The 46,005-nt window shown below is 63.6% G+C and carries 43 protein-coding genes (1 of these 43 only partly in view); 19 read left to right on the top strand and 24 right to left on the bottom strand.

The features are described from left to right. Window positions 1–489: glycosyltransferase (locus C480_RS01495; RefSeq protein WP_006663853.1), on the bottom strand; the 489-nt coding region annotated here is incomplete at its 3' end. A gap of 174 nt (window positions 490–663) precedes the next feature. Here C480_RS01495 and C480_RS01490 point away from each other — a divergent pair. The 3 genes from C480_RS01490 to C480_RS01480 all read left to right on the top strand — a co-directional run bounded on the left by C480_RS01490 (window position 664) and on the right by C480_RS01480 (window position 4,486). Then, window positions 664–2,022 carry a prenyltransferase/squalene oxidase repeat-containing protein gene (locus C480_RS01490; protein WP_006663852.1) on the top strand — a complete coding sequence of 453 codons (1,359 nt, stop codon included), beginning with the start codon at window positions 664–666 and terminating at the stop codon, window positions 2,020–2,022. Next, window positions 2,019–3,335: a glycosyltransferase gene (locus tag C480_RS01485; protein ID WP_006663851.1), complete on the top strand. Its 1,317-nt coding sequence runs from the start codon at window positions 2,019–2,021 to the stop codon at window positions 3,333–3,335. The genes C480_RS01490 and C480_RS01485 overlap by 4 nt, the downstream gene beginning before the upstream one ends. 131 nt (window positions 3,336–3,466) lie before the next feature. Continuing rightward, window positions 3,467–4,486, top strand: a complete 1,020-nt coding sequence (locus tag C480_RS01480; RefSeq protein WP_006663850.1) for a GNAT family N-acetyltransferase — start codon at window positions 3,467–3,469, stop codon at window positions 4,484–4,486. A 48-nt stretch (window positions 4,487–4,534) separates the two neighbouring features. Here C480_RS01480 and C480_RS01475 read toward each other — a convergent pair whose 3' ends face one another. The 6 genes from C480_RS01475 to C480_RS01455 form a co-directional block, all read right to left on the bottom strand. Continuing rightward, window positions 4,535–5,530, bottom strand: a complete 996-nt coding sequence (locus tag C480_RS01475) for a polysaccharide deacetylase family protein (protein ID WP_006663849.1) — start codon at window positions 5,528–5,530, stop codon at window positions 4,535–4,537. Window positions 5,531–5,863: 333 nt separating this feature from the next. Beyond that, window positions 5,864–6,094, bottom strand: a complete 231-nt coding sequence (locus C480_RS24130) for a hypothetical protein (protein WP_241433775.1) — start codon at window positions 6,092–6,094, stop codon at window positions 5,864–5,866. A 24-nt stretch (window positions 6,095–6,118) separates the two neighbouring features. Then, window positions 6,119–7,564: a right-handed parallel beta-helix repeat-containing protein gene (locus tag C480_RS01470; protein WP_241433774.1), complete on the bottom strand. Its 1,446-nt coding sequence runs from the start codon at window positions 7,562–7,564 to the stop codon at window positions 6,119–6,121. Window positions 7,565–7,927: 363 nt separating this feature from the next. Continuing rightward, the gene (locus C480_RS01465) at window positions 7,928–9,379 is read right to left on the bottom strand and encodes a flippase (RefSeq protein WP_006663848.1); all 1,452 of its coding nucleotides are present in this window, start codon (window positions 9,377–9,379) and stop codon (window positions 7,928–7,930) included. A gap of 41 nt (window positions 9,380–9,420) precedes the next feature. Then, the gene (locus tag C480_RS01460; RefSeq protein WP_006663847.1) at window positions 9,421–10,509 is read right to left on the bottom strand and encodes a Gfo/Idh/MocA family protein; all 1,089 of its coding nucleotides are present in this window, start codon (window positions 10,507–10,509) and stop codon (window positions 9,421–9,423) included. A 464-nt stretch (window positions 10,510–10,973) separates the two neighbouring features. After that, the gene (locus C480_RS01455; RefSeq protein WP_006663846.1) at window positions 10,974–12,860 is read right to left on the bottom strand and encodes a hypothetical protein; all 1,887 of its coding nucleotides are present in this window, start codon (window positions 12,858–12,860) and stop codon (window positions 10,974–10,976) included. A gap of 416 nt (window positions 12,861–13,276) precedes the next feature. On the opposite strand from C480_RS01455, the gene C480_RS01450 reads away from it, so the two are divergent. Then, the gene (locus C480_RS01450; protein WP_152424000.1) at window positions 13,277–13,507 is read left to right on the top strand and encodes a hypothetical protein; all 231 of its coding nucleotides are present in this window, start codon (window positions 13,277–13,279) and stop codon (window positions 13,505–13,507) included. Between the two features lie 199 nt (window positions 13,508–13,706). Here C480_RS01450 and C480_RS01445 read toward each other — a convergent pair whose 3' ends face one another. Next, entirely contained in the window at window positions 13,707–14,801 is a 1,095-nt protein-coding gene (locus C480_RS01445; protein WP_006663844.1) for a DUF1616 domain-containing protein, read from the bottom strand. Window positions 14,802–15,076: 275 nt separating this feature from the next. Between C480_RS01445 and C480_RS01440 the strand changes: the two genes are divergently transcribed. The 4 genes from C480_RS01440 (at window position 15,077) to C480_RS01420 (ending at window position 20,965) form a co-directional block, all read left to right on the top strand. Then, window positions 15,077–16,087, top strand: a complete 1,011-nt coding sequence (locus C480_RS01440; protein ID WP_006663843.1) for a lipid II:glycine glycyltransferase FemX — start codon at window positions 15,077–15,079, stop codon at window positions 16,085–16,087. A 217-nt stretch (window positions 16,088–16,304) separates the two neighbouring features. Then, window positions 16,305–17,918: an alkaline phosphatase family protein gene (locus C480_RS01435; RefSeq protein WP_006663842.1), complete on the top strand. Its 1,614-nt coding sequence runs from the start codon at window positions 16,305–16,307 to the stop codon at window positions 17,916–17,918. A gap of 597 nt (window positions 17,919–18,515) precedes the next feature. Beyond that, window positions 18,516–19,748, top strand: a complete 1,233-nt coding sequence (locus C480_RS01425) for a tyrosine-type recombinase/integrase (RefSeq protein ID WP_006663840.1) — start codon at window positions 18,516–18,518, stop codon at window positions 19,746–19,748. A 224-nt stretch (window positions 19,749–19,972) separates the two neighbouring features. Then, window positions 19,973–20,965, top strand: coding sequence for a M14 family zinc carboxypeptidase (locus C480_RS01420; RefSeq protein WP_006663839.1), 993 nt, complete (start codon window positions 19,973–19,975; stop codon window positions 20,963–20,965). Window positions 20,966–21,084: 119 nt separating this feature from the next. Here the strand turns inward: C480_RS01420 and C480_RS01415 are convergent, their stop codons facing one another. The 9 genes from C480_RS01415 to C480_RS01375 all read right to left on the bottom strand — a co-directional run bounded on the left by C480_RS01415 (window position 21,085) and on the right by C480_RS01375 (window position 29,673). Continuing rightward, entirely contained in the window at window positions 21,085–22,908 is a 1,824-nt protein-coding gene (locus C480_RS01415) for a Na(+)/H(+) antiporter subunit D (protein WP_006663838.1), read from the bottom strand. After that, window positions 22,908–24,884 carry a proton-conducting transporter transmembrane domain-containing protein gene (locus C480_RS01410; protein WP_006663837.1) on the bottom strand — a complete coding sequence of 659 codons (1,977 nt, stop codon included), beginning with the start codon at window positions 24,882–24,884 and terminating at the stop codon, window positions 22,908–22,910. The genes C480_RS01415 and C480_RS01410 overlap by 1 nt, the downstream gene beginning before the upstream one ends. Beyond that, window positions 24,885–26,507 carry a proton-conducting transporter transmembrane domain-containing protein gene (locus tag C480_RS01405; RefSeq protein ID WP_006663836.1) on the bottom strand — a complete coding sequence of 541 codons (1,623 nt, stop codon included), beginning with the start codon at window positions 26,505–26,507 and terminating at the stop codon, window positions 24,885–24,887. Beyond that, window positions 26,500–26,877, bottom strand: coding sequence for a cation:proton antiporter subunit C (locus C480_RS01400; protein ID WP_006663835.1), 378 nt, complete (start codon window positions 26,875–26,877; stop codon window positions 26,500–26,502). Before C480_RS01400 ends, C480_RS01405 begins: the two co-directional genes overlap by 8 nt. Next, window positions 26,870–27,373 carry an MnhB domain-containing protein gene (locus tag C480_RS01395; protein WP_006663834.1) on the bottom strand — a complete coding sequence of 168 codons (504 nt, stop codon included), beginning with the start codon at window positions 27,371–27,373 and terminating at the stop codon, window positions 26,870–26,872. Before C480_RS01395 ends, C480_RS01400 begins: the two co-directional genes overlap by 8 nt. Further along, a complete protein-coding gene (locus C480_RS01390) occupies window positions 27,373–27,924 on the bottom strand; it encodes a DUF4040 domain-containing protein (RefSeq protein WP_006663833.1) in 552 nt (183 codons plus the stop codon). The genes C480_RS01395 and C480_RS01390 overlap by 1 nt, the downstream gene beginning before the upstream one ends. After that, on the bottom strand, window positions 27,921–28,319 hold the full coding sequence (gene mnhG, locus C480_RS01385; protein ID WP_006663832.1) for a monovalent cation/H(+) antiporter subunit G: 399 nt from the start codon (window positions 28,317–28,319) through the stop codon (window positions 27,921–27,923). Before mnhG ends, C480_RS01390 begins: the two co-directional genes overlap by 4 nt. Further along, complete coding sequence (locus C480_RS01380; RefSeq protein ID WP_369335240.1) at window positions 28,316–28,531, bottom strand: cation:proton antiporter; 216 nt, start codon at window positions 28,529–28,531, stop codon at window positions 28,316–28,318. Before C480_RS01380 ends, mnhG begins: the two co-directional genes overlap by 4 nt. A gap of 98 nt (window positions 28,532–28,629) precedes the next feature. Then, on the bottom strand, window positions 28,630–29,673 hold the full coding sequence (locus C480_RS01375) for a monovalent cation/H+ antiporter subunit E (protein ID WP_049903029.1): 1,044 nt from the start codon (window positions 29,671–29,673) through the stop codon (window positions 28,630–28,632). Between the two features lie 241 nt (window positions 29,674–29,914). On the opposite strand from C480_RS01375, the gene C480_RS01370 reads away from it, so the two are divergent. The 4 genes from C480_RS01370 (at window position 29,915) to C480_RS01355 (ending at window position 32,372) form a co-directional block, all read left to right on the top strand. Next, a complete protein-coding gene (locus C480_RS01370; RefSeq protein WP_006663829.1) occupies window positions 29,915–30,100 on the top strand; it encodes a CbtB domain-containing protein in 186 nt (61 codons plus the stop codon). Then, the gene (locus C480_RS01365; protein ID WP_006663828.1) at window positions 30,100–30,882 is read left to right on the top strand and encodes a CbtA family protein; all 783 of its coding nucleotides are present in this window, start codon (window positions 30,100–30,102) and stop codon (window positions 30,880–30,882) included. The genes C480_RS01370 and C480_RS01365 overlap by 1 nt, the downstream gene beginning before the upstream one ends. Further along, window positions 30,879–31,217, top strand: a complete 339-nt coding sequence (locus C480_RS01360) for a (2Fe-2S) ferredoxin domain-containing protein (protein ID WP_006663827.1) — start codon at window positions 30,879–30,881, stop codon at window positions 31,215–31,217. The genes C480_RS01365 and C480_RS01360 overlap by 4 nt, the downstream gene beginning before the upstream one ends. Window positions 31,218–31,295: 78 nt before the next feature. Continuing rightward, a complete protein-coding gene (locus tag C480_RS01355) occupies window positions 31,296–32,372 on the top strand; it encodes a quinone-dependent dihydroorotate dehydrogenase (RefSeq protein ID WP_006663826.1) in 1,077 nt (358 codons plus the stop codon). A gap of 39 nt (window positions 32,373–32,411) precedes the next feature. Here C480_RS01355 and C480_RS01350 read toward each other — a convergent pair whose 3' ends face one another. Then, window positions 32,412–33,590: a tRNA sulfurtransferase gene (locus tag C480_RS01350; protein WP_006663825.1), complete on the bottom strand. Its 1,179-nt coding sequence runs from the start codon at window positions 33,588–33,590 to the stop codon at window positions 32,412–32,414. A gap of 131 nt (window positions 33,591–33,721) precedes the next feature. Here C480_RS01350 and C480_RS01345 point away from each other — a divergent pair, with 131 nt between their 5' ends. Continuing rightward, window positions 33,722–35,233, top strand: coding sequence for a methyl-accepting chemotaxis protein (locus tag C480_RS01345; protein ID WP_006663824.1), 1,512 nt, complete (start codon window positions 33,722–33,724; stop codon window positions 35,231–35,233). An 18-nt stretch (window positions 35,234–35,251) separates the two neighbouring features. Here the strand turns inward: C480_RS01345 and C480_RS01340 are convergent, their stop codons facing one another. After that, window positions 35,252–36,457 (bottom strand): methionine adenosyltransferase, encoded by a 1,206-nt coding sequence (locus C480_RS01340; RefSeq protein WP_006663823.1) that lies wholly within the window; start codon window positions 36,455–36,457, stop codon window positions 35,252–35,254. Window positions 36,458–36,561: 104 nt separating this feature from the next. Continuing rightward, window positions 36,562–37,191, bottom strand: coding sequence for a class IV adenylate cyclase (gene cyaB, locus C480_RS01335; protein WP_006663822.1), 630 nt, complete (start codon window positions 37,189–37,191; stop codon window positions 36,562–36,564). Between the two features lie 140 nt (window positions 37,192–37,331). On the opposite strand from cyaB, the gene C480_RS01330 reads away from it, so the two are divergent. After that, on the top strand, window positions 37,332–38,315 hold the full coding sequence (locus tag C480_RS01330) for an FKBP-type peptidyl-prolyl cis-trans isomerase (RefSeq protein ID WP_006663821.1): 984 nt from the start codon (window positions 37,332–37,334) through the stop codon (window positions 38,313–38,315). 202 nt (window positions 38,316–38,517) lie between these two features. Beyond that, complete coding sequence (locus C480_RS01325) at window positions 38,518–39,510, top strand: hypothetical protein (protein ID WP_006663820.1); 993 nt, start codon at window positions 38,518–38,520, stop codon at window positions 39,508–39,510. A 54-nt stretch (window positions 39,511–39,564) separates the two neighbouring features. Here the strand turns inward: C480_RS01325 and C480_RS01320 are convergent, their stop codons facing one another. Further along, on the bottom strand, window positions 39,565–40,188 hold the full coding sequence (locus tag C480_RS01320; protein WP_006663819.1) for an RAD55 family ATPase: 624 nt from the start codon (window positions 40,186–40,188) through the stop codon (window positions 39,565–39,567). A 130-nt stretch (window positions 40,189–40,318) separates the two neighbouring features. On the opposite strand from C480_RS01320, the gene pyrB reads away from it, so the two are divergent. From pyrB to C480_RS01305, 3 genes are all read left to right on the top strand, one after another. After that, the gene (gene pyrB / locus C480_RS01315) at window positions 40,319–41,317 is read left to right on the top strand and encodes an aspartate carbamoyltransferase (protein WP_006663818.1); all 999 of its coding nucleotides are present in this window, start codon (window positions 40,319–40,321) and stop codon (window positions 41,315–41,317) included. Then, window positions 41,310–41,801 carry an aspartate carbamoyltransferase regulatory subunit gene (pyrI, locus tag C480_RS01310; RefSeq protein ID WP_006663817.1) on the top strand — a complete coding sequence of 164 codons (492 nt, stop codon included), beginning with the start codon at window positions 41,310–41,312 and terminating at the stop codon, window positions 41,799–41,801. The genes pyrB and pyrI overlap by 8 nt, the downstream gene beginning before the upstream one ends. A 558-nt stretch (window positions 41,802–42,359) precedes the next feature. After that, window positions 42,360–43,190, top strand: coding sequence for a hypothetical protein (locus tag C480_RS01305; RefSeq protein WP_006663816.1), 831 nt, complete (start codon window positions 42,360–42,362; stop codon window positions 43,188–43,190). Between the two features lie 78 nt (window positions 43,191–43,268). Here C480_RS01305 and C480_RS01300 read toward each other — a convergent pair whose 3' ends face one another. The 3 genes from C480_RS01300 to C480_RS01290 form a co-directional block, all read right to left on the bottom strand. After that, complete coding sequence (locus tag C480_RS01300; RefSeq protein ID WP_006663815.1) at window positions 43,269–43,796, bottom strand: hypothetical protein; 528 nt, start codon at window positions 43,794–43,796, stop codon at window positions 43,269–43,271. A 134-nt stretch (window positions 43,797–43,930) separates the two neighbouring features. Beyond that, a complete protein-coding gene (locus C480_RS01295; RefSeq protein ID WP_006663814.1) occupies window positions 43,931–44,698 on the bottom strand; it encodes an enoyl-CoA hydratase/isomerase family protein in 768 nt (255 codons plus the stop codon). An 82-nt stretch (window positions 44,699–44,780) separates the two neighbouring features. Then, window positions 44,781–45,449: a helix-turn-helix domain-containing protein gene (locus tag C480_RS01290; RefSeq protein ID WP_006663813.1), complete on the bottom strand. Its 669-nt coding sequence runs from the start codon at window positions 45,447–45,449 to the stop codon at window positions 44,781–44,783. Window positions 45,450–45,892: 443 nt separating this feature from the next. On the opposite strand from C480_RS01290, the gene C480_RS01285 reads away from it, so the two are divergent. Further along, window positions 45,893–46,005: the start of a right-handed parallel beta-helix repeat-containing protein gene (locus tag C480_RS01285; RefSeq protein ID WP_006663812.1), read on the top strand. It continues 1,321 nt past the right edge of the window; the window shows 113 of its 1,434 coding nt (coding positions 1–113); it begins with the start codon at window positions 45,893–45,895; its stop codon lies beyond the right edge, outside the window.

The following is a 46,005-nucleotide window of genomic DNA, read 5'->3' as shown; positions in this document are numbered from 1 at the left end:
GGGATTCGGCTCGTAGATGTCCGGATGAAGGTAGGCACATTCCTTGACGCCCGCGAAGACGTAGTGGTGGTCGCCCAGGTCCTTGCGGAACGTGTTCGGCGTGAGGACGACGCGAGCGAACGGGGTGGAGATCGTGTGATCGAACGACGCGGGTTCGGAGTCGATGAGCAGGACCGTCGGCGTCCGAAGCAACGCGCCGGTGTGGGCTGCGTAGCCGCCCATGCCGAAGATGAGATCCGGATCGAATCGACGGGCGAGGCGGATCGCCCGCGCGTAGTGTGCCGGCAACCGACTCAGCAGCGACCCCTTCGAGGTGCCACAGGAACCGTAGACCTCGTAGGGCAGGTCGTACCATTCGAGCAACTCGACCGTGCACGTGTACTCGCGGGCGAGGATACGGACCTCGTGGCCGCGCTCGCGCAACTCGCGTATCGCGTGTTTGTACAGATGGACGTGTGCCGGCGTATTCGTAAAGAACAGGTAGTTCATGGGGAGACCACGTCTCTGTCCGACGTGGCTCGCCGACCGGGTTTGTTATCGCCTGCATACCAGTTCGACGGACTGTCCGGTCGAGACGAACTCGTCGGATACCGGACCGGCGGCCGGTCCGTCTGTCGGGTAGTGAGCGGATACTAATGGCTCGCACGGGCCAGCGATCAGTAGATGCAGTCGCACGGACGTTCCCACCCCACCGCGACGACCGAGTCCGACACTCCCAGAGACGCCGCTGCCGCGGGCGGTTCGTCGGCGAGCACCGGGGCGCGCACGATCGATTTCGACCAGTACGGTCCCGTCCTCGATGCAACGCTCGCCTACGCCCGACGACACGACTACGTCGGGCCGGACTACGGCGACGGACTGAGCAGCCGGCTCGTTCAGTCGCTTCCCTTCGAGAATCGCGCGCTCAATCTCGTCGTTCAGGAGACGGTCAAACGCACGCCCGTCGACGTCAGACCGCTGTTTCGGGTCGAATGCAAACGCAACTACAAGGGCGCGGCGCTGTTCGCGATGGCGAACCTGAACTACCACGACCTCGCGAGACGGAGCGATGCAGTCTCGCCGGCCTGCGATCCGCTCGGCGAGGCCGACCGACTGGCCGACTGGCTCGCCGACGAACGGATCACCGACTACAGCGGCTTCTGCGGCGGTCACCGCCACCCGATCCAGCACCTCCACACCAAGGGCGTGCCGAGCGACCCCGACATCGTCTCGACCGCCTACGCCGTCCGCGCCTTCCTGCAGGCCGCTCGCCACGACGAAGCCACGAGCGAGTACGCCGACCTCGCCCGAACGGCGGCCGACTTCCTCGTCGAGGACCTGAACTACCGGGAGGTCGACGAAGGAGCGAAGATCGATTACCACATGAACCACCCCGAGGACTCCTACACCATCAACGCGGCCGCCGTCGGCGCTGCGATGCTCGTCGACCTCTACGAGTTCTTCGGCGACGCGGAGTGCCGCGAGCGCGCGACGAAAATTCTGGACCACATCGCAGCGGCCCAGACCGACGTCGGCGGCTGGCCCTACCGGCTTCCCGCCTCGGCGTCGCACCTTTCGATGGACAGCCACCACAACGGGTTCGTCATCGAGGCCTTCCAGCGCTACCGCGACGCGATCGACGACGGGCGCTACGCCGACACGCTCTCGACGGCGCTCGAGTTCTACCGGGAGGAACTGTTCGAACTCGACGGGGCCCCGAACTTCGACGAGGGCAACGCCTATCCCCGCGACATCCACGCCAGCACGCAGGGGATGCTCGTCTTCACGCGCGAAGGTGAACTCGAGTTCGCCGAGCGAATTCTCCGGTGGGTGCTCGCGAACCTGCGGGTCGAGGGCGAGGAAGGACGATTTTATTATCGGCAGTATCGCCACCACACGAAGCGCGTGACCCTGATGCGGTGGTGTCAGGGCTGGATGGCCTACGCGCTCTCGGAGTTCATGCTGGCGAGCGACGACGCGACCAGGGGGATGAATCGCACGGCGCTCGTGGACGACCGAGAGTCAGCCGACGGGAAGCGATGAGCCGGCGGGCGGGCGGTAGCGCGCCGCAGACGGTATCGGGATCGTCGGCGTCGGCGAATGGCGCGGACGGCGCGTCGTCCGCAGCGGACGCGGCGTCCGGACGCGAACTCGAACGCGAGGTCGCCGAAACGCGACGAGTTCTCGTCGTGACCGGACTCGCTCACAAGAACGAACGCCATTACGGCCCGCTCGCGGACGCGGCCGGCGAAACGACGCTCGTCTCGCTCGCTCCCGTCGAGGGCGTCGACGCGGCGCGAAACGTCGCAGTGCCCCAGGTCGGTCCCCGCCTCCTTCGCATCGCGCTCCTCTTCGTTCTCGCGCTGTACGAGGGCTGCCGGAACGACTACGACGCGGTCGCCTCGATCTCGCTGTTTCCCTACGGCTGCTACGCGCTCGCGCTGAAGGTCGTCTACGGCTATCCGGCACACCTCGGGATCATCGGTATCGACCTCGATCATCACGCCGCACAGCGGTACGGCCCGCTCGTGCGCTGGCTGTTCCGTCGGTTCGACGTCGTCTCGGTTCCGGGCTCCGACCACGCCGACCGGCTCGCCCGGTGTGGCGTCCCGTCCGCGCGGATCGAGCGCCTGACGAACCCGATCGACGCGGATACATACCGCCCGCCCACTGATCGCGCGACCGGCGGCGACTCGGTCTCGGACGCGGAAACGGACGCAGACGTGGACGCGGACACGAACACAGACACAGGCACAGACACGGACACAGACGCGGACGAGAAAGACCAAAGTAACGAAACAACCGGCGAAACGGTCGACTTCCTCTGGGTCGGCCGCTTCAGCGCCGAGAAAGACCCCCACCGCTTCGTCGCCGCCGCCGCCGAGCTCGACGCGACCGAACGCGAGTTCAGCGCAGTGATGGTCGGCGACGGGCCGCTCTACGAGTCGGTCGCGGCCGACATTCGGGCTCGGGAGCTGGTCGATCGCATCGAACTCGCGGGCTGGGTCGACGACCCGCTCGCGTACTACCACCGTTCGGAAACCTTCGTCCTCACGTCTGAGCGGGATGCGCTGCCGCTCGTCCTCCTCGAAGCCATGGCAACTGAACTCGCGCCCGTCGTTCCGCGGGTCGGCTCGATTCCGGACGCCGTCACGGACGGCGAGAACGGCCTCGTCGTGGCCGATCGGGAGCCCGAGACGTACGCCGCGGCGATGGCGCGCTGTCTGGACGAGCCGGACCTGCGGGCGTCGCTCGCGGCGAACGCGACCGCGGTCCGAGACGAGTTCTCGATGGCGCAGGCCGGCGCGGATTGGCGGCGAATTGTGGCTGCGCTCGAGACGGCTGCTGCGACGTGACCGCGAGGGCGGTGTCAGTTCGTCGGCGACGAAGGTGATCGGTCCCGCCAGCGTGCGGATCGTGGATCGGACGCGTTACGGGGCGGTAACCACGTGGTAACAAAACGGTCAGTCATCGCAGCCGGACCTACATGGAAATCGAACGACTCGACCTCTCGGAGTGGGGGGACGCACTTCCACGGAGCGGTTTCGAAGTTTTTCACGATCCGGACGCACTCGCCGTGCTCGACGCCCACACCGGCGGCGACCTGCGACTGTACGGCGCGTTCAAGGGACAGCAGGCGGTCGGACTGCTTCCGGTCTTCGTCGACGAGAAGTCCGTCGGCCGCACCGTCTTCTCGCCGGCGCTCTCCCTCGGCGTCCCGCGACTCGGGCCGGTCATCAACCCGAACAGTCCCAAACAGCGCAAGTGGGAGCGGATCAACGCCGCGCTCGCCGAGGGCGTCCTCGAGGACCTCGAAACGCACAGGCGCTCGACGCTGTTCCGAATGACCTGTCCGCTCGGCTACGCCGATCCGCGGCCGTACGGCTGGAACGAGTTCACGATCGAACCGCAGTTCACCTACGTCGTGGATCTCGACGGCTGTGCCGACCTCGACGACGCGATGGCGGGATTCAGCAAGAGCCTCCGCAACGAGATGCGCCGGTACGACGAACTCGACCTCTCGATCGAAACCGAGGGGATCGACGCGGCGCTGCGGATCTACGACGACGTCGTGGACCAGTACGAGGAGTACGACGACACCGCGCCGATGACCCGGCCTTTCCTTCGGGACCTGCTCTCGAACCTGGACGACGAGCGCTGGCGCGTGTACGTGGCGCGCACGCCCGACGGGACGTACAAGAGCGGCATCATCACCCTCTTCTCGAACGACCTGGCCTACTACTGGCAAGGCGGCGTCACGGCCTCCTACGAGCGCGTCAGCGTCAACAACTGCCTCCACCGCGTGATCCTCGACGATCTCGTCACCGATCCCGAACTCGAGTCGGTGACCGGCTACGATCTCGTCGGCGCGAACACCGAACGCCTCTGTGAGTACAAGGGCAAGTTCAACGGCGACCTCCGGCCGTACTACGTCGTCGAGTCCGCCGGGCTCGAGATGACGCTCGCGAAATCGGCCTACGAGCGCGTGGCCGGTTCGTTGAAGTAGCGACCACCATCTTCTAAAGCGCCTCCCGACTACCAAAGCGCCTCCCGGCTACCGTATTCGCTGGACGCTTCGTTCCGGTTTCGCCGCCTCGAGCGCCGCCTCGCTTCTGTAACCGTCGGCCGCCCGTCGTTTCGTTCGCCGAGCGACCGCTCGCATCGTCTCGACGCGCAGATCCGACTCGCGACGGCGCTCGTCGATAATCTCGAGAATCCGCCGGAGTCGGGCGACGCGTCGAGGCGTCGTCAGATCGTTCGGATGCAACCAGAGATGGCAGATTCCATCGCCCGCCGCCGCAGCGTCGATACCCAGTGCGGCCTTCCGAACCACCGGATCGCCGACGACCGGCTCGACGATCGACCGCGCGAGCCCCTCGAACGAGAACAGACACAGCGATCCCGGCACGTTGACGATGCCGTTTTCGTCGATCTCCGGCGTCACCAGCGGCGGGGGCGTCATCCCGGCCGTATAACTTGCGAACTTGCCGATCGGATACAACCACGGCCTGTCGTACCACTGCGCCGGCGAGCGACCGCGGTAGCAGCTGAACTCGTACTCGGCCAGCAGCTCCGTATACCCAATGTCGTTTCGCGGGAAGAGAAACGAGTCGAACGAGAGGCCTCGATCGCGAGCCGCAGTCAGACAGGCCGCGAGTTCAGCCTCGGCGACGGCGCGGTCGGTCACCTCGGGGTCGAAACACGCGTGGGAGAACGAGTGACAGCCGAGTTCGTGCTCGATATCGGCGTCTCTGACGGCGTTGACGAGGTCCATGCCGAACCAGTGGTCGTGGTTGGTGGCCCTGCCGCCGGGGTCGCGGTCGAACCAGCCGTCCCGCGCGGCCGGATGGCCGGCGTGGCGGCCGTCACAGCGTTCTAACAGGAGGTGACCGACGACGCCCCAGGTCGCCGGGACCTCGTAGGCGTCGAGAAGTTCGAGGAGGCGTCGCCACCCCCAGCGTGCGTTCTGCACTCTCTCCACTGGCGGCTGATCGAGGTCGTGAAACCCCCACGCGAGTTCGGCGTCGATCGAGATGAGTACACTGCCCATGTGTTAGCGTGTGGTGCGTCGAAGGCCATTCGAGCGGTCGAGACCGTCACGACGGTGTCAACGACTTCGCACACCGAAGTGATTGGCAAGGTGAACTATTAGTATGGAGACGGTTATCCGATGCAGCCATTGATAGTCACCGCGGAACGGCACCGCCCGCCCGATTGCAGGGCGCACAGCCGTCTCGTCAAATCGTCCCCAGCGCGTTTCCGCGCGGGTGGACAGCTATAGGCACCACCTACCGTGGTGAAGAACCGGCAGTCGCTCGTCGCAGACGTATCCGGACCGGAAAAAATGCCGAATGGGATCGGCTAGTCGCCGCTCAGACGCCCCTTATCGCACGTCGTACTCGACGTCGACGTCGGCGTTCCCGGCGAGTCGGACGTTCGTAATCTCACCGCTGAACTCGGAGGCATCACAGCCGCTTTCGATCGTCCCCTCGACTGCAGAGCCGTCGATGGTGCCGACCTGGGAGCCCAGATACGGCGTGTGTTCGATATCGCCGGTGACCGCGAACGAGAACGATGTCTCGCCGTTGGACCCGTTCGCGTTGATGACGATCACGTTCGACCGACCGGCTGATCCGTCCTAGTTGCTATCGCCGGATTCGGTCTCATCCTCGTCTTCGCTTTTACCGCCGCCACTACTCGTCCGTTCGATCACCGTCTCCGGCGATACCTTCTCGCCGTCGAGTTCAACCCACATGACGTCGGGCTGTTCGATATCGATCGCTGTCACCGCGCCCGCGACGCAGAAGGCATCACCGTAGCCGCCACCGGTCACGCCGCCGGCGCGCCACGTCTCGTCGCCGTCGCCGTCTTCGATGAAGTCCTCGGCAACGTACGTGCCACCTTCGATCGGCTTCCCGGACGGACTCTCGGCTGGCGCTTCGGTGAACTCGACCGATCCCTCGGCACTGAACTCGTAGCCTGCGTACCGGGCACCGGGTTCGGTGACGAACGAGAGGAGGTGCTCGTCCGCCGAGTTCTCATTTCCCTCTTCGCCCTCGTTCTCGTCGTCAGTCGTGTCGTCGGAGCCGTCGGCCGTTTGGGTGGACGTGGACGACGAACCGGAAGCGGCCTCCTCCGGACTCAGTGGAACGCCGTCGACGTCACCCGGTTCGGTGCGCTGTGGCGTGCCGGCCGAGGAGCCGTGGATCGCTGCGCCGCGATTGTTTTCCGACCCGTACCGGGCGTCCGTGACGGTGATTTCTGCGTTCTGGGCCTTCTGCCAGTCCGGAGCCCCACAGACGATGTCGGCGTGGTGGGAGTTGGAGATGTCGCTGTCCACGACCTCCGCGTGCTCGTAATAGCCCCAGATGCCCTTGTCGCACTCGGTGATCACGCAGTTTTCGACGCGCGAGCCGTCGGTGCCGACGCGGAATCCGCCGGCCCTGGAGTTGCGAGCGTAGGAGTCCTTGATGACGACCGGGCCGCCGCCCCCGGCACCGCTGGGATGAGCGGAGGAGTCGCCGGGGTTGCTCCCGTAGATCGAGTTGTCAGGGCAGTTCTGAATGTTAACGTTTCGAATTTCGAGGTCGCCGGCGTGACCGTTTGCGACGTTGATGCCGGTGATCCCTGGGTAGGTGTCGTCGTTTTCGCTCCCCATGAAGTAGACGTTCTCGATCAGCCCGGTCGCGTTTGCACTGTTGACCTGGCAGATGATCGCGTTCTCCTTTTCGGTGCTATCCCAGTTGCCGCGGAAACCGATGTTGCGGATCTCCCAGTCGTCCGCGATCGCCCGAATGTGGAAGGAGGCATTCGGTTCGGTGATGTCGATGAGAACGTTCGAAAACGTCTCCCCATCGCTCAGGCGCACCGTCTGGGAGTCGCCTGCTGCGACGGTGATCTCCTCGTAGTCTTCGGCCGCCGCGCCGGTTCCAACCGTCGTTGCAAGCGCCGCCGCCGCAGACCCGACGAGTCCGAGGTACCTGCGCCGGTGGAGTAATCCGCTATTACTCTCCATCGCCTGGCCGCCTTCGGGTTGTTTCCGATCGCTAGATCCGTCGTCATCCAGTACCGTATCGCGTGCCATACAGTCAGGGAATTTGAAGTCGTAAACATAAACCTTCTGTTTTCCTTAGTATAAACCAATAATACAGTCAATTGCTCGTGATATTATTGTAAGAACTCCATGAATGTTCGGACTTTAGATTTTATATCCCAATATATAGTGGCTATGAGGGAACAGGACGAAAGCGAACGCCCCGAGAGGAGGCGGAGTACGGCGCGTTCAATTCACCAGAAAACACTGAACGGAGGCCGTTAGAGGCGGGAATCACAGGGAAACAAGGGGAGTGTCTCGGGCTTAACCCCGAAGCGGTTCACGATACTGGCTACGGCGAGCGGTCGGTGCTGACCTAATTCGCTTCGAAACGGAGCTCCGGGTCGCTGCGACTCAGGAACGAACGCTGTGGATGTCCACCAGCCCGCTCGTCACGGAGAAGAGTGCCCAGAGCGTAACGCCGAGTCCGATAACGGCGAGCAAGGAGACGATGTTCGTCGCGGCGGGAAGCGCCAGCAGCACGACCAGCGCCATCGAGAGTGCAATTCCGGAGACCATGACGACCGACTTGGCGAGGTACCGCGGCGATATCGGGAGTTCAGTGTGGATGAGATAAATGTTCACGGCGACCATGATCCCGTAACTCACGACCGTCGAGATCGCCGCGCCGACCACGCCGATCGTTGGAATAAGGACCAAATTCAGCCCGAAGTTGAACGCGCCCGTCGCACCCTTCGAGACGGCTCGGTGGGTCGCCCGCCCGAGATAGTCGAGAGCGTCGTTCGTGATCTTGTCGATCGACTGGAAGACGATGAAGAGCGCGAACACCTGGATTACCGGAATCGCGCCGAGATACTCCGACCCGAAGACGTACCGGATCAGCGGGTCCGCAACGACGATCAACCCCGCCGCCGCCGGCACGTAGAACACCACATTGTGTTTGAACGTCGTTTCGTACATCCGCGCCGCCTCCTCGAGTTCACCGTTCGCTTTGTACTCGCCGTAGGACGGCGAGACGGTGAACCCGAGTGAACTCGCAGGCGCGATGACGAAGTCGGAGATCTGTTTGGCGAGGACGTAGTAGCCGACCGCGGCCGGCGTGAGAAATGCGCCGATGAGAAGCGTGTCGACCTGTTTGTAGACGACGTTTGCGCCGTCGGAAACCGTCAGCGGGAGGCTGTATTCGATCAATCGCCGGCGCAGTCCGGGTTCGGGTTCGGAAGCGCGATCGAACTCGGCGACCAAGCGGTACAGGAGGACCAGTCCGTACACCGCGCCGAGCGCATACCCGATGATGTAGCCGGTGAGCGCGCCGATCACGCCGCTGCCGGTCAGGAGGAGGGCGACGACGGACAGAAGGGTCGACGCGTTCGTAATGATCGTCACTCTCGCGCTCCAGGTGATGCGGTTGAACCCCTGGAAAAGCGTATGGACGTACGAGTTCAGCGTCCAGGCACTGATGTAGACGCCACCCAGCAACAGGAGGGGGGCCAGCTCTGGCTCGCCGAACAGATCGGCCAGGAGTTGGTGAAAGACCGTGACTGCGGCGGCAACGATCAGCATGACGATGCCGAGGAACAGCAGCGAACTCCGAACGAGGTAGGGCACCTGTCCGGGGTCGGTTTCGCGGTATTCCGCGATATAGCGGGCCGTCGATCGAGGAATTCCAAGTCGACTACAGAGCAACGACGCGCTGAAAACGGAGATGGCGAGAAAGAGGATGCCGTACTCGTCCGGCGTCAGGAAGAGGCGGGCGAGCGAGACGGTGAGGACGCCCTTTGCGACCGTTCGAACGATCTCTGCGCCGAGCGTCGCTCGAAACCCGGAGAGGAGCTTCTCCTTCATATATTAGATATCTAATAACTGTGTCGTGAGCGCAGCGCGTGTTACGGCGTTGGGGTACGAACGGGCGGCGTGCTCGCACGGCGGAGTTCTTCGAGCAGGCGGATCGTCCACTTCGACGATTCGAGCGACACGGGCATTTCGGCACCGCGTTCGAGCGCACGGGCGGTCCGGTCGAACTGCGCGTAGTGGGGGTTCATTCGCGTCGCCGTCTCCCAGTCGTCGTTCAACTGTCCATCGGCGACGAGTTTGGCGTTCGAAAGGAGCCCCGACAGGTAGCTCGCCGAGCGGGTGACCGCCTCCTTCCCTTTCTTGAACGAGGACAGGTGATAGTCGTCGTCGACCGTCTGGACCGTCTGGAGAATCAGATCCAGGTGGATCGATTTCTCGGAGCCGTGGACGTAAATCTCGTGTCGCGGCTTCGAACTCGAGAGCATCTTCAGGTTACACAACACGTCGTCCTCGGTGACGTACTGCAACTGGGCCGCGTCGTAGGCGAACTCGTCGTCGTAGTCGCCGATGAGCCGCGTGAGACTCGAAATCGAGTCTTCACTCTCGGGATAGCCACTGAGAGCAAGTGCAGAGTAGAGCGGGTGGGGCAGTCCTTCCTCGAACTCGCCGCCGGGGAGATCGAAGACCCAGGTGCCGCGGTTCGCCTCGTCCGGCGAAGAGAGACCGGTGTAGATGAGATCGACGCCGCGAATCTGTCCGAGTTCGCCCGCGTCGATGAGCCGACGGGCGGCCCGCATCGACGGATCGAAGACGTGCTGGTGGACGGGCGACACCGGCACGTCGTGTTCGGCTGCGAACGCCTCGAGTTCTTCGATCTCCTCGATCGTCTCGGTGACCGGCTTCTCGATCAACAGCGGAACGCCGGCCTCGATCGCGCGTTTTCCGAGGGGCAGGTGGCTCTGGACCGACGTACACACGTGGAGCCAGTCGAGCGATTCCTGTTCGAGCAGGTCGTCGATATCCGCATACGGCGTGATGTCGTACTGCCGTGCCGCCTGGCGCGCCCGCTCGAAGTCGAGATCACAGATCGCAACGAGGTCAGTTCGGGGGTTCTCGGCGACGCCGGACAGATGAACCTCCGAAACTGTTCCCGCGCCGATTACTGCCGTTTTGACTGTCATTCTCCTGCGAAAGACGCACAGACAGTGGTATTGTTATAGATCTATTACCGATCCGCAGGATCGTTTTCCCACCTGATCCGACGGAAACGGCGCTATAGCAGCCGAATTGGGAACTCTTCCTCGGCTGCCCGCCACAGCGGTAACTGGTGCCTGCGTCTTCGAAAGGGACCGAATCTCGCGTCCACTCCGTCGCGAGCAGTGAGTATCGGGTTCCGCAATCGAAGGCGGGACGCCAGCGAACACGCGTCAGGAACCAGTAAGACACCGAGAGCGCCCCCGCTCCGGGAACGGTACAGCTTGCCTATAACAGCGCCGACACCACAACAGCATCACCGCCACAACAGCGCTGCCACGACAGCGCGACACCGCGACAGCACCGACACCGAAACAACAGAGTGCCCACAATACTCGAAAACGGACCAACCGAACCCGTTCGAAACGCGTCGTGCAAGTCGCTCAGTTCCTTACGTGTCCCCCATCTCGGTATCGACGTAGTAGCGCTCGAACTCGTCCGTCGAGTGGATGCGGCTAACTCCCCGCTCGTTCTCGACGGCACTGAACTGTGCGTCGCTGTACCGGAGTTCACCGTAGGCGATCACCTCCCGATCGTAATCGTACTGGGTCAACACGAGATACCGATCCTCTTCGAACTCCTCGGTGAGATTCCTGCCGAGCGTCGACTCGGGAACGTCCCGGTGAACTCGCATGCGCTCTGCGTTCCCGTTGACGGCGTCGTCGAAACGGTTCGGGCCGTTTCGCAATCCGACGAGATCGACCTCGGCGTCTCGATCGTCGAAGGTCGTTTCGTAGCCCTGGATATCCTGATCGCTGACGTGTGCGGTTGGCGTGTAGGTGTACGGCGAGGAGAAGACGGCAGCCAGCGAGAGCAAGAGCAAGAGCGCAAAGCCGACGGCGAGCAGCGGCTGTCCCGAGGGAACGAACCGAGACTGTCGCCAGCGGCTCGCACCCGAGAAACGACTGCACAGGCCGTAGATTGCGAGCGCACCGAGGAGGGTTACGAAGACCATCATCAGCCCGAAGACCCGAAAGTACATCGTCGAATCCGGCGCGAGGAAGTAGATGCCAAACAGCGGCACGAGCCCGACCAGAGCGGCCCCGAAGTACAGCGTTTCGGGTCTAATCCTCGCCAGCCAGTCCGAGCCTCGAACGAAGACGGCAACGAGAATCAATCCGCCAGCGAGTATCGAAAACACGAGCTGTGGCAGGAATAACTTGAGGAAGATCTCGACGAGGCTGCCCCCGATCGCACCGAGCGACGCCCCTTGCGTCGCGACCGAATCGCCCGCGGTGTTGCTCCCCGCGAGGATGAACTCGACCGCCGAACCGAGGAAGTGGTCGATTATGCCGCCGAAGAAGCCGTGATTCGAGGTCCAGACGAGAAACAGCGCCACCAGAAAGAGTGATTGGCCGTACATGGGCGTCTGCGAGGCGATCCGACCGGTCGCTGCGATCCGCCGGGCGAGGAACTGGACGAGACTGATTCCGAGGAAGACGACGATCAGGTGGGCGACGAGTTGCGGGTGGTAGACGACGGTCGCGATAGAGGTGACTGCGAGCGCGATGCCGACGGCCGAAATCGACGCCAGGGTCCGGTCCGCGCGGAGATACTTCACGAACAGGTAGAACAGCAGCGCCGAGAACAGCACCGCCTGTGACATCGCGTGAGCGGTCATGAACATCGAAATCGTCGTGATCGGCAACAGCAAGAACGAGGAGAACGTGGCGATCACGACTGCTCGTCGGTCCGAGACGACCGTTCCGATACAGAGCGGGACGAACACCCAGAAAACGACGAGCGAGAGGAAGACGGTCAGCATCAGGGAGTGTTCCAGCGAGGTGCCAAGGACCGCGTTGACCAGGACGGTCACGGTGTGGATACCGGGATAGTACAGGTCGAACGGCACGATCGTCCCCTCGGCGATGGCGCGAGCCCAGCCGAGGTGGGTCAACGCGTCGTGGTGCCCGAAAAAGCGGTAGCCGCGGATGATGGGCAGTGCGGCGAAGACGGTCATCGCGAGCCCGCCGAGTCCGAGAGCGAGCAGGCGGCTGGTAAAGAGTCCGCGCGACGGTTCGTCGCCGTCGTTTCCGTTGGTGGCGTCGTTACCGTCGCCAGAGCGCCTGCCCGGTACGAACGCGACGGCGAGGGCGATACTCATCGCCACGAGCAGACCGACCCAGACCTGGTCGGGGGTCATCGTGTATATCGAGAGTTCGTATCCGGCCGCCGGCGACTCGTGGGCGAGAAACGCGGTGACGGCGACCGTGAGGAAGCCGATAGCGAGCGCGAGTTTCCGAAACGGATCGTCAGGGGCGGCTGACTGGGAAGACATTCGGTGCTGCTGCGACGTTATCCGATAGCTATCCTTGTTATTCACCGGTTGCTGACCGTAAGTCTGCGTGTACCGTTCGTTCGATACGAGAAACAGTGCGAAGCGGCCGGAGTTACCCGACGAAACGAGGCGTATAGTAACAACTGAAACGGTTTACACACTGATCGTACAGCTGTCGCACGATCAGGTGTGCACCGACTTTCAGTGGCTACTATATTGCGCTTCAGGTTCCCTGCAACGGGCGCTGGCAAAGAAGCGATAGCAGGGATGGTGTAGTGACAAGAGTGAGGGATCGAGACGGCCACCGCAGGGTAGCGGCCCGAAGGAGACGTTGAGTGGCCGCGTACCCCGTCGTCCAACCCTTTCAAATAGCGTGTATCGGACAATACATACGGGTAGAATCGGATGCGTATCACGTGACTCCCCTCGCAAAGGTGCTGTCAGGTGTGCTGTTGATCCTTATTGGTATCCCGCTGATTATAAACCATCCACTCATCGATCTATTCAACCGGTGGACGAAGTCTATCGGAACAACGCAAAGTCCGGTCGATATCCAGATGAGCGAGGTCTCCGTTCTGATCGGACGCGTCGGCGGCACAGCAATAGCAGCCTGTGGCGTGATACTCGTTCTAGATACCCTCATTTGAGAGAGGGTATCTGGAACGAGTTCGGGAAGCAGGTGTGCGGTCGGCGTGGAGACGGTTGCAGTCGGTAATAGTGGCAACGGAACCTTGCTGTCTTCGAAGTCAGCACGAGCTGCGACGGTACGCAGCGGTCGATAGCACTGTCGTGTGCCGAAGAACGAACCCGTCGTCAACGGCGAGTTCAGTCTCGTTGCCGTTACCGTTACCCGTCCGTATCCTCGTCTCCACTGGCCTCCTCGATCGTCGTCCAGAGGTACGTCGACTGGTCGGCGTTCGCCATCGTCGGCGACTCCGGCACCTCGCCCTCGTAGAGCAACGCCGCGATTCGAACCGTCCCGCTCTCGGCGTCCGGCGTCACGGTGCCGTTCGTGAGTTCGCGGTCCCCGTCTCCGAGTTCGTACGCGTATCGCTCGTGTTCCGTTCGGTTGAACACGTTTCCGCTCCCCTCCTCGACCCATTGCTCTTGCACGACCACCGTATACTCCCGCTCGGCGTTCTCCTGATTCTCGACGCTGATCGTCATGGGAACGGACTCGCCGGGCTCCGTCGACGTCTGGTAGTCAGCCGTAACGAGTTCACCGGAGTCGTCCTCCGTGAGCAGTTTCATATCCGTATACTGCTCGCCGTCCTGCGGGGCGACGAGCGCGTACCCCACGCTCGAAAGTGCAACGAGCATGCTTACGACCAACACGACGTTGACCGCCGTGTTGACGGGTGAACTCGTGCCGAATACCGCCGTATAGAGCGCGTCGATGACGCGGCCGAGGCGGAACTGGTAGCGGTCGGAGCGAGGAACACGGGCGCGGCGCACAGCGGCGAGAGCGGTCCCGACGAGAACGAACCCGCTCACGGTTCCAACGACGCCCGTTACCGCGTACACGAGCGGTGTGGCGGCGATCAGGAAACCGAGCAGCGGGAGGAGCGCAAAGCTCAGCCCGAAAGAGAGCGCCGCGCGTTCGGTCCCGGTTACCGTCAGCGTCTGCCCGATCAGCGGCACGCGTTCGGTCCGCGCCGGCGGCTCGTCCCGCGGGAACAGCACGGAGACGGTTACGTACCCGGGTGCGAGAAACAACAGTGGAAACCCGATCGCGACGCGAGCGACCGGCATCGTGATCTCGACGACGAGCAGGAGGACGGCCGCGAGTACAGTGAATCCGGCGACGCCGATCAAGTCGACCGGGAGACGGGACGCGATAGCTTTGGGCCCCTGGCCGACGGCGGCGGACGGCTCGGTCGTATTCGTCAAACGCTCTTTCATGTATGAGGCAGTTATCCGGGCGTCGACTGGTTCCACCATTGTTACGAGTCGCGTAACCGGTCGATCCGAACCGAGAACTTGAGCGGAGACGCCGCGCGCTCGCACGATCCCGCAGAACGCCGCTCGTGACCGGTTTCGCTTCTCGTTCGCCCCGCTCGTCGGATCGTCGCCGGCGGAAACGGGCCGCTTACAAAGTGCTCGCGGTGCGAGGCTGTCGGTATGACTGGCCGAGCGACGCTGCAGGCATCCCACGAGAGCGCTCCGAACGAGTCGATCGACGCCCGAGTTCGTCGGCTACACGGAGGGGTGACGCGATGAGCATCGACGTTCGCGCTGCGACCGACGAGGACCGCGAGCGCTGGAACGAGTTCGTCGAACGCTCCCCACAGGGAACGCTGTGTCACGAACTCGAGGCCCTGGAGGTCCAAGCGAACCATTCGGGCGCGACGCTCCATCCGCTGATCGGGTTCAAGGGGCAGGAACCGGTCGGCCTCTTTCCGGTCTTCGAACTGCGGAAACAGTTCGTGACGACGGTGTTCTCGCCGCCGCCACACATCCGCGTGCCGTACCTCGGACCGGCGTTTCTGAACATGGGCAAACTAAAACAGCGAAAGCGCGAGCGCCGTCGCCAGCGGTTCACGGACGGCTGTCTCGACTGGATTCGAACCGAACTCTCGCCGCGGTACGCCCACGTCAGGACGAGCACGGGCGTCGCGGACTCGCGGCCGTTCAAGTGGAACGAGTTCGACGCGACGCCGGAGTATACCTACGCGGTCGACCTCACGCGAGAGCGCGACGAACTCTTGAAGTCGTTCAGCAGCGACGCGCGGAGCAATATCACGAACGCCGACGAGGACGCCTACGAGGTCGCGGTCGGCGGTTCCGAGGAGATTCGACTGATTCACGAGCAGGTGAAAAACCGGTACGAATCGCAGGGAATCGGTTTCGACGTGCCGGCCGAGTTCGTCCTCAATCTCGCCGAGCGAACGGCGAACGGGCACGTCCGACCGTACACACTTCGCGTCGACGGCGAGTTCGTCGGCGGCATTTTGGCGCTCGAGTACGGCGACACGACGGGGCGGTGGATGGGCGGCGTCCGAACGGATGCGGACGTGGACGTGCCGACGAACGACCTGCTCGACTGGGCGATCATGGAGGACGCCCGCGATCGCGAACTCGAGACGTACGATCTCGTCGGCGCGGATACGCGCCGAATCAATCGGTACAAGGCGAAGTTCAATCCGGAGCTGGAGACGTACTACAGTCTGGAGTACGGGTCGTGGGGAATGCGGACGGTGGCGTCGCTGTACGATTCGGTCAAGTAGTCGGCATTGGGTTAGACGAGAGGGTTGGGAGTGCGGAGAGACCAGGAACGGGAGAGGAGACGAGGGTAGGACGCGGCTACCCGTCGTTTCACGGCGGCTGACCGACACCCGGTCCTCGGTGGCTTTCGGTGATCGTGATCCCGGCGGAGGCCCAGAAACTGGCGGCTCGCGGTAACCCCGCCCATAACGAAAGGGAACCGCCGCGGAGACGCCGGCAATGGACGACGATTCCTCGCTGCAGACCCTGCTCGTCGGGATCGATGCAGCCTGCGACCGCGTGCTGGAGCCGCTGTTTGCCAACGACGACGTACCGACGCTGGAATCGCTCTACGAGGACGGGACGAGCGGCCCCCTCGAATCCCAGATTCCGCCGTGGACGGCGAGCGCCTGGCCGTCCATGTACACCGGGAAAAATCCCGGCAAGCACGGCGTCTTCGGCTTTCTCTCCTTCGAGGGCTACGACTGGGACGTGGTCAACGCGAGCGACGTGCGCGAACCGGCGCTGTGGGAGTTGCTCTCCGAGCACGACATCACGAGCGTCGTCGTCAACGTCCCGGTCACGCACCCGCCCCACGAGTTCAGCGGCGCGCTGATCCCGGGCTACACCGCGCCGGAGGACCCGGCCTGCCACCCCGACGGGTTGCTCGCGGACGTCAGGGACGAACTCGGCGAGTACCGCGTCTATCCCGACGAAGACGCCGACGACCTCGCCGGTGCCTCCAGCGACTGCGTCCGCATGCGCGGCGAGGCGTTCCGGTATTTGGCCGACCGGTTCGACCCCGAGTTCGGCTTCCTCGAGTTCCAGGTGACCGACTCCATCTTCCACAAGGAGCCCGAAAACGACGCGGCGATCCGGGCGATCTATCGCGAACTCGACCGACAGCTCGCCGACATCCTCGAAACGTACGACCCCGACACCGTCATCGTCGCCAGCGATCACGGCATGGGCCCCTACGCGGGCCGCGAGTTCAGGGCGAACGAGCACCTCCGGCGAGAGGGCTACGTCGAGACGAAAGACGGCGGCGAGGGAATGCCCACCTGGGCGACGGTCCGAGACGACTCCCTCAAGGCCGGTGAGGAGACGACACGACGCGATCCGGGCCTGTCGGAACGGACGATGGCCGCCGCCGCCAAAGCCGGCCTCACGAGCCAGCGACTCGGCGCTATTCTCGAGCGCCTCGGCCTCGCCGACCTCGTCGCCGCCGCCGTCCCGTCGGGGCTCGTCAGCGCGGGCGCGACCCAGGTCGACTTTCCGAACTCGCAGGCGTACGTGCGTTCGCGGATCGAACTCGGGGTCCGGCTCAATCTCGAGGGCCGCGAGCCGAACGGCCAGGTACCGCAGGCGGAGTACGAGGCGGTTCGCACGCGGGTTATCGACGCCCTCCGCTCGGTGCGGACGCCGGACGGTGAGCCGGTTTTCGAGGCGGTCCGCCCGCGGGAGGAGTATTTCCACGGCCCCGAGAGCGAGCACGCCGTCGACATCGTGACGATTCCGGCGGACTTCGAGCACTTCCTGTCGGCGACGCTGCGGGAGGAGCAGTTCGGACCACCGAGCGAGCCCTGGAACCACAAACTCGAGGGGACGGTCGCCGTCGCGGGTGCAGGGGTCGACTGCGCCGCTGGCGTCGGAAGCGCACACCTCTTCGATATCGCGCCGACCGTCCTGGCGACGCTCGGCGTCCCGGCGGACGAGCGCATGGACGGGACGGTGCTCCCGTGTGTCGATCCGAGCGGGGAGACGACTTACGACAGACGCGACGACGGTGAAGTCGTCGAAACCGCGGATGAGGGGGTCGAACAGCGACTCGCGGATCTGGGCTATCTCGAGTAAGCAGCGCTGCCAGTCGATAGTAACACAGGTTCTATTCAGATGCCTGTAATACACCAGTACGGACGGCACGGCCGTCTATCGGAGATACGCTGTATCAAGAGTAAGCGCGGTAGCCTTGAAGACTCCGCAGAAATACGACGATAGTGAGAAGCAAGAGCGCGAGTGTTAGTGTCGTAAGTCCGTCTCTGAGATAGCGCGCTAGTGAGAGGAAAAAGGCAAGGAAACCCATGACAGGGAGCAAATAAGAGTAGAGCTTCGCACGACCGCTAAGTCGCAATGCACCACCGATGCCAAATATACTAAACAGAGCCATGTAGAGGAATCCACCCGTTTCGAAGAACGTGAGGGAGATGGCTGACCCGAGGATACCAACCGCTATGGCTCCCCAACTGCCAATCTTCACTCTCCACCGTCGAGTCTCCATATTTAACCCAACTAATCGGGATCTGAAAAATGGTGGTGTTTTTTCTGAACTCGGGTCACCGAAACACGGATTTACCGCGCCGACGCAGTAAGAGACACAGATGACGGGACGCGACGATTCCGGTCTCGGCCGCCGTTCTCGTCGCATCGACGGGACAAGGAGGGTGAGCCGGCGTGCCTGACCGCGAACCGGCCGCCGGCGACAGCAGCGCCGAGGTCACCGTCACGGACGCCGTCGACAGCAGCGCCGAGGTCACCGTCACGGACGCCGTCGACGCCTACCTCCAGCGAAAGGCTGTCGGCGATCCCGACGGGCCGGGTGCGGGCGCGTACGCGTCGAACGCCGAATCCATCCTCCGGCGATTCGCCGACTGGCTCGAGCGCGAGTTCGGTCTGATCTCGCTGTTCGCCCTCGAGAGCGATCACGTTCGCACCTACGCCGAGGAGCTACACAGACGGACCGAGCGCGGTGCCTACACCGCCTCGTCCGCCCGGACGTACTTCGCCGTCGTCCGGGCCTTCCTCTCGTGGTGCGTCCGCGGCGGCATCCTCGAAACGAATCCGGCCGCAACTGAACTCGCGGAATCGGCCCTGCCGAGTGCAACCGACCGCGACGACGCCGACAGTTGGAGTGCCAAACAGCGCCGCCGACTGGAAACCCACGTCCGCAAACGGGCTCTCTCGGAGACGACCCGACAGGACCCGGTCGAACGCCGAACGCGGTTGCGCGAGTACGCCATGGTCGCGCTCCTCGCCCACTCCGCCGTCCGCGGCTCGGAACTGTTTCGCGTGCCCGAAGACGACAGGCGGACCGGCGCGACCTGGAACGACGTCGACTTCTACACTGGGACGATTCGCGTCCTCGGGAAATCCCAGCGCCTGGAGGACGTCTCCCTCTTTGCCCCCGCCCGCACGCCGCTGCGCCGGTACCGAGTCGTCCTCGATCCGCCCTCGAACGACTGGCCCCTCTTTCCGACGCGACACGCCCCCTCGATCGCCCGCCGGGTCAGGACGGTACTCGATGACCGCGGGTACGACGAGCGCGAGATCGAATCCCTGCTCGCGGACGCGACGGCGACCGAACTCGCCCGCGAGCGAGACATCGCCCCGCCGGCGATCACGACCGAAGGTGCCCGATCGGTGCTCAAACGCCTCTGTGCGGACATCGGGCTCGCCGTCGACGGCGACTACTTGACCCCGCGCGGCGTCCGCGGCGAACTCGATCGAACGGACGACCCAACGGCCGACGGCGAGCGAACGCGGCGCGAGGCGACGCGCGAACAGCCGGCGTTGCGGATCTCGACCGGCGAGCGAGCGATCGCCGTTCCGGTCGACGAACCGCTCCGAATCGATGTGACGGACGTGAACGAGACGGATGGGAAACCGAACGGAACCGAGGAGAATTGACAGCCATCGAGAACCGGGTCGAGTTCGTCCCGCTCGTGCGTTCGCGCTCGACGGACTGATGGTACAGCGGTGATCGAACGCCTCGTCGATCGTCACCGCTTCTTCGAATCTGATCCTCCCGTTCGCTGTCGCTATCACCAACCGTTGGCTGTATTTATCGACGTACCTGACAGGACAGTAATACAAGAATTAAATATAACTATCAGTTACGGTCATAGGCAATTATGAAGCGGCGTAACGCACTTTCGTTGATCGGCGGCATCGCCGGAGCCGGAACGAGCGTACTCGGGTCCGGTATCGGGATTGCAAGCGCACGGGACTATCCGCGAGAGAACTCGCGGTGGCACACGCACGCGGACGTGATGGACCAACTGGCGACGTACGAACACACCAGCCAGGGAGCCGTCTCCCTGGAGACGATCGGCGACAGCATCGAGGGACGTGAACTCGTCGTCGCGACCGTCGGCGACGGCGACACTGACGTCTTCCTGACGAGCGAGCAACACGGGGACGAGCCGACGGGGACCGTCGCGCTCCTGAAGGTTCTACAACGGCTCGCCGCGGGCGGGAACGCCGTCGGGCCGGTCCGCGACGAACTGACCGTCCACGCGCTCCCCATGCACAACCCCGACGGCGGCATGCGAAATCAGCGGACGAACGCCGACGGCATCGATCCGAACCGCCAGCACGACTACGAGGCCGGCGCGACAGACAACCCGTCGCCGGAAACGCAGGCGATGATCGACTACGTCACCGCCCTCGAACCGACGTGGGTCGCCGACCTGCACACCCAGACCGGGGATTACGTCGACGAAGACGGCGAGTCGATCAGCGCGTCGACGTTCTGGCCGATCGCTCCCGCCGCTCGAGCGGACGCCGTCGAACTCTCGAAGCGGATGAACTGGGCGATGTACGACGAGGTCGACGACGAGTTCGGTTTCGCGAACATGTCGCAGTATCCCGGCGGCACGGGTGCGAACATCGCTCGCAACGCGTACGGCATCCGCGGGTACGGCAGCGCCTTACTGGAGATGACCGGCCAGGTCGACGACCGCGGTCAACGAATGGAGGGGAAGATGGTCCGACACATGCGAGCGCAGGTAGAAACGCTCCTCGCCGAGACCGCCGACGGATCGCTGTTCGATCGCGACCCCGACCTGGCGGACACGATCCCCGAGCGCGGGTCCAGTTCCCCCTGGCCGTGGGATAGCGAGTAACAGGCCTGTTCGCTACCCCAGCGGTCGGCATTCCTCGAACGCAGTTGCGAACCGACAGCAAAATCCCGCCCCGCATCCGTTCCCGATCCGAAATCCCGCCGCGAGCTGAACTCGAGTTCTCAGACGAGCAACCAGATGACGATCGTTAGCGCGAGCGTCAACAGCAATATCGTCGTGCCAATCCCCGCTCGAAGGTGAATCGTCGACGGACGGCCACCATCCGCTGGTTGGCGCTCCGCGACGTCGACCATCGGCAGCCGACGGGCGGCCGCATCGACGGCCAGGACCGGGTTGTTCCCGATCCAGTACCACCGCTTGACGAACGCGACGGCGAGGCGGTCGACGGCGGCGTACAGGTTCGTTGTCGCGAGCATCGACCATCGACCCAGATAGTAGCCGATAGGGTAGATAATGCTTCCCGGATCGGTGAACTCGAGCTTCGAGAGCGGCTTGCGGACGATCACGAAGGCGACGAGCGAGATGGCGGTCAGCGTTGCAGCCGTCTGACGGTGACTCGGACTGTAGGGGTGGAGGTGTTTCTCAGCACCGTTGGCCATGAACGTGTGCGTCGACTCCTCGATCACCGGCATCAGGTCGGCGAAGCCCTGCCACCAGACGCCAAAGAGGAGACAGGCGCCGCCGAGGCCGAACATCGCGATCACCTGGCCCGGCTTGGCGTCGGGAACCTCGATATCGCTCTCGCCGTGGAAGAAGACGTAGTAGCCGAGTTTGATGAACGAGAGCAGGGTTCCGATCGCTCCGATGTACAACAGCCAGTACAGCGCCTCGTACTCCGGTGCGCCGAAGTAGTGCGGGTCGGCCGCGTCGAAGAGCATCCCCTTGCTGACGTAGCCGTTGAAGCCCGGAATCGCGGTGATCGAGAACGCGCCGAGGCCGAACGCGATCGCCGTCAGGGGCATCTCTCGCCAGAGACCGCCGAGTTCGTAGAGATCGTTCTCGCCGGTTCGGTAGATGACGACGCCGACGGCCATGAACAGCAGGCTCTTGAACAGGATATTGTTGAACAGGTGGCCTATCGCGCCGGCGGTTGCGATCGACGTGCCGATACCGATCCCGGCGACGATGTAGCCGAGTTGTGCCTGGATGTGATAGGACAGCAGCGCTCGCATGTCGTGTTGCAACAGGGCGAACGTTGCGCCGTAGACGGACATCAAGCCGCCCATGTACGCGAGGAAGAGGTGTCCGTCGTCGGGGAACGCCCGATAGAGGATGAATGCGCTCGTCTTCGTCGTGTAGGCCGCGAGGAACGCCGACGCGACGAAGCTGGGCCGTGGATACGTATCAGGAAGCCAGTAGTGCAGCCCGATGAAGGCGACGTTGACCCCCATCCCGAGCATCGCGAGTAGTTGGGGCAATCCGTCCGCGAGTCCGGCACTCAGGTCGTAGACGAACGTCCCGGTCGCCACGTAGTGGGCCGCGACGGCGAACATCACCAGCACGCCGCCGGTGCCGTGCAAGAGCGCGTACCGGTAGCCGGCCCGCACCGCGTCGCCGCCGTAGTACCAGACGACGACCGTGCTCGTGATCGCCATGATCTCCCACATGAACACCAGCACGAGCCAGTCGCCCGCGAACGCCGCCCCGATCGAGGACGCGACGTACGAGAGCGCGATCGCCGTAAACGTGCGGCTCGCGCCGCTCGAATAGGCGTAGATCACGGTGCAGACGCCGAGAAGCCCGAGCGCGATCCCGACGAAGCGGGAGAACGGATCGACGAAGAAGGGGACGACCTGGAAGTGGCCGAGGAAGGTTCCCGTCAGGTACGATCCCTCGGGCACGACCAGCGAGATCGCGAGCACCGCGGCGAGGCTGAGCGCGCCGAACGTGAACCCGACGACGCGGGGCAACAGCAAGACGAGTATCGCCGCGGCGAACACCAACAGCGGCGGGTAGGCCATCGTCAGCAGTTCGGACTCGATCATCAGGAACTCACCTCCAGGGCCGCCGAAAGCGGGCCCCGTAACTGCTCGAGTGAGTCGGCGTCGAAGACCGACGTGACGATCTCGGTCGCCAGATCGAGGAAGGCGGCGTGTCCGGGGATGATCCCGAGGACGACCGCCCCCGTCGCAATGACTGCGATCGGACCGAGCATGAGCCACGTGCTCTCGGTGAGCGGCGAATGGCGGGTCCAGCCGTCAGCCGGCGGCCCGCCGTGGTGCTCGTGGTGGTCGTCGTGAGCACCGGCGTGGCCGTGATCGTGACCGGTACCAGCGGTCTCCGTACCCGTCTTTACACTCGAATCCACATCGTCCTCGGCGGATGAGCCCCCGGGGCCGCCCGGAACGTCCGCATCGCTCGGATACCGGTCGACGGCGTACTCGTAGTCGGCTTCGGAATCAGCATCAGAATCGGCACCGGCACCGGCACCGCTATCGCCGTCCGAGTTCAGTTCCGTTTCCTCGTCGCGTTTGCCGCCGTCGGTCGCGAGTTCATCGCCGACGAACTGGCGGATGCCGCCGGCGGGGAACTCGAGGAGCGGTTTGGCGTCGTGGCGGTCCTCGCTTTCGAAGAAGGCGGTGTAGACGACGGGCCAGAAGTACGCGATGTTGAGGACGCCCGAGAGGAGCAACGCGGCGGCGAAGAGCCAGTACTCGCCGCCGACGTAGCCGGCGCCGAGGAGCATGTAGAACTTGCTGACGAAGCCGGCGATCAGCGGCATGCCGGCCATGCCGGCAGCGCCGATGGTGAACGCGGACATGGTCAGGGGCATGCGCTTGCCGATGCCGGCCATGTCGCTGATGTAGTCGGTGTGGGTCTCGACGTGGACCGACCCGGCGCAGAAGAACAGGGTGAGTTTGGCGAAGGCGTGGGCGGGGATGTGAAACAGCGCGCCGAGGATCGCGTAGGGGTGAAGCATCGACAGCCCGAGGACGATGTAGGAGAGTTGGGCCGTCGTCGAGTACGCGAGCCGGCGCTTGAGGTGGTCTTTCCGCAGCGCGATGATGCTCGCGGCGGTCAGCGTAAACGCCGCCAGTATCGCAAGCGGCACGTTCAGGCCGACCTCGCCGATACCGGGGACCGAAAGCGGAAGGTCCCGGATCGTCTCGGGGCCGTACACTTCGAGGATGACGCGCGCGATACCGAACGCGCCGGACTTGACGACCGCGACCGCGTGCAGCAGGCCGGAGACGGGTGTCGGCGCGACCATCGCGTCCGCGAGCCAGGAGTGAAGCGGCATCACCGCGGCCTTAACGGCGAAACCGGTGATCAGGAGGTAGAACGTGATCTGGGCGGCGGTGGGGTCGGTTGCCGCGCCTTCAGCGAGGGCACCGATACCGCCGCTTTCGAAGGCCGTCGTCGCGGTGCCGGTCTGGCTCGTGAGCCAGTAGACCATGACCGTTCCCGCCAGAAGGATGACGCCGCCGCCGAAGAAGGTGTAGGCGATGTACTTCCGGCCGGCGATCCGGGCCTCTCTGTCCCCGTCGTGAGCGACGAGCGGGTAGGTGACGAGCGACAGCAGTTCGTAGAAGACGAATATCGTCACCAGATTCCCGGCGAAGGCGATGCCGACCGCCGAGGAGAGACTCGCCGCGAACGCGGCGAAGAACCGCGTCTGGTCGTGCTCGTCCAGCCCGCGCATGTAGCCCGTGGCGTAGAACGACGTGAAGATCCAGAGGAAACTCGCGAGCAGTGCGAACAACATTCCCAGCAGGTCCGCTCGCAGGACGAAGTCGATCCCGTCGAGGAACTCGACGCCGAGTGACTGCTGCAGACTCCACTCGTAGACGGTTCCGTCCAGGACGCCGGGGAGCATGCTGAGGACGATTCCGAACTGTGTCAGTGCCGCGAGGACGGACCATCCCTCGCGGATGTTCGGACGGCGATACGACGCGACGATCAGGACGACCGCAACTGCCGAGGTGAGCACGGCAGCGAGCGGCAGAATTGACCCAGACATCTAGTTGAACACCTCCGTGATGAACGACGGATCGAGCAAGCCGGCGAGGAATCCGCCCGCGAATCCGAGCGAGATCGCAAGCAGGGCAGTCGCGACGACCAGAGCGAGCATGCCGTACGAGACGGTATTGCGATCGCGGTTTGTGGCGGTCGCGTCGAGAGCGGCAGTTTCGGTGCCGCCACGAGTTCCGGCATCGCCGTCGTTCGCGGCGTCCGCGCCGGCGGCCGTCTCGGCATCATCCTCGTTCTCGCCGCCGTCCGTCGCGACCGACTCCGAGACGTGCGGTGCCTCGAGCGGCGTCGCGGGAGTGAAGTACATCTTCTCGAGCAACCGCGCGCTGTAGGCGAGCGTCAGCAGCGTGCTGAAGAGAATCACGACTGCAACGGGCCACAGTTGCGCCTCGACGGCACCCAGCGCGATGTACCACTTGCCGACGAATCCGGCCGACGGTGGGATCCCGATCAGAGAGACCAGCAAGAGCGCCATCATCCCGGCGACGAGGGGATGCTCGTCCGCGAGCCCCGCGTACTCGTCGACGGTCCGTGCGTCGTAACTGGCGGCAATCACGCCCGCTGCGGCGAACAGTCCGGCCTTGATCACCGCGTGACCGACGAGGTGAATCGTCGCGCCGATGAACGCCGACTCCGTGACCAGCCCGTACGCGGCGACGATCAATCCGAACTGCGAGACCGAAGAGAACGCGAACATCCGCTTCACGTCGGTCTGGATCACCGCGAGTGCACTCCCCGCGACGACGCTCACGCAACCCACCGTCACGACGAGTTCAGTCAGATAGGGCGTGGACGTGAGGAACTCGGGGCCGAAGACGGAGTACAGCAGGCGGCCGAACGCGTACGCGTAGGCCGTCGAGACGAGCGCCGCGATGACGGGCGTTATCCCGTCGGGGGCGTGCTGGTAGGCGTCGGGCTGCCAGGTGTGCAGCGGCCACTGGGCGACTTTCATCGAGAAGCCGACGAAGACGAAGGCGAAGCCGGCCCGAACGAGGGTCGGATCGCGCTCGACGGCGGCCGGGAGTACCTCCGCAAGCACACCCATGTTCAACGTGCCGGTCGCCATGAAGATGAGCCCCACACCGATCAGGTACATCGACGCGCCGACGGTACCCAGAATGAGGTACTTCAGGGCGGCGACCGCCGACTCCGGCCCGTCGCCGCTCGCGATCATCGCGTAGGTGGCGAGGCCGACGATCTCGAGGAAGACGAACAGGTTGAACACGTCGCCGGTGACCGAAATCCCGAGGAGGCCGCCGGTCAACAGGAGGTAGCCGCTGTAGAACGTGTTCCCGCGCGGCCCGCCCACGCGGGTGTACGCGAGGACGCCGGCGGCCGTGACGGCGACCAGCACCGCGATCAGCGCGGAGAACTCGTCGAGGACGAGTTCGATGCCGTAGGCCGGCGACCAACCGCCCAGTCTGTGGGTGACCACGCCGTCGGTGTAGACGACGCTCGCGAGGGTGGTCGTCGCGGCGACGAGGGCGGTCGTGGTGAGTGCGGCGACGGACCAGCCGGTTCGGTCGAAGCGGAGGCCGAGGACGATCGGGACCGTCGACAGCAACATGGGGACGGCGACGAGCAACGGGAGGAGGAGGTCGACGCTACTCATCGGCGCGCACCTCCCGAAGGGTGTCCTCGCGAAGCGTGCCGTACTCCGCGTAGATCCGGATGATTAGCGCGAGCCCGACCGCCGTCAGCGCGATGCCGACGACGATGGCGGTCAGGACGATCACCTGTGGCAGCGGGCTCGCAATTTCGCCGACGCCGTGTGATTTGCCCTTGATGATCGGGGCGCGGCCGTCGACGTAGGCCATCGCGATGAAGAACAGGAAAATCGCGGACTGAAAGAGGTTGACGCCGATCAGCTTCTTGACGAGGTTCTCGTTGGCGATCACCATGTATAGCCCGGTCCCGAGGAGGACGAACAGCAGGGCGTAGGCGTAGCGAGAGGCGAGGATGTCGAGGGCAGTGTCAATCATCGTCGCTCACCTCGGCACCGTCCTCCTGGACGGCGTTGTAGCGTTCGGGCGTAAAGCCCGCCGCCATCGCGAAGAAGAGGGTCACGACGACCCCGGAGACGATCAGCGCAACGCCGCCGACTTCGATGGCTTCCATCCCCCAGTGGTGAGAGAGGCCGAAGGCGTCGGTAAACGCGTCGAACTCGAGGAACGCGCCGCCGAGGGCTATCGTTGCGAGACCGGTCGCAGCGAAGATGACGACGCCACCGGTAACGAGCCCGGTGATGAATGAGTTTTTGAGCCATCTGCGGGTCGGTTCGATCCCGAAGGCGAACGCGAGCATCAAGACGGTGACACCGATGATCGCGCCACCCTGGAAACTCCCGCCGGGAGTGTCTGTCCCGTGGAGAGCCAGGAACAGCCCGTAGGTAAGCGTAAACGGGGCGAGAATCCTGACCGATGTCAGGATGACGTGGCTCTCCGAGTAGGTATCGGACTGGGTTTCTGATCGTGACATTACGTGAACACCTCCCGTTTCAATACGATGAGAACCGCAATTGCGGCGGCAAAGATGACGATCGCCTCGCCGAACGTGTCGAATCCGCGGTAGGATGCGAGAACGGCTGAGACGGCGTTGTGAGCGTGCGTGTCGGCGACCGTGTTCTCGAGGTAGTAGACGGAGGGGGAGATGTCGAGACCCGGCCAGCCCCAGATCGGTGCCGTCTGATCGCCGACTGCGTACATCTCCGGCAGGACGAGCGTTCCGAGAACCGTGACGAACGCACCGACGACGACGACGGCGGGAACGTTGACCCGTTCGAAGATCCGGTCCGTCGACGGTCGCGTGGTCCGCGAAATCGTCAACAGGAGCAGGATCGTCGTCACGCCGGCGCTGATCGCGGCCTCGGTCATGGCAACGTCCGGGGCGAGCAGGAACGTATAGAGAATGGCCATCCCAAGGCTGTATGCACCGAAGACGACGATTGCCGAGAGAACGTCCCTGAACAGCGCCGTCGCAATGGCGGTCAGGAGGATGAAGATGGCAAGCGTGTACGCAAGGGCGCTCATGCGTGGTCACCCCCCTCCTCGCCGGCGTTGACGGCGGTGTCGCCTGGAGCGGATGTCCCGTCGTCGGGCGTCTCGGACTCGAGTTCATCTTCGGCCGTCAGCGGCGTGATGCCGGATTCGGCGGCCGAGCGCGCGATCGCGTGTGCAGCCGTCGGATTGGTGAGGAACACGAAGAACAGCAACAGGACGGTGTAAATCGTCGTGCTCTCCCAGCCGAGCGCGAGTGCAACGGCAGCCAGCGAGAGCCCCGCGCCGAGCGTGTCCGTCTGTGAGGCGGTGTGTGCTCGCGAGTAGACGTCCGGCAGGCGGAGCACGCCCACGGTGGAGACGAACGTAAAGAACAGCCCGAAGGCGAGACAGAGCAAGACCGCCCAGAACTGGAGCTGGTCGATCACAGGACCCCACCCCGTTCGACGGTGAACTTCGAGATGGCGATCGCCATCAGGAAGTTCAACAGCGCGTAGACTAGGGCCACGTCGAGAAACCACGGTTCGTCGAGGCCGACCGAGAGCAACGCGAGGATCACCACCGTGTTCGTCCCGAGGACGTTCACCGCGAGGAGCCGATCCTGCGTCGTCGGCCCGGCGACGGCGCGGTAGAACAGCATGATGGCCAGGACGACGAACAGCGCGGCTGCCGGGACGAACAGTTCAGTGAGCGCCAGGTTCTCGGGGGTCGGAAGCGCCGCCGGAGACAGCGCGGGGCTCACACGTCGTCACCACCGATGATCTCGGTATCGTCACGTTCGCGCGGGGTGGGGATGCGCGCCCCGGAGCGGCCGTGAAAGACGAATCTGACGGCGCGTTCGAGCGCGCCGTCGAAGAGGTCGTCTCGAGCGCCGGGGATGAGCGTGTGGACGATCAGTCGCTGGTCGTCGGCGCGAACCGTCAGCGTGCCCGGGGTGAGCGTGATGCTGTTTGCGAGCGCGAGCAGTGGAAGGCCGCCCCTGACGCGTGCGTTGACCCGGGTGAGGACGGGTTCGATCGGCATCGACGGCCGGAGGATCACGACCGAGATGGCGAGGTTCGCCTTGACGATTTCATAGAGGAGATACGGGATGTACAGGGCGAACCGGACGGTCCGCAGCGGCGACCGGAGCCGGCCGAGTGGAAAGGTAAAGGTGACGTACGCGAGCGAAATCGAGACGATACCGGCGACCGCAGCGCCGGTGACGAGGTCGAATGGGTAGGTTGGATCGCCGAGGATGAGATAGAATCCGTAGGAGATCCAAAACGTTGCAAACAGTTGGTCGAACCGTTCGGTCCCGCCGCCGATCAGACGTTCGTGACGGGCGGGGCGGTCGACGGGTGCCTCCTCGTAGGGGAGACCGAGGGCGTCGAATTCACGTTCGAGAGGTTGAATTAGCTGTGCCGTCTGTCCCGGCTGGTACTCCGGGTCGAGAACGATCCGGTCGATATCGTGGCTCGTCGCATACGCCTCGAATACCTCCGCAAAGTCGCGCGGCCCGAAGAGATACTCGTTCGTCCCGACCACGGCGGTTTCGATCTCGACCGTCGCGTCCGTGTCGTCTACGTCTTCCTCGACCCAGTTTTCGGTGCGGGTGAGCAACTGTTCGGCGTCCTCGGTTAGCGAGCGCCCCTCCGGGACCGCTGCATCGTAGGGGAGGGCAGCAACGAGATGGAACTCGACCGTATCGGTCTCCTCGAGTGCGGCTCGGACGGCGTACCCGACCGTCTGTCGAACGGTCACCGTGTCCGACAGCGGTACGAGAACTCGTTTAGCCGCCACGGCACATCCCTCCTGGTGACCGGCGTTGAATACTCATGACTCTCGTCGTTAGTCGATTCAAGCGGTAGCTGTAGGAAAACGATTTCGTTATCTACCAGCACGATTGGGCGACGCTATCGCGATGTCGGGACGGGCAGCCTCGGTCTCGTGACCGGGTAACGGACGCCGACTGAGGGACGCGACGATCGATGAACGACCGGCAGATTTACAACTGTACTTTCAGTAGGGAAAATTGACTTTCATGGAGGCGACCGAAACCGTCCACGATCGAATCGGAACCGCCCGCAACGATCACACGACCGCGCAATTAGCGCTCGTCTTCGCGCTCGTTGCGACGCTGGCGTTTACGCTCCTGTTCGTCCAAGAACCGCTCGTTCACGACTCGCTGCACAACTTCCGACACGCAGTCGGTGTGACCTGTCACTGATGCTCGTCGACTACCTCAAACAGGGCGTGCTCGCAGGTGCAATCGCGGGCATCGCCTACGGCCTCTACGTCATGCTGGTCGCGAATCCACTGATCGGGTACATGGAAGCCCTCGCCGAGGGGGCCGGCGGCGCTGAAAGCGGCCACGAGCACGCGCATACCGCCGGCGAACATGCCCACGCTGCCGGCGAGCACGCCCACGCGGTCGGCGAAACGACGACTACCGTCGTGAGCATCGGTAGCGGCATCTTCTGGGGTATCTTGCTGGGTGCCGCCTTCGCACTCGCCTTCTACTTCCTCGAACCCGCACTCCCCGGACGCGGGTCGACCAAGGGCTACGTGCTGGCCGGCGCTGGATTTCTCGCCGTCTCCGGCGTCCCGTGGCTCGTTCTACCGCCGACGACGCCCGGCGCGGAGCAGGCGTACACCCCGACGATCCGCATCGCCGTCTACGGCGGACTCATGCTCGCAGGCGCCCTCATCGCCGCAACTGCGATCTACGGCTACCGCCGTGGGTCGACGCGAAGCCGCCCGATCGGACTGTGTCTTGCAGCCCTCCCGATCGTCGCTCTCGTAGCCGTGACGACTCTCGCAGCACCGACGATCGTCGAGAGCGGCCCACTCCCTGCCGAACTCGTCACTGCATTCCGGGGACTGACCGCGCTCAGCCAGGCCGCACTCTGGGCGCTGGTCGCCGGCTGTTTCGACCGACTCCAGGCCCGGGCCCGAGACCGACCGAGCACCGAGCAGCGAGTCGCTCTCGCCGCGAGTTCGCGTTCATGAACGAGCGGACCGAGCGCCAGCGCGAGCGCCTCGACGCGCACGTCTTCGTCTGTACCAACGCCCGCGAGTCGGCACACGCGAGTTGCGGAACGGTCGGTGCCGAGGAGACGGTTGCGGCGGTCAAAGACTGGTTGCGGGAGCGAGACGCGTTCTGGACGGCGGTTTCCGTCGGGACGACCTCGTGTCTCGGCCTGTGCAGCGAGGACGGTGTCGCGATCACGATCCAGCCACGAAACGTCTGGTACTCGGACGTTATGCCCGAAGACGTTCCGGAACTGCTCGCGTCCGAGTTCGGGCCGACGGCTGACCGCACTGACGATCCGGACGACCCCTGAAACGGAAGCGAACTCGCACGCGCCCCTGTCGGCTCCGTCCCGGGACGTTTACCTACCAGCCACACCGAGTGGCTGTCGATGACGCTGTACTCGCGAGTTCGCCCGCTCGCGTTCCGGCTTCCGGCCGAGACGGCCCACGATCTCGGGAAGCGAACGCTTCGGGCGGCACAGTCCACCCGGCCGACGCGGGCGGCCATGGCGGCGGCCTACCAGTACGACCATCCCGCACTCTGCGTCGACCTGTTCGATACGACGTTTCCGAACCCGGTCGGAATCGCGGCCGGCTTCGACAAGAACGCCGAGGTGACCCACGCGCTCGCCGCGCTCGGCTTCGGGTTCGTCGAAATCGGCACCGTGACACCATACTCGCAGGGCGGCAACGACCGGCCGCGGCTGTTCCGCCTGCGCGAGGACGAGGCGATGGTCAACCGCATGGGGTTCAACGGCCAGGGGATGGAGCGGGTGAAGTCCCGGCTCGAGACCGACGGCACGCCCGACTTTCCACTCGGCGTGAACATCGGCAAGATGAACTCGTCGACGGAACGCGAGGCCGTCGAGGACTACCGGCGCGTCTTCGACCGCCTCTCGCCGTTCGCCGACTACGTCGTCGTCAACGTCTCCTGTCCGAACACGCCCGACGAGTTCGACGAGGCCTCCCCCGATCACCTCCGAGAAATTTTCGAGACGCTCGAAGACGAAAACGACGCGGACGTGCCGATCCTGGTGAAGGTCGGTCCCGACGAACCCGCCGCGTCGATCCTCGAACTCGTCGACATCGTTCAGGCGTTCGACCTCGACGGGATCGTCGCGACGAACACGTCGACCGACCGCGAGAACCTCGCCTCGCCGCGGCGCGAGGAGTGGGGCGGCCTCAGCGGCAAACCGCTCGAGGAGCCCTCGACCGCGGTCATCCGCACGATCGCCGACCACACCGACGGCGACCTGCCGATCATCGGCGTCGGCGGCGTCGATTCGGCCGCAAGCGCCTACCGAAAGATCCGCGCCGGCGCATCGCTCGTCCAGTTGTACACTGGCTTCGTCTACCGGGGCCCCTCGACCGCGAAACGAATCAACCGCGGTCTCGTGAACCTGCTCGAACGCGACGGGTTCGCATCAGTTGCGGAGGCAGTTGGGGTTGACCGGGAGAAGGAGTGAGCACGGACACACGCTACAAAAACAGCCAGCGGACTGTGTTCAGGGCTCGACGAGTTCAGCGCGTTTCGCCGCGTCTTCGGCCCGCTCGAAGAGGTCGTCAGGCTCGTGTTCGAGCAGCGGTTCGAGCCGAGCGTTCGTCTCGACGCGGTCGGGTGCCACGCGGTTGCAGCCGGCGTTGATCGTCGACTGCGTGTACGTGTCGATTTCGCGGGCTTGAGCGACGATTTCCGGTTTGTCCCGGGTGAGCAGCGGGCGGTGGATCGGGAGTCGCGTCGCGCGGCTGGTGACGCCGAGATTCTGGAGGGTCTGGCTCGACTTCTGGCCGACGGCTTCGCCGGTGACGATGCCGTGGGCGTCGACCCGCTCGGCGAGGTGCTCCGCCGTTCGGTAGAAGAATCGCCGCAGCGAGAGCATCCGGCCCTGCTCCATCGTCCCCACGAGGTGATCGACCGTCTCGCCGCCGGGAACCTTGTAGACCGGCATGTCGAAGTTCGGCGCGTACCGCGAGAGCGTTCGCACCGTCTCCATCGCGCGCGCCTCGTGGTCGATACCGCCGTAGGCCCCGAGGTCGACGTAGACCGGGACGATCGGACTCCCGCGTTTCATCAGTTCGTAGGCCGCGACCGGCGAGTCGATCCCGCCGCTGATCAGGGCGATGACCGGCTCCTGGGCCCCGAGCGGCAGACCGCCCGGGCCCGAAACCGTCTCGAGGTAGATAAACGCGAAGTCCTCGCGGACCTCGACGCCGAAGGTGAGGTCCGGGGTATCGAGGTCGACCTCGGGACTGAACTCGTCCTCGACGGCCTCCCAGATGGCGGTGCCGCCCTCGCGGGCGAGTTCTTCGCTCGTGTAGGGGAGGCTCTTGTCGGCCCGGCGGGCGTCGACGGCGAACGCGCCGCCGTCGTAGCACGCGCGGGCGGTTTCCGCGAGCGCCGTACAGATTTCGCCCATGGCGGTGTCGACCGTCAGGGCGGGGCTGGCGGAGACGACGCCGAATGCGTCGGTCGCGGCGTCGGTCGCGGCGTCGACGTGCTCCTCGTCGGTGTGGATCAGCGGGCGATTCCACCGGCGTTCGACCTCGCCGGGGATCGACCGGTCGGCGAGGAGGGCCTCGATGTTCTCGGCGAGGCGGTCCTCCATGTACCGCTTGACGGTGTTGCTCTTTGTGTTAACGTCCCCGTGGCGGACGAGGACGGTGTCGGCTCCCGGCGGATGCATGCCCCTCGTTAGGGAGGCGGGCCATAAGGGGGTTACGAGCCACGAGTTCGTGGGAACCGATCTCAGACGGCGACGGCATCGAGCGGGGATGGCCAGAGAGATTATAGTCGATGGACGGACTGTCCAGCGTAATGAGCGAGCCGTTGGCACGCGAAACACGAACGGGTACTGAAGCGGTGGATTCGACGCGAACCGACCACAGTCAGGGCGAGAGCGCGCTGCTCGAGCAGTATCTCGCCTCGGTCGAGGAGAGAGCACACGGCGAGCGAGCAAGCGGTAGTGGAGCCGATGACGGTGCCGGTTCAGGTGCCGGTGCCGACGGGAGTAGCGCCGACGAGGTTGACGAGTTCAGTCGACTCCGCCGGGAGCGCGATTTCTGGCGGTCGCTGTACACGCAACTCGTCGGTTGTTTCCCCGAGGGCGCGTTCGCCGTCGCTGCGGGCGGCGAGATCACGAACTGGAACGGGGCGATGACGGGCCTCAACGGGACGGGTGCCGACCGCGTCCTGGGGGAAAACGCCTACGACATCTTCGAAACCGAAGGCGAGAGCGAAACCCTCGCGGAGAAGGTCATCCGGCGGAACGAGCCGATTCAGGAGAACGATACCCGGACGGTCCCGCACTCGGATCGCTACCACCAGGTGTACGCCGTCCCGCTTCGAGACCCCGACGGGAACGCCATCGGCGCGTTCGAGGCGACGCCGGACGTAACCGAGTTCGTCCACCAGCGCCAGGAGTTCGAAGAATTGCAAGAGACCGTCTCCGAACAGGTCCGGTCTGAGATTGTCGAACTCGAGGCGAATACGGAGTCGATCACCAATACGATCGATCGAATTCACGAACTCGGCGTCGAACAGACCCAGCGCATGGAGACCATCGCCTCGGAGGTCTCGGACCAGAGCGCGACCGTCGAAGAGATCGCGTCGACGACGGAAACGGTACAACGAACCAGCGACGAGGCCGCCGATCTCGCCGAGGAGGGCGCAGACGCTGCGAGCGGCGCTATCGAGACGATGGAAACGGTGTCGGACGCCGCCGAAGACGTGTCGGCGGATATCGAAACGCTCCACGAGAGCATCGATGAAATCGGCGAGATCGTCGACGTCATCGACGGCATCGCCGACCAGACGAACATCCTGGCGCTCAACGCCCAGATCGAGGCCGCACAGGCCGGCGAGGAGGGTGCCGGCTTCGCCATCGTCGCCAGCGAGGTCAAGTCGTTAGCCGAAGATACCCAGGAACAGGCGGGCCGGATCGAGGCGACGATCGAGGACGTGCAGGCGGAAATCGAGTCCACGGCCGCCCAGTTCGAGACGACGACCGACCGGATCGACGACGGCGTCGACCGCGTCGAGAACGCGCTGGCCCGACTCGACGACATCGCCACTGCGATCGACGACGCGGCGGCCGGCGTCGGCGAAGTTGCGACCGCGATCGACGATCAGGCCGCCGGCAGCGAGGAAATCGCCGCGACGGTCGACCTCGCCGTCGACGAAATGAACGGCCTCCGCGACGAACTCGAGACGATCTCCGAGTCGACGCGCGAACAGCGAGAAAGCGTTGTGGCGGTGCGCTCGACCGTACGCCAACTGTCGGAGTCGGTGGAGTCGGCGGACTCAACAACCGAGAACGCAGCTGAATAGGTTCCCCGAGAACGAGACCTAAAACGTCGTCAGTTCGCCGTCGATAACCTTGCGCGTGATCTCGGTGACGTTCGCGAGTTCAGTATCGACGATCGCGTTGATCTCGTCTTCCACGTCTTCGAGGGCGACGCCGTCGGCGGTGACGACGTGCACATCGGCGACGTGGGGCTGGTCGATCGGACGGCCGATCTGGCTGAGCAGGCGAACGCGCAGGTCGCGGATGCCGTCGACCTCGGCGACGACTTCCTCCGCGATCTGGGTCGAGAGCAGGTTGTAGATCTTCCCGATGTGGTTGACCGGGTTCTTGCCGCTCGTAGCCTCCATCGACATCGACCGATTGGGCGTGATGAGCCCGTTCGCGCGGTTGCCCCGACCGACGGAGCCGTCGTCGCCCTGTTCGGCCGACGTGCCGGTGACCGTGAGGTAGATCGACCCTTCCTCGTAGTCGTCGGCCGTGTTCACGTGGACGTTGACCTCGCGGTCGGTGTGGTCGCCCGCAACTTCGGCGACGAACGCGCGGACCGACTCGACGGCGTCCGCGTACGCGTCGAGATCCGCGATGAACTCGTCGACCATCGCCGCCGCGACGGTGACGTCGATCGTGTCACCCTCCCGCTTGCCCATGATCTTCACGTCTGGACCCAGATAGGGGTTCTCCGCGGCGAACTCCCCGTTGAGTCGAGACTCGGCCTCGGAGACGATCCGCTCCGTCTCGGTCAGCGGCGCGTGGCCGACGCCGAAACTGGTGTCGTTGGCCATCGGAACGCGCACCTCGTCCTCGCCGAACACGTCCTGTAGATCCCCGCTTCCCTCGCCGAGTTTTACGTCGACGACGATGTCCTCGCCGTATTCGAGCTGCGGGATCGTCTTCTCTAAATACTCGCGTGCGGCCCGCAACGCGATCGTCTCGGTCGGAATCGTCTGTCCCTCGTAGTGTTTGGTTGCGCGGCCGACGATCAGCAGGTAGATCGGATCGACGACTTCACCGCCGCCGAACGCGGGTGCTGCCTCGCCCGCGACGAGTTGCGTCTCGTCCGTATTGAAGTGAAGCACTTCCCCCACACGATCGAGATATTCGCGGGCGAGCGCGCCGGCGACGCTCTCGGCCACTCCATCACAGATAGAGTCCGGGTGTCCGATCCCCTTTCGCTCGACGATTTCGACCTCCTGATCCTCGACGGCCTGCCGGTCGATCGGCTCGACCCGGATGTTCCGCTCGCTCATTGCCGGCACTAAACGGAGCGAGTTTCTATAACTTGCGGAAACAGTGCTGCGCCGGAAAATACCCGGGAGTTATCCGAGAGTCCTCGCGCTCGGCGACCGCACGCTCACGACTCGAGCAGCAACCCCAGGTACGAGGTCCGGATCTGGTCGTCCGGGTCGAGTTCGAGCGCGCGAAGGACGTTGTATGCGCCGTCCCGTGCTGACTCGAGCGCACGCTCGTCCTCGAGTTCAGTTTCGACCTCGACGTACTCACCCACGTCGTCGACGGCGTCGAGCGTGACGGTGAACTCGAACTCGTCCGCCGCACCATCCGTGGGCGCGACCGTGTATCGCTCGCGTTCCTTGCGAACCGTTGCGGCAGCCTCGAAGCCGAGATTCGTCAGCACGGCGTCGAACGTCTCGGCGTCGCCGACAGTGGTTTCGACTTCCTCGCGTGTCTTCGATTCCTCGTCGACGAGCGGACCTTTGTAGGTAACTCGGGTCTCCTCGGCTGTGTCGTCGCGTGGTTCGGCGTCGGAGTCGGCCGTCTCGCTCGAGTCGGCCGGGCCGGACCGGTGGCGCTCGTTCCGGATTCGAAGTGCCTCGTCCGTCTCGGGAAACGATCGGTGCGGTGCGTCGTAATACGTGTCTGTTTGAACGACAGCCCCCTGCGGCGTTACCTCGAGCGGTGCATCCTCGAGTTGCGCCCGGACGCGGTCGAGTTCGGCGGGCACCTTCACTTCGACCTCATACATGTTCGTAGGTGGGCGAACGGGCGGCGGCGGTAAGTATCGGTCGCTCCGGGCACTCGGGCGGACTGTCCCTCGACCGAACCCGTTCGTCACTCTCGAGCCAAAGCGTCGTACTTAAATGTCGACGGCGGGACGTACCACGTATGACCGAGGAACAGGAGGCCGAGCTCGATGAGCAGGCCGATGACGTCGAAGCGGAAGCCGACGGAGACGCTGACGAAGCCGAAGGGCTTCAAAACGGCGACTTCGTCGAACTCGAATACACTGCATACACCGCCGACGGAGACCAGTTGGTCGATACGACCGATCCGGAGGTCGCCGAAGAGGAGGGGGTCGCAGACCAGAACCAGGAGTTCAAGCCGCGCACGATCGTCATCGGCGAGGGCCACATCTTCGAGGGCGTCGAGGACGCACTCGTCGGCAGCGAGCCCGGCGACTCCGGCACCGTGACGATCGACGCCGAAGACGCCTTCGGCGAGTACGACCCGGACAACGTCGAAACCGTCAGCGCGGAGAAGATCGACGAGGACGACCGCTACCCCGGTGCGAACGTCCAGGTCGACGGCCAGCAGGGCTACATCAGCACGATCATCGGCGGCCGCGCACGCGTTGACTTCAACCACCCGCTGGCCGGCGAAGACGTCGAGTACGAGTACGAAATCCTCGACGAAGTCGAGGACCGCGAGCAGCAGGCCGCCGGCCTGTTCGAGATGTACCTCGGTCTCGAACCCGAACTCTGGATCGAGACCGACGAAGTCGAAGAGGAAGTCCCCGTCGAACCCGACGAGGACGAAGAGGACGACGACGAAGACGCCGAACCCGAGTTCGAAACCGAACTCGTCGAGAAGGAGACGCTGTACCTCGAAGCGACGCCCCAGATGACGATGAACCAGCAGTGGATGATGGGCAAACAGCAGATCGGCCAGGACATCATCGACCAGATCGGTGTCGACCGCGTCATCGTCCAGGAAGTCATCGACGGCATGGGCGGCATGGGCATGCCCGGCATGATGGGCGGTATGGGCGGCGGCATGGGCGGCGGCGACATCGAGGACGCACTCGAAGACGCCGACGTCGACGCCGACGAGATCGTCGACGAACTCGAAGGCGCAGCGGACGAAGAGTAAGTCGGTAAGCCAGTCGTTCTCAGCAGCGTTCCGGCCAGTTATCGACGGCAACTGAGACGCATCCGTCTCTCAAAACCCGTCGCTCATTCTGTACCGAATCACATGGTGGTAAACTCAGACTGGAGACCGGACTGACGACTCCAGTACACGACTGTGCACGGGATTCCTTTTTCGCCCGTGAACTCGTATTCATCGGCCTTCGATGGTCGATCTGACGAGCGACGACGAGAGCTCTCCATCCCAGCCCGAATCGGGACCGATCACTCGTTGGTTTCTGCTCGACGGCAATCGCTTCGTGATCGCTGCCGGCATCGCCATCACGTTCGGCGTCGCCTCTCTGCTTCTCTCGCTCACCCACGTTGCACTGCTTTCGAATACGCAACCACTGTTCTACGTGTTCAGCGGCCTGATTACGGGCAATATGACGCTCATTACCGTCGTCGTCTCGATTAACCAGTTGCTGCTGTCTCGAGAACTCCAATCTCCCGGCGAACTCACGTCACAGATCGAAGAAACGGTCGACTTCCGCCAGGAGGTCGAAGAAGTCGCGGATACGGCTGCACCAGCCGTTCCGGCGGGCTTTCTGCGACTCGTTGTCGCGAGCGCCCGTCAGGAGACAGTTCGACTCGATGATGCCGCCACCGGGTCGGACGTACTCTCGGAGGACGTTCGCGACGAAATCAGCGACGTAACCGACGATCTCACGATCGCACTCGAGCGAATTGAACAGCATATCGACAAATCCGATACCGGAATTTTCGACGCCCTCTCAACGACGATCGAGAGCAACTTTGCACGCGAGATCTACCGCCTCGAACGAGCCCGGCGAACGGCTGGTAGCGATCTTCCCCCGGCCATCGATACGGCGTTCGAGGACCTTCGAAACAGGCTGCAAGAGATGGATATCACCCGCCAGTATCTGAAATCCGTCTATCTGCAGGTCGAACTCTCGCAACTCTCCCGATACCTGTTCTACGCCGGCGTTCCTGCGATCGGGGTCGCGATCGCAGTGCTGTTCTCGTTGACGGGGCCGACGGGTCCACCCTTCGGATCCCAGGTCCGACTCGTCGTCTTCCCGAGTGCCGTCGCAATCGGAGCATTGCCACCTGCACTGCTCTTTTCGTACATTCTCCGAACGGCGACAGTCACGGAGCGGACAGCAGCCATCACGCCGTTTACGACGGGGCAGAAGTGACTCGGTGAAAGGTGTGGATCACCCGTGACGTAGACCGAGAAGTATGGCGCGGCCTTACGCGATATCCCGACTCGTATCGATCGCAACCTCCTCAACCAACTCGAGTTTAATCGCCTTCGTCGGCTGCCCGCCACCGCGGAACTTCGGAATCGTCAGATGGTTCTCGAGTTCAGCGCCGGACACTGCCGTCTGGAGATCGAACACGGCGTCGACGGCGTGGTAGGTCCGAGTTCGGTTCGCGGGCGCATCGCCCCGAAGACAGTGAAGAACGGCAATTCCGTTCTTATCGAGCATCTGCGTCTTGAGGTCGTCGAGAAACGAGATGAACTCGTCCGTGTCCGTTCGCTCGAGGATGTTCATCGTGTCGATGATGAGGTTTGCACCGTCGGGGAGCGCGCCGATGAGTTGCATGGTCTCCTCGATCGGTGCGTCGCTGGAGACGTGTCTGATCGTCGGGTTGCCGACATCGGAAGGTGAACTCTCAACGGCGTGACGGACGGTTTCCTCGGAGCGTTCGGTCGAGAGATACAGGGTTCCGCGCGCGGCGGTGAGCTCGTAGAGCAGGAGTTCCGATTGGCTGGCTGGGGCGGCGGTGTACGCGACGAGACAGCCCGGGGGGAGTCCGCCATCGAGTTTTCGGTCCAGCACGTCGATCCCGGTTTCCAGCCGATCTACCATACGGTTGTGGTGTCTTTCTGTAGTTCGTGTATAATTCTTTGCCTTTGGAGTACTGCGAGACGGACTGACGAGTCACAACGCCGGTCGGAATGGGGGGATTCAAGGGGAATGGAGGAGCCAACACGAACGAATGCGCCACGATCACCTCATCACGAGCAAACAACTCTCGCGGGCGGACATCGAGACCGTTCTCGACCGGGCGGCCGAAATCGACGCCGATCCGGAGGCGGTCGCCGATCGCCACGCGAACGCGCTGCTCGGACTCCTCTTTTTCGAGCCGAGTACGCGCACGAAGATGAGCTTCGAAACCGCAATGAAACGGCTCGGAGGCGATGTCGTCGACATGGGGTCCGTCGAGTCCTCGAGCGTCAAAAAGGGGGAAACGCTCGCAGACACGGTTCGGGTCATCGAGGGGTACACCGATGCGCTCGTTCTGCGTCATCCGAAACAGGGAGCCGCGGCAATGGCGAGCGAGTTCGTCGATGTCCCCCTCCTGAACGCCGGTGACGGCGCGGGTCACCATCCGACCCAGACCCTGCTCGACCTCTATACGATCCAGGAGAACGCGGGACTCGATGACTTGACTATCGGCATTATGGGAGATCTGAAGTACGGCCGAACCGTCCACTCGCTGGCCTACGCGCTGACCAACTTCGATACGCGCCAGCACTTTATCAGCCCTGAAAGCCTGCAACTCCCTCGTGAGGTCGTCTACGACCTCCACCAGCAGGGCGAGGACACGCAGATTCGAGAACACGACGCACTCGAGCCGGTCCTCTCCTCGCTCGACGTACTCTACGTGACTCGAATTCAGCGGGAGCGATTTCCGGACGAAGAGGAGTACCAGAAGGTCGCGGGTGAGTACCAGATCGACACCGAGACGCTCGAGGCTGCAAGCGACGAGCTGACGGTTATGCACCCGCTTCCGCGCGTCGACGAAATCGCCCCCGAGATCGACGATACCGACTACGCGGCGTACTTCGAACAGGCACACAATGCCGTTCCGGTACGGATGGCGTTGCTCGATCTGTTCTTGCGCGATCACGGAACGGGAACAGGGACAAGGACAGGGGCAGCGACAGCGACGGCTGACGCCGCGAATGGTGACGGAGGTGAAGCCGATGAGTGACGACCACGACCATCACGACGACAACGGGGCACACGAACTCCGGGTAAGCAAGATTCAGGACGGCACCGTCATCGATCACGTCCGCGGTGGCCAGGCGCTTAACGTCCTCGCGATTCTCGGTATCGACGGGACCGATGGCGAGGAGGTTTCCGTCGGGATGAACGTCCCATCGAATCGATTCGCGCGCAAAGACATCGTCAAGGTCGAGGGTCGGGAGTTGAGTCAAGACGAAGTCGACGTCCTCTCGCTGATCGCGCCCGACGCAACGATCAACATCGTTCGTGACTACGAGGTGGTCGAAAAGCATCGCGTCGAGCGCCCCGAGTACGTCGAAGGCGTGTTGTCGTGTCCGAACGCGGACTGCATCACGACCGGCGACGAACCCGTGACATCGCGGTTCGAAGTGCTCCCGGACGGCGTTCGCTGTACGTACTGTGAGACGATCATCCGAGAGGAGATCGCAGCGCTGATCGATACAGCCTGACCGGAACGGCTGGCCCACCAGTCCCGTCAATCGGCTGCGCTATCGACACCCCACGCCGGTGTCGAACGTGTGGATTTTCGAATCGAGAGGACTATCCAGAATAGCTAAATAGGAGCCGACCGAAACTCTAGGTGGATATGTCACGTACGGTTAAAGTCCTGCTTGCCCTGGTCGTTATCGCCGTCCTCTGGAAGGTCGTCTTCACCAGCTCGTCGGAGATCGACACCGAGGAAATCGAATACGAGCCAGCCGAGTAAGCCGAGTAAGAACGAACCCTGAATCGTCTCAGAAACGACTGAACCGACCCGAGACGTAGTTCTGGAACCCGCACAGAACGCACACGAGTTCACAGTTGACCCACGCGCGAGTTATCGGGTCGGTTCGCGTACTCGTACTCATGCTCATAGTCATACTCGTACGACTACGACCCCGAGGGTGAGTACACGGAGGCGTCCGGATGTGGATACGACTACGACTACGAATACGAATACGAATACGACTACGACTACGATCACCCCGATCCGAACGGCTTACGGGGACGGCGTCGTACCGTGAGCTATGTACGGCGTCGTCACCCGCAACGCTGAAGAGGTCCAGTGGCCGGAGTTCGACCGCGGCTTCTACGAGGTCAAGGACGTGACCGGCCGGTCCGCAGAGCCGATCGCGGACGGGGTGAACATGGTCTCCTGTTTTGGCGACAACGCGGCCGCAGACGCCGATCCGTCGCTCGTTCCGGTCGACGACATGGGGCGACCCGCAACCAGGGATCGCCGGTACTTCGACTGGGCCTACATCTGTCCCTCGCGCGAGGACTATCGCGAGGGGCTGTTCGAAATCATCGACGATTGCGTCGAGGCGAACGAGGACGTGAGACTCGACGACGTCGGGTTTCCTCGTCCCGAATACTGTCGCTGTGGCGTCTGTGAGCAGGCGTTTGCAGAGAGCGAATACGAAGATCGAAACGAGTGGCGCGCGAGCGTCATCACCGAGTTCGTCGCCGAAGCCGCCGATCGCATACCGGGGCGGGTCTATCTAACGCTCTACCCTGACCCGTATCCGGGTCACCTCTACGAACGGGCCGGCCTCGACCTCGCGGCCCTCGAAGAGTACGTCGACGAGTTCGTCGTGCCGCTGTACGATATGGCCTACGAGACGACCTACTGGCTCGAGACGATCGCGAAGGGATTCGAAAGTGAACTCGAGACGCCGTTCAGTATCGAGTTGTACGCGGTCAACGTCGAGGTCGAGAACCTGATCCGCGCACTCGAAGTGGCAGAACACTACGGCGAGAGCGTCCTCTTTGGATACGAGGCTTCGAACGCACGGGCGGCACTGCGGCGGCGGCGAGCGGACGAGCGCGACGGCGTGTCACACGGCGAGCCGAAGTGAACGGTAACTGGTGGCGCGTCGGGTGAGAAATCGTTGCTGGATGGAGAACTGGTTCACTGAATCGGTGAGGACGGCGGGTTATCGCGTGTCGTTACGACGGTCATCATCGTCATCGTTCATCAGCCCGCTATCATCGTCGTCATCGTCCATCAAGCCGCTATCGTCGTCACTATCGCCGATCAGTTCGTCATCGTCGTCCGTCAGTCCACTATCGTCTTCGCGATCCTCGCGCGTCGTCCCCGTCCGTCCTTCCGTATCGGTACCCCTCCCAGTGTCCGTATCCATCCCGGTATCGCGCGGTCGACTCGAGCCGGCACCGGTGCCAGCCCCAGCGGCTGTGTCACTACTCATACCAGCCCCTGTTCCGGACAGATCACTCTGTAAGTGGACTTCGTCCGCTGTGACATCCGCGACTGAACTCTCCTGCAGCGGATACGCATCGTCTGTTCCACCCCAACCGAGTTTCGCCTTGATCGTATCCGTGATTCCGGGGTCCGGTTCGACGTGCGCGGTGCCGTGTTCGACGTCGGCGATGATACCGACCTCATCACCCTCGGCGTTGATGACGCTCTTGCCGACGTCGTCGTCCGTAAATTGTGGAGACATTGCACTCAAATGTCCGTCAAAGACGACCAAGACGGTGCTGCTTGCGCTGGCTTGCGTGTCCATACCACAGCGATAGCCCGCTGGACTGGAGAAACAGTGAGAATAGTGTCTCTCTATCGATCGTAATCTAGAGCCTACTCGTTAAACGCCGGATCGCGACCCTCGAGAAACGCAGCAACACCTTCCTCGTGGGAATCGGTCGCACGAGCGTGTCCCTGGAGCAGATTCTCGTAATCCAACGCCTCGGACCACTGACGGCCCAGATTCTCGTGTAGCGCCTGTTTCGTTATGCCGATCACATCCGTCGGTCGTCGGCCGAGTCGCTCGACGGTTTCGGCCACTCGCCCGTCGAGTTCACTCGCAGGAACCGCTTCGTTGATCAGGTCGAGGTCCGCGGCGCGCTCGGCGTCGACGAACTCGCCGGTGAACGCGAGTTTTTTCGCCGCGCGCAGGCCGATCAGGTGCGGGAGCATGAAGGTGCCGCCGGTATCCGGAATGAGGCCGACGCGGACGAACGCACAGGAGAAGGTCGCCTCCGCGGAGGCGTAGGCGATATCCGAGAGAGCGACGACCGCGAGGCCGGCACCGACCGCGTCGCCGGACACTTTCGCGACGATCGGAACCGGACACTCGAGCATGGCTTCGACGACGCGGCCGAACGAGTTCGTGATGTCTTCGTAGGCCTCACGCGGCGGGTCGGGCTCCGTCGCCATCGCCTCGATATCGCCGCCGGCGCTGAAGGCATCGCCTTCGCCAGTGATAACGATCGCGTGATACTCATCGGGGGACGCGTCGGCGATCGTCTCCGCCAGGGTTGTAGCCGTCTCGCGAGAAATCGCATTGCGGACCTCGGGCCGGTCAAAAGTGATTGTCAGGACGCCACCATCGCTGTCGATATCCATACCGGATAGACAGACGGCCAACTATTAATGGTGATGTTTCAGCCCGCTCCTCGACGGCGGTTCCACCTGCATCGGCAGTCCGTCAGTCGGAGGGCATCGGTTCAGTAATCGGTGCCTCTTCGGTAACGTTGAGCTCCGACGTGACGAGTGCACGGTAGGCACGCCGTAATCGCTCGGACAGCGCCTGATGAGAGATATCGAGTTCTTCCGACAGTTCTTGCATCGAGACCTCCCGTGGGATCTCGAAGTACCCGTGATCGATCGCGGCCACCAGTGTTTCGTACTGTCGAGCGGTCAGCCCACACTGGGAGTTACTCTCCGACTCCAGATCGAAGAGGCGAACGATCGTCGGCGAGACGTCGTCTTCGGTGAGCCGATCATAGAGCGAACTCACGTGGTCCCGTTCGAGAACACGGATGCTCAACAGCCAGGTGCCGTTCGATGCGGAGGCGCTCAGTACGGTCCCGCCCTCCTCGATAACCAGCTCGAAGACGTTGACCGTTTCCGGTGTGAACTCGATGTCGTACAGCCAGCGGTCGTCGTCGCTGTTGATCAGCGAGTACTCATCGATCGCGGACGAGGTCGCCAACGCGTCGTCGATCATCTCCTGGGAGGGCCCCGAGAGCCAGAGCCCGTGCCCTTGCGAGGCGATCACACTCTCCATCTCGCAGGTCAGTGAGGGAACGGCCTCGAAGAGGTCGCCCAGTCCGGTCCCGTCAGCCGTGAACTCGATGTCTGCGATCGATGTCATGGATTCGGTTCAATCGTAGGATAAGGAGCGCAATAACCCCTCATCCAAAGATATTAGCAATGACAATCTTGACAGTCACTATCGATGGTATATAAACCAGCATTAGAGTCAGTTACGTCGAAATCAGCGTGAAAAACGATGGCCTGCAGCGCGCTAAAATCGTTCTGGAAGCAGAACTGTTTCGCTCACCACAGTAGCGGAGACAGTCACGTTGTTTTGAACAGCGAAACCGAACGCGAGCAGCTCGCAAAATCGCAAGCTATCGTCGCTGTTGACGAACGGTCAATCGTCGTTCGAATACTCTGGGAATTAACAGAAAATTTACGCAGAATATACGTAATAACCCAACCTCCAGAAGGGAGGACGTGACTTCAAACGACGGACGCAGTCAGCAGTTCAGTCGACGATCGTATCTAAAAGGCAGTCTCGTTGCGGCCGGGTCGGTGGCCTCACTTGCCAGCGTCGGCTCGGTAGCAGCGGCCGACGACGATGTACGGAGTCAGTACGACACCGTCATCGACGTCGTCGAAGCCGGTGCAGACCCCGACGGAAACGA

This window comes from Natrialba aegyptia DSM 13077, from assembly GCF_000337535.1.
GTDB classification, from domain to species: Archaea; Halobacteriota; Halobacteria; order Halobacteriales; family Natrialbaceae; genus Natrialba; species Natrialba aegyptia.
The sequence above is the reverse complement of the archived record's forward strand: the minus strand, read 5'-3'. Positions and strand labels throughout refer to the sequence as shown.

Bases quoted from the DNA above. Each gene is read 5' to 3' on its own strand.
- C480_RS01490 (WP_006663852.1), top strand. From the start codon at position 664: ATGCAGTCGCACGGACGTTCCCACCCCACCGCGACGACCGAGTCCGAC.
- C480_RS01485 (WP_006663851.1), top strand. From the start codon at position 2,019: ATGAGCCGGCGGGCGGGCGGTAGCGCGCCGCAGACGGTATCGGGATCG.
- C480_RS01480 (WP_006663850.1), top strand. From the start codon at position 3,467: ATGGAAATCGAACGACTCGACCTCTCGGAGTGGGGGGACGCACTTCCA.
- C480_RS01475 (WP_006663849.1), bottom strand. From the start codon at position 5,530: ATGGGCAGTGTACTCATCTCGATCGACGCCGAACTCGCGTGGGGGTTT.
- C480_RS01470 (WP_241433774.1), bottom strand. From the start codon at position 7,564: ATGGCACGCGATACGGTACTGGATGACGACGGATCTAGCGATCGGAAA.
- C480_RS01465 (WP_006663848.1), bottom strand. From the start codon at position 9,379: ATGAAGGAGAAGCTCCTCTCCGGGTTTCGAGCGACGCTCGGCGCAGAG.
- C480_RS01460 (WP_006663847.1), bottom strand. From the start codon at position 10,509: ATGACAGTCAAAACGGCAGTAATCGGCGCGGGAACAGTTTCGGAGGTT.
- C480_RS01455 (WP_006663846.1), bottom strand. From the start codon at position 12,860: ATGTCTTCCCAGTCAGCCGCCCCTGACGATCCGTTTCGGAAACTCGCG.
- C480_RS01445 (WP_006663844.1), bottom strand. From the start codon at position 14,801: ATGGTGGAACCAGTCGACGCCCGGATAACTGCCTCATACATGAAAGAG.
- C480_RS01440 (WP_006663843.1), top strand. From the start codon at position 15,077: ATGAGCATCGACGTTCGCGCTGCGACCGACGAGGACCGCGAGCGCTGG.
- C480_RS01435 (WP_006663842.1), top strand. From the start codon at position 16,305: ATGGACGACGATTCCTCGCTGCAGACCCTGCTCGTCGGGATCGATGCA.
- C480_RS01420 (WP_006663839.1), top strand. From the start codon at position 19,973: ATGAAGCGGCGTAACGCACTTTCGTTGATCGGCGGCATCGCCGGAGCC.
- C480_RS01415 (WP_006663838.1), bottom strand. From the start codon at position 22,908: ATGATCGAGTCCGAACTGCTGACGATGGCCTACCCGCCGCTGTTGGTG.
- C480_RS01410 (WP_006663837.1), bottom strand. From the start codon at position 24,884: ATGTCTGGGTCAATTCTGCCGCTCGCTGCCGTGCTCACCTCGGCAGTT.
- C480_RS01405 (WP_006663836.1), bottom strand. From the start codon at position 26,507: ATGAGTAGCGTCGACCTCCTCCTCCCGTTGCTCGTCGCCGTCCCCATG.
- C480_RS01400 (WP_006663835.1), bottom strand. From the start codon at position 26,877: ATGATTGACACTGCCCTCGACATCCTCGCCTCTCGCTACGCCTACGCC.
- C480_RS01395 (WP_006663834.1), bottom strand. From the start codon at position 27,373: ATGTCACGATCAGAAACCCAGTCCGATACCTACTCGGAGAGCCACGTC.
- C480_RS01390 (WP_006663833.1), bottom strand. From the start codon at position 27,924: ATGAGCGCCCTTGCGTACACGCTTGCCATCTTCATCCTCCTGACCGCC.
- C480_RS01380 (WP_369335240.1), bottom strand. From the start codon at position 28,531: ATGCTGTTCTACCGCGCCGTCGCCGGGCCGACGACGCAGGATCGGCTC.
- C480_RS01370 (WP_006663829.1), top strand. From the start codon at position 29,915: ATGGAGGCGACCGAAACCGTCCACGATCGAATCGGAACCGCCCGCAAC.
- C480_RS01365 (WP_006663828.1), top strand. From the start codon at position 30,100: ATGCTCGTCGACTACCTCAAACAGGGCGTGCTCGCAGGTGCAATCGCG.
- C480_RS01360 (WP_006663827.1), top strand. From the start codon at position 30,879: ATGAACGAGCGGACCGAGCGCCAGCGCGAGCGCCTCGACGCGCACGTC.
- C480_RS01355 (WP_006663826.1), top strand. From the start codon at position 31,296: ATGACGCTGTACTCGCGAGTTCGCCCGCTCGCGTTCCGGCTTCCGGCC.
- C480_RS01350 (WP_006663825.1), bottom strand. From the start codon at position 33,590: ATGCATCCGCCGGGAGCCGACACCGTCCTCGTCCGCCACGGGGACGTT.
- C480_RS01345 (WP_006663824.1), top strand. From the start codon at position 33,722: ATGAGCGAGCCGTTGGCACGCGAAACACGAACGGGTACTGAAGCGGTG.
- C480_RS01340 (WP_006663823.1), bottom strand. From the start codon at position 36,457: ATGAGCGAGCGGAACATCCGGGTCGAGCCGATCGACCGGCAGGCCGTC.
- cyaB (WP_006663822.1), bottom strand. From the start codon at position 37,191: ATGTATGAGGTCGAAGTGAAGGTGCCCGCCGAACTCGACCGCGTCCGG.
- C480_RS01330 (WP_006663821.1), top strand. From the start codon at position 37,332: ATGACCGAGGAACAGGAGGCCGAGCTCGATGAGCAGGCCGATGACGTC.
- C480_RS01325 (WP_006663820.1), top strand. From the start codon at position 38,518: ATGGTCGATCTGACGAGCGACGACGAGAGCTCTCCATCCCAGCCCGAA.
- C480_RS01320 (WP_006663819.1), bottom strand. From the start codon at position 40,188: ATGGTAGATCGGCTGGAAACCGGGATCGACGTGCTGGACCGAAAACTC.
- pyrB (WP_006663818.1), top strand. From the start codon at position 40,319: ATGCGCCACGATCACCTCATCACGAGCAAACAACTCTCGCGGGCGGAC.
- pyrI (WP_006663817.1), top strand. From the start codon at position 41,310: ATGAGTGACGACCACGACCATCACGACGACAACGGGGCACACGAACTC.
- C480_RS01305 (WP_006663816.1), top strand. From the start codon at position 42,360: ATGTACGGCGTCGTCACCCGCAACGCTGAAGAGGTCCAGTGGCCGGAG.
- C480_RS01300 (WP_006663815.1), bottom strand. From the start codon at position 43,796: ATGTCTCCACAATTTACGGACGACGACGTCGGCAAGAGCGTCATCAAC.
- C480_RS01295 (WP_006663814.1), bottom strand. From the start codon at position 44,698: ATGGATATCGACAGCGATGGTGGCGTCCTGACAATCACTTTTGACCGG.
- C480_RS01290 (WP_006663813.1), bottom strand. From the start codon at position 45,449: ATGACATCGATCGCAGACATCGAGTTCACGGCTGACGGGACCGGACTG.